We start from the raw sequence: 57,671 nt of genomic DNA, 5'->3' as shown, positions 1-57,671 counted from the left end.
CGCGTATCCCTATGACGGCGACTTATAACCGTCATGTTGGACAGTATGCGACGCCAACTAACTTTAACTTTTGGTACTTTTTCGGTTCGCTAGCGATGTTGGTATTGGTTAACCAATTACTGACGGGTATCTGGTTAACGATGAACTATGTACCTACCGCAGAGGGCGCTTTCGCCTCTGTTGAATACATCATGCGTGACGTTGAATACGGTTGGTTGCTGCGTTATATGCACTCTACCGGTGCCTCTGCGTTTTTCGTGGTGATCTACCTGCATATGTTCCGTGGTTTGATTTACGGTTCATACCAGAAGCCTAGAGAACTACTGTGGCTGTTCGGTATGTTGATTTTCCTCGTGTTGATGGCCGAAGCCTTTATGGGTTACTTGCTGCCATGGGGTCAAATGTCATACTGGGGCGCGCAGGTAATTATTTCTCTGTTCGGTGCTATCCCTGTTATTGGCGATGATTTAACCCTGTGGATCCGTGGTGACTTCGTGATCTCTGGCGCGACACTGAACCGATTCTTCGCGCTGCACGTGATTGCACTGCCGTTAGTATTAGTGGTACTGGTGTTCTTACACTTAATTGCGCTACACGAAGTGGGTTCAAACAACCCTGACGGTATCGAAATTAAGAAGAACAAAGACGAGAATGGCTGGCCAGTTGATGGTATTCCATTCCACCCATACTACACAGTAAAAGACATCATGGGCGTCGCTGGCTTCCTGATCGTATTCTGCTGGGTCATGTTCTTCGTACCAGAGGGCGGTGGTTACTTCTTAGAAGGCCCGAACTTCGAAGCGGCTAACCCGATGAAGACGCCTGTGCACATTGCACCTGTGTGGTACTTCACACCTTTCTACGCCATTTTGCGTGCGATTCCAGACAAGTTGACTGGGGTGGTGATGATGGGACTATCGATTGCAGTACTGTTCGTATTGCCTTGGTTAGATCGTTGTAAAGTGAAGTCAATTCGCTACCGTAGCACGCTACACAAGCTGAACATTGCTCAATTTGCGATTTCTTTCATCGTTCTAGGTTATTTAGGCGCTGTGCCTGCAACGCCTGAACTGACGATTGTTGCGCGTATCTTCACTGTGACGTACTTTGGCTACTTCTTGTTGCTGTTCATTTACAGCAAGAATGAGAAAACTAAGCCAGTTCCAGCGAGGTTGACACACTGATGAAAAAATTACTGATTGCATTAGTTACACTGTTGCCGACGCTGGCTATTGCTGCGACCGAGCACGTACATTTAGAAAAAGCCAATGTTGATCTGCATGATAAGGCTTCCTTAGAACGTGGTGTGGACCTGTTCCAACATTACTGTTCTGGTTGTCATAGTACTCAGTACCAACGTTATGAACGTGTAGCCACCGATATCGGTATCTCTACGGATGATATGCGTAATAAGTATATGTTTACCGACGCCAAAATTGGTGAGCTGATGCAAAACGCGATTCCACACAAAGATTCGGCTAAGTGGTTTGGTGCTACACCGCCAGACTTAACCTTAGTCGCTCGCGTGCGTGGTGAAGATTGGGTTTATTCATACCTCAAAGGCTTCTATAAAGATCCAAGCCGTCCATTTGGTGTGAATAACACTGTATTCCCATCTGTTGGTATGCCGCACGTTCTTGAAGAACTGCAGGGCACACCAGTCAAGCAAGAAGATGGAACAGTCGTTGTGACTGGCGGTAAATTAAACGCAGAAGAATACGATCAAGCAGTGCGTGATATCACGGGCTTCTTAGTCTATTCGGCTGAACCTGTTAAGCTAGAGCGTAAAGCTATGGGTTGGTGGGTACTCGGATTCCTGTTTATATTCTTTATTGTGGCCTACCTCTTGAAGAAAGAGTATTGGAAAGATGTACACTAGGCACCAATAACGGGTAAAATGTAATATCCGCATAGTGTAAACGGGGGGCTTTGCCCCTCGTTTACTTTTGTTTTATTTCGATTCTGGAGGGTATCAATGGCTGTTGCTGCCAACAAACGCTCTATCATGACACTGTTTTCAGGTGCTGATGATCTGTATAGCCATCAAGTACGTATCGTGTTAGCTGAGAAAGGGGTTACTGTTGATGTTTTACAGGTCGACCCTAATGAAATGCCTGAGGATTTGCTCGAAGTCAATCCCTATAATTCAGTGCCAACCTTGGTAGATCGTGAACTCGTTTTATACGAATCACGCATCATTATGGAATATTTGGATGAGCGTTTTCCTCATCCTCCACTGATGCCCGTCTATCCAGTGTCCCGCGGCCAAAGCCGTCTGATGATGCACCGCATCGATACTGATTGGTATTCGCTGGTTGATCGCATTCGCAAGGGTGATCGTGCTGAAGCGGCTCGTAAAGAGCTGACGGAAAGTTTGATTGCCATAGCACCGGTCTTCACTGAAGTACCTTACTTTATGAGTGAAGAATTTGGCTTAGCGGATTGCTATCTTGGCCCACTATTGTGGCGCTTGCCGGTATTGGGCATTGAATTAGATAGCCGCGTAGCGAAAGATATCAAAGCCTATATGACACGTATTTTTGAGCGTGAGTCGTTCAAAGCTTCGCTAACGGAAGCTGAACGCGAAATGCGCATGGGTATGTAATGAAGCCTTTGACTCCTAATCGTCCTTATTTACTAAGGGCTTACTACGATTGGTTGATGGATAACCAATTAACGCCTCACGTTGTCGTGGATGCCTTTGTAAAAGGGACTCAAGTGCCACAGCAGTACGTGAAGGATGGCCAGATAGTGCTGAATATTGCAGCTGGCGCAGTGGGCAATTTGCAAATTAGCAATGAGTTTGTGGAGTTTAATGCACGCTTTGGGGGCGTCCCCCAGCAGGTGTTGTTGCCAATGGCATCGATTGTTGCCATTTATGCCCGTGAAAATGGTGCTGGCACAGTCTTCGATATTGAAGACGCCTACCTGATGGAGGATGAGGTGGATTCTGTGTTATCCGTTGTCGATACAGCGGAAAAGCCTGTAGAGCCAACGGATCAGCCGCCTAAGCGTCGTAGTCACTTAACTGTCGTTAAGTAGCAGGATCTATGTAGCCTCGGCAATTTTTTGAAAACTAAATTGAAAACTAAGCCAGTCAAGTGACTGGCTTTTTTGTCGCTGTATTTTATCCCTTCGACTAAACCTTAAGGGGAAGGTGTGGTAGCATTTGCGCCCGCATTCATCCGTCGGATATGCGTTATACCTTTACCCATTTAGGCCAGTGGATCTCGTATGTTGCTAATGATCGATAATTACGACTCTTTTACCTTTAACTTAGTGCAGTATTTTCAGCAGCTAGGGCAAGAGGTAGTGGTTAAGCGAAACGACGAAATTAGCCTAGATGAAATAGCGGCGCTCGTACCAACCCATTTAGTGATTTCCCCCGGCCCTTGCACACCGAATGAAGCGGGGATTTCCCTCGCGGCAATCGAGCACTTTGCTGGGCGCATCCCTATTCTAGGCGTGTGCTTAGGCCATCAAGCCATGGCGCAGGTTTTTGGGGCGAATGTGGTGCGTGCCAAGCGGGTGATGCACGGCAAGGTCAGCGCCATTGCTCACACTGGGCAGCGGTTATTTGAGGGATTAAATCAGCCCTTAACTGTGACACGTTATCACTCCCTATTGGTTGATGCCGTTCCCGAGGGGTTTGTGCTAGATGCTTGGTTTGATGATCCCATTCACGGCCGCGAAATCATGGCAATGAGTCATCAAAGCTTGCCGCTTTATGGGGTGCAATTTCACCCTGAGTCGATTCTTACCGAACAAGGCCATGAACTCTTAGCTAATTTTTTATCCCAATCTGTCGCTTTAGCATAAAAGCTATCGCCGCTTCGACATCCAGTTTATCAATCTCTGTTACAAGATTTATCCCCCTTTTAAACAAACTTCGTCCTCAAGTGTGATATAAATGCCGCAAAACGATGCAAATCGGCAAAACCAGCAGATAAGCTAGACTGGGTCAATAAGCCGCTGCGATAACAATAATAGGAAGGACGAATGAACAGTGTAATGCGAAATTTGGGTTTAAGTGCGTTAGCTATGGCGGTTTTAACGAGTTGCGCGGCTACCTCAATAGAAACGGTGACTCCTGCCGCGACACCACTGGTCTATCAAGCCCCTTTAGCTCAACCTCCTCAAATTTCACAGCCGCTTACGCTGAATCAAATTATGGCTAACCCGGATTGGATGGGTATTTTCGCCAAAGGGGCTTACTGGAGCGATGATAGCCAGAGTGTATTTTTTGCCCGTCAAGCGAGTGCTTCACCCCTACTTAGCTATTATCAGCAAGGCATCAATGATAGCCGTGCGGTGGAGTTAGCTCTCGATAAATTACATGCGGCAGATCAACAATTTGGTGCATTCGATCCTACTAAATCTAATAAAGCCTACCTTTACCAAGGCAATATTTTTGTTAAGCAATTAAGCTCGGGTAAGATCACTCAACTCACCCGTCAGCACACTGCCATCGATGGCGTGCGTTATTTGAATAATGGTGATATCGCCTATTGGCAGGGCGATAATGTGTTTCAAATTCATCAGAGTTCAGGCTTAGTCGAGCAACTTGCTGAAATCAAAATGGCGAAAGCGCCGGAAGCGGTAAAAGAGCCGACGTCTTATATTGCTAAGCAACAGCACAGATTGATTAAGTATGTGGCGCTACAGCAGGAAAACGCTAAAGCTAAAGCGCAGTACCAAGATGAGTTACAAAAAAACGATCCAACGCTCGCCGCCAGCACTTGGTATATAGGCGATAGCGAAGTCGTGTCAGAGCTGAGCCTGTCACCCGATGGTCGTTATATTTTACTTGCCCTGACGGATAAGAATTATACCGGCAGCAGTGAACACGACATCATGCCGAACTACTTAGGTAGCCAAGGTTATATCGACCCTGTACCCGTGCGTGCACGTGTGGCTGAAGATACGCCGCCAGGGCAACGTTTTGTAGTGCTTGATTTAAATGAACATAAACAAATCGATATCACTATCGAGGGGCTCACTGGTTTTGATGAAGATGTGCTTGCGAAAGTCAAAGCGGAAAATGCTAAGGCGAAGGGTGAAACCTATCAAAGCACAAAAGTGCCACGGAAGATCCAATTAATGGAGGACTGGGGCTGGACCCAGAGCGCGATTCAGTGGCACGAGTCTGAAAATAAAGTCGCCGTGATGGTTGAAGCAACCGACAATAAAGACCGTTGGATCGCCACAGTTGATCTAGCCAAGGGTAGATTTACCACCGAACATCGTTTGCACGACGATGCTTGGGTAAATTACGACTACAACCAATTTGGTTGGTTGCCGGGCACAGATTCTCTGTACTATCTGTCGGAAGAAACGGGTTATTCACAGCTCTATGTGAAAGGGCTCGGGGAAAAACCGCGCGCCTTAACTCAAGGCAAGTTTGTGGTGAGTGATATCCAGCTGTCACCGGACGCGAATTACATTTACTACAAGGATAACCAAGCTCACCCTGGCATTTATAATGTACATCGCGTGAATTTAGCCACAGGTAAAAATGAGCAATTAACTCAGTGGGATGGCAACTTAGACTACAGCCTAAGTCCTGATGGCACTCAGCTATTACTCAATGCCTCACGCCGCACTCAACCGAATGAGCTTTATGTTCAGCCGATTGGCGGTGAGTTAAAGCAGCTAACTTCTTACACCAGCGATACCTTTAAAAACTACCCATGGCAAGCGCCAGAAGTGGTCGCTGTACCCTCAAGCCATGGTGCTGGCAAAGTGTACGCCCGCGTTTATTTGCCACAAGGCTATGATAAGTCCCGTGCCGAAAAATACCCTGCGGTAATTTTCAACCACGGTGCGGGTTATCTGCAAAACGCTGACTATGGCTTTAGCGGTTACTTCCGCGAATTTATGTTCCACAACCTACTGACTCAGCAAGGTTATGTGGTGATGGACATGGATTATCGGGGTTCTAAAGGTTACGGCCGAGATTGGCGCACTGCGATTTATCGCAATATGGGTCACCCAGAAGTGGAAGACTTAAAGGATGGCGTTAGCTGGATGGGAACCAATACGAACGTCGATACGGAGCGTGTCGGGACCTATGGTGGTTCCTACGGCGGATTCTTAACCTTTATGTCATTGTTCACTGCACCTGACTTGTTCCAAGCGGGAGCGGCACTGCGTCCTGTGGCGGACTGGGCACATTATAATACGCCTTATACTTCCAACATCTTAAATACGCCGGATATCGATCCTATCGCCTATGAGCGCAGCTCTCCGATTGAGCATGCCCAAGGACTCACAAAGCCACTGCTGATTATGAGTGGCGTGATGGACGATAACGTCTTCTTCCAAGACAGCGTGCGTATGGTGCAGCATTTGATCGAACTGGAAAAACCGACCTTTGAAACAGCGATTTATCCCGTCGAGCCCCATGGTTTCCGTCAACCGTCTAGCTGGTTAGACGAATATCGCCGGATTTATAAGTTGTTTGAACAAGAACTTAAATAGGGTGTTAACCCAAACAAAAGCCTCATAATGAGGCTTTTTTATTGTGCCATTGCTGGGAATGTGGCGATAAAACCATCCATCTGAATACCGCAGGGTTTGCCTGTTGCTAAGATTAAGCGTATGTGCTGAAATTGTAATGTTTTTGAGTATTTTAGCGTGCTGGCGCCAGATGATGTCGGCGATATAGGAAAGAGTGATAGTGGCAATTTCGGTAGCGGGTGGCGTTAGACCCGGCAAGATTATAGAGATAGAGCATAGACTCTATCAGCAATTGATCCTCGGCAAGCAAAAGGCGAGTCCGACCCTTTTGGATGAGCTGGATCTTGAGCTTGAGGCCGATGCCAATAAATTAGATGTCGAACGCGAAGCGATTCTGGCGCGCTTGCTTAAGCAAATTCAGGCGAGGGAAGTCTTTGAGGCTGTCTCAAAGCAATTAAACGAAACTGTGAATAATGCCATTGAGCATCAACTGGCTTCCCCCGAATTGGTGTTGGCTAAATCCGATATCAATGAATCCCAGATCCTACTGCTTGAACTGTTACTCGCCAAAAATCTTGATGCAACACGATTACGCCCACTGATCAGTAACTTAAGTTGGCTGTGTCGGGACTTAACCAATATGGTCAATAGCCCTAGTTTTCGCGCCCGCCGTCCACAGGGCTCGGAGGTGCGCGTCACCGATATCAAGCTAGTGATGAATTACATTGGCATAGAAAATCTACGTACTATTATTCCGTATTTTTGCCTGCGTAACTGGCTTCCAAGTGGCAATGCCAAACTGCTTTGGACCACTCGAAAACTGTGGCGTTATAGCATAGTCAGTGGTATCGCGGCCAATGCGTTGGCGCAGCTTCATAATACTGACTCGGCACTCGTTTATAGTAGTGCGTTACTCAATCAGTTAGGCACCTCTGTGGTGTTGAGTTTAAGTGCGCGCTTATTCGATCAAACCTGGGGAGCTTGGATCCGGGAAGCCAGTAGCAGCCGCGATAAAGAAGTGTATGATGCCGTGATCGCCACTGAGTTTCCGGCCAAGGCCGTGTTTGAACAAGTGTTAAGCCATGGCCATAAACTGAACTGGCAATTGCTAGAGTTACTTAAGTTTGAAAATACCCCTTTGACTCTATTACTCAAGGAGTTAGATCAAACATTAAGTTATCGAGATCTCTCATACCCAGCGGCAATTGTCGCACGGGCCAACTGTTATGCTAAGGTGTTGCTGCTCGAAGAGATGCGTCAAATCGATCCCCAAGAAAAGCGTTTAATGTTTGATTATTACGAGTTGACTGAGCAAGAAGTATTGCGCTTAAAAGCACAGAATTACCGGAAGTTAGATCTGCTGTAATCTACGACCTGCGACTTGAACATCGGGATGGCGGCGTTAAAGTAGAGGAAGGGATATGCCAAGTTGGCAAGCATCTGTATTGAATACGATTTTATCCTATGTCGCTCGACCTTCTATCAGTCGCGGTAAGGCTAAAGTCCCCTTAGCGCAAGTGCGTAAAAAGTTGCTTGAGCTTGATAAACGTTGGCTTCCTTGGCCGGATAAGCTCGTCAGCGCTAGCATCCCATTACAGCATTCCACGCTGCTGCATTATGTGCTCCTCGATGAACAGGCTCGCCTTGGAAAGCTGTTTTATATCCGAGGTGGTGGTTTTTGTTTTAAGACGCCACACGCCCACGCAAGATTGATCGCGGATATTAGTCAGCGGTGTAAATTGGATGCCTATATTCCCGATTATCGTCTCGCCCCCGAACATCCTTTCCCTGAACCCTTTGAAGATGTGCTCGAAGCCTACAGGCGATTAATCGAGCTTAAAGGTGCACATAATTTGATCCTGATGGGGGACTCGGCTGGTGGGAATTTGGCATTAAGCTTATTGCTTGAGCTTAAACGCCTCGATTTGCCATTGCCTCAAGCCTGTGTGCTGTTATCTCCCGCACTAGATTTGGCGATGACGGGTGACACTGAGTTTATGCTTGGGGCCGATGATCCCTTTTTTACCATAGAGTCACTTCTGCGTTTGCGCGGCGCCTACCTTGCGGGAGCTAACCCTATGTCGGCTAAGGTTTCACCCTTGCAAGGAAACTTAGCAGAGCTGCCGCCTATCTTAGTGATTGCGGGTACGCGGGAGTTACTCCTACAGGATTCCGAGCGTTTAGTGGCACAGGTCAAAGCGAGCAAAGGTGAGGTGCAAGCACGATTTTATCCTAATATGCCCCATGTGTTCCCCCTGTTTGATTTATTGCCCGAAGCCATTGAGGCAAGGGAGCAAATTAAGCATTTTGTACTTTCTCATTTGATTCGTTAAAATTGTGTAGTTATTCATATTCAGTGAATAGCTAGCAAAAAGAAGGGTAAATAACTTTTTTTCTGACTAAATATGCTGTAAGCCTCTAGCTTAAACGCTTGTATAGTTCTTAAACTGCAATCTTTATGCACTTTGCACTCATGCATGGCGATTGTTGTTTGTGAAAAACTGGTATTTTGATCACAATTTCGCTAATAATGGCTGTTAACAGACACAAGTATTCCCAGTATCACTAACTCAAAATAAAGATACACAGGGATCCAGACGGCGCCCGATGCCGTTAAACAAACCAAAGGATGAAGTAGAATGAGCGTTGATATGAAGTTAAATCGTGCCCAATTTGACGCAGTAATGGTGCCTAATTATGCGCCTGCTGCCGTGATCCCTGTCCGTGGCGAAGGAAGCCGAGTATGGGATCAGGAGGGGAACGAGTTTATCGATTTTGCCGGTGGTATTGCGGTAAATTGCTTAGGTCACTGTCATCCCGCCCTTGTGAATGCCCTTAAGACACAAGGCGAAAAACTATGGCATCTATCCAACGTAATGACCAACGAGCCAGCATTAGCGTTAGCGACTAAGCTAGTCAACAGCACCTTTGCCGACAAAGTGTATTTTGCCAACTCTGGCGCCGAAGCCAACGAAGCCGCACTGAAACTTGCCCGTCGCTACGCCCTAGAGAAACATGGCGTTGAGAAAGATGAAATTATCGCCTTCGATAAAGCCTTCCATGGCCGTACCTTCTTCACCGTCAGCGTCGGTGGCCAAGCCGCCTATTCCGATGGTTTTGGTCCTAAGCCACAGAGCATTACCCATCTGCCCTATAACGATGTCGCCGCCTTAGAAGCCGCGGTAACGGATAAAACCTGCGCCATTATGCTTGAGCCACTGCAGGGCGAGGGCGGTATTATCGATGCCGATCCTGCATTCCTGAAAGCCGTGCGTGAACTGGCTAACAAGCACAACGCGCTAGTGATTTTCGATGAAGTGCAAACCGGTGTGGGCCGTACTGGCGAACTCTATGCTTACATGGGTACTGAAATCGTACCCGATATTTTGACTACAGCTAAAGCGCTCGGCGGTGGTTTCCCCATTGCGGCTATGCTGACAACGGCTGAAATTGCCGAGCATTTAAAGGTCGGTACTCACGGTTCTACCTACGGTGGTAATCCATTAGCCTGTGCAATCGGCAATGCGGTTTTAGATGTAGTGAACACGCCAGAAGTGTTAAACGGTGTAAAACATCGCGAACAGTTAATGCGTGATGGTCTTAATAAGATCAATGAAAAATATCATGTTTTTTCAGAAATTCGTGGTAAAGGTTTGCTGTTAGGGGCGGTTCTTAATGAACAGTACCAAGGTCGCTCACGGGACTTTTTGGTGGCCTCTATTGCCGAAGGCTTAATGAGCCTGATGGCGGGCGCTAACGTGGTGCGTTTTGCTCCTTCTCTGGTGATCCCTGAGGCTGATATTGCCGAAGGTCTAGCTCGTTTTGAACGTGCTGTGGCGAGCATTGCTGCCGCCTAAATGACCAAAGGAGTGCTGAATTTATTCGCACTCCTTTTTTGTCAGGGAATACTTACGTGCATCACTACCTGCCTTGTTGCAGATAGGCGCCTTGGTGCACGGCAAGTCTAAGTGAGGAGACACTAAGATGTTAATCATACGTCCTATTCAGGCCGGGGATTTCGAGGCCTTATACCAGATTGCCGAAGAGTCCGGGCATGGTTTTACGTCATTACCCGTCAATGCGGATTTACTGAGGCATAAGATTGCCAGAGCCGAAACGTCGTTTGTCAAAGCTGTAGACACTCCCTTCGATGAAGGCTATTTGATGGTGCTTGAGGATACCGACAGCCGCGAAGTCGTCGGCACTTGCGCTATCGAAGCCGCAGTAGGGATGGAAGATGCGTTTTACCATTATCGCCTCGGTACCGAAGTCTATCATTCCGAACAAATTGACGTACGTAATGAGGTTGAAACCTTAACCCTCTGCCATGACTACACGGGCGCCGCCGAGCTTTGCACGCTGTTTTTGCGTGAAGCCTACCGTAAAGGTAACAATGGCCGCATGTTATCCCGCAGTCGCTTCTTGTTTTTAGCTCAACATGCAAAACGCTTCGGTGAAACTGTGATTGCCGAAATGCGTGGTGTCAGCGATGCAGATGGCCACTCGCCTTTTTACGGTTGGCTACAAAAGCACTTCTTAGGCATTGATTTTATTCAGGCCGATTATCTCTCTGGCCTAGGTAAAAAGGCGTTTATGGCGGAAATGATGCCACGTAACCCTGTGTATGTTTGCCTGTTGCCGGAGGAAGCGCAAAAAGTGATTGGTGAGGTGCATACCAATACCCGTCCCGCATTAAGTCTATTGCAGGCCGAAGGCTTTAGATGCCGTGGTTACGTGGATATTTTCGATGGTGGTCCAACGGTTGAGTGTCGTTTATCGGATATTCGTGGCGTGCGTGAAAGCCGATTATTGACTATCGATATCGGTGACATGGCCGAAGCCGACACTCAATTTATTATCTCCAATACTCAATTAGTCAATTACCGCGCGACGTCTGCCGCACTGGCAGTGGACGACAAATCCGAACACATCATTATCAGCCCTGAGCTGGCAGCGGGTTTGTTACTCGCAAAAGGCGATCAAATCCGTATTTTGGCAATGTAGGAATAACCAATGACACATTATATTCAAGGCCAGTGGCATGCTGGCAAGGGTCATGACGTGACCTCAATTAACCCTGCCAATGCACAAACTATTTGGACGGGTAAAACCGCCACAGCAGAACAAGTGAACGCCGCCGTAGATGCCGCGCGCGCCGCACAGTTTGATTGGTTTATGTTAGGTTTCGATGCGCGTTTAGCCATAGTCGAAGCGTATCGCAGCCAACTCGAAGCCAACAAAGCGGAACTGGCTGAAACGATTGCCCAAGAAACCGGTAAACCCCAGTGGGAAACGGCGACCGAAGTCGGCGCCATGATAGGCAAGATTGCTTTATCGGCGGCGGCTTACAACAAGCGTACTGGCACCGAGGCCAATGATACGCCAGCGGGACGCGCGGTGATCCGCCACAAACCCCACGGTGTTGTGGCCGTATTTGGCCCCTACAACTTCCCCGGTCATTTGCCGAACGGCCACATAGTCCCTGCGCTGTTGGCGGGAAATACTGTGATTTTTAAACCTTCTGAATTGACGCCTAAAGTTGCCGAGCTGATGGTTAGCCTATGGGATAAAGCGGGTCTGCCTGCTGGCGTGCTCAACTTAGTCCAAGGTGAGGTGGATACGGGTAAAGCACTGGCTTCTCACCCGCAGCTCGATGGTCTGTTCTTTACCGGCAGCTCACGCACGGGTCATTTTTTACATCAACAATATGCCGGTCATCCAGGCAAGATTTTAGCACTGGAGATGGGTGGCAATAACCCACTGATCATTAAAGGTGTGCAGGATATTAAAGCTGCCGTGCACGATATTTTGCAGTCGGCTTATATCTCATCTGGCCAACGTTGCACCTGTGCGCGCCGTCTATATGTAGAGCAAGGCGAGCGGGGCGATGCGTTGATTGCCATGTTAGTCGATGCGGTCAAACAGATTAAAGTCGGTCCTTGGAACGCGCAGCCACAACCTTTTATGGGCTCAATGATTTCTGAAACTGCCGCCAAAGGTATGGTAGCGGCGCAGGCGAATTTAGTGAGTTTAGGTGGCGTGCCTTTAGTCGAGTTAACCCATTTAGAAGCGGGTACGGGCTTAGTGTCTCCTGGGCTTATCGATGTGACTGCTATTGATGTCTTACCGGATGAAGAATACTTTGGCCCGCTGCTACAGCTAGTGCGTTATAGCGATTTTGATCAGGCGATCAAACTGGCTAACCAAACGCGTTATGGTTTGTCTGCGGGAATACTCGCCGATAGCCGTGAAGATTATGACTATTTCCTCGCGCGCATTCGGGCCGGAATTGTTAACTGGAACAAACAGATCACTGGCGCATCGGGCGCGGCACCTTTTGGTGGCGTCGGCGCTTCGGGTAACCACAGGGCGAGTGCCTTCTATGCCGCCGATTACTGTGCTTATCCTGTGGCTTCGGTCGAGGCCGATACGGTAAGTCTACCTGCGACCCTAAGCCCAGGTTTGAGTCTATAGGCGTCTTAGTTATCAATAAAATCAATTGATTGAAGTAAACAGGAGGAAGGGCGAATGCTCTTCCTTTTTTAATAACAAGCAGTAACCTTATGTAGACTTTTACTGTCAGACATAGTGGCAGTAGTCGTTAAGTCGTTACATCAGTGCTGCGGCAAACCCTATGAATCGCCGCGGGCACCGTAAGTGGAGTTTTTTATGCACACAGATATTAATGCGTTGTTTGCCGCTTTATGGCAAGACTATATTCAGATGACCCCTTCAGCGGCGAAAGTACACGCACTACTCGGTGATGGTAAGGCGATCATCAATGATCATATCGCCCTGCGTACTTTCAATATCGCTAAGGTGAATTTGGATGTGTTGGCGGCGCATTTCACCTCACTGGGCTACGTTGCTTGTGGTGACTATCAGTTTGAACAGAAGAAATTAATCGCTAAGCATTTTGAGCATCCTGACTCAACCCAGCCTAAAGTGTTTATCTCTGAGCTGCTGGTGGAAGAGTTTAGCCCTGCGCTACAAGCGACCATTCAAGGTTTAATCGCCCAGGTGGATGACGCTGCGACGACGGCGGATAATTTTATCTATTCGGGTCGCCATTGGTCATTGGATTATCAAACCTATCAAGATCTGTTGGCCGAGAGTGAATACGCCGCTTGGGTGGCCGCGTTTGGTTACCGCGCGAACCATTTCACTGTGTCGGTCAATCATCTCGACGGTTATCATTCGCTGCAAACGGTAAATAACACCTTGAAACAGGTGGGATTTGTGCTTAATTCTGCCGGCGGTGAAATTAAGGGCTCGGCCGATGTGTTACTCGAACAGTCATCGACTATGGCCGATAAAATTGCGGTTGAATTCACCGATATGACGGTGGAAATCCCAAGCTGTTTCTACGAATTTGCCCTGCGTTATCCAAAGGCGAATGGTGAGCTTTATACCGGTTTTGTGGCCGCCTCTGCCGATAAAATTTTTGAAAGCACAAACGTGAATAAAGTCTAAATTATTAAGGTGTTACCTAGAGATGTGTATAAAAACGCCATCCTTTGATGGCGTTTTTATATGGGGTAAACTGGGTTAGCTGAAGCGCAGTTCGATCCCAAGTCCGCCTAGGCGAGCGCTATGGTTAAAGTTAAGTTCAATACCATATTGCTCGGCAATCTCCTTCACTATCGATAAACCTAAACCGTGTCCCATCACAGATTCATCGAGCCTTATGCCCCGTTGGGTGAGTTTATCCAATTCATCACCCGCGACACCCGGCCCATCATCGTCGATATAAAGCAAGATCCGTTCCTGCTGACGGGATAGCTGTACGTTCACTCGGCTCTGGGCCCACTTAAAGGCGTTATCTAACAGATTGCCTAGGAGTTCCATGCCGTCTTCACGGTGGATGGGCAGACGCAATATAGTGGGATCGATCTCAAACTCACAACTAATCGACTTATGCCGATGAACCTTATGCAAGGTGTTGGCAAGGCTGTGTAAGTCCCTTGGGATCACCAATTGCGCAGCGGGAAGCATGTCGCCGGTGATCCTTGCCGCGGCGAGCTTACGTTCGACCATTTTATGGATAGCATCCAGCTGTTGCTGTAGGGCAATAGCGGTGTCGGGGTCCCTAAGACCGAGGGCCTCAACCTGCTGCTGCATCACGGCTAATGGGGTTTTCAGCCCATGACTTAAGTTGCCTAAATTATTACGGCTACGCTCAATTTGCTTGGCGGTGTATTCGAGCAGCTCATTGTAGGTTTTGGCTAATGGTTGCACCTCGGGCGGGAGATTATTCAACTCTAATGCGTTGATTTCTCCCTCCTGTAGGCGCGAAAGGGCATGCTGTATATGTTTGACGGGTTTAAAGGATTGTCGCAGGATCAAGAAGATGCCAGCGATCATCGCCACGAGCATCACCAGATTGACCCCAAGCTTAGTACCATAGACCTCGCTAAACACCCGTCTACCGATACTCAGGTCTTGGGCCACTGTGAGGGTCGCGGTCACATTGGCACTGCTGGAATTTAACCCTAGGGACAGCAATTGCATATCATTGTTTTTAGGCCCTTTTGCCTGCCATACTCGGGTTTGCTTGGGGGCTAGGGGCTCGATATCTAACTGCATATCCCACAGGGAGCGGGAGCGAATGATCTCTGTGGGTAAGTTAAGTTGGAAATAGCGGCCCGAATAGGCGGGTTTGTAAAAGCTGGAAAGTTGGCTCTGATCTATGTGGATCTCCCCATTGTTGATATGGGTCGCCAACATAATGTGTTCGAGATCTTCTTCTAATCGATTGATAATAGAGTCGTGGAAGGCTTGGCGCAGCATGGACTCAAACAATATGAGCCCAATAACAGTGCCTAACACTAATAAGCCCGTTAACCATAAACTGAGCTTAGTACGGATCGAGATCATTCAATAATGCCGTGGAAGATATAACCTTGACCACGGCGGGTCTCGATGGCGGTTTTGCCAAGCTTTTTACGCAGATGGGTCACATAGACTTCGACTACATTGCTTTCTTTCTCGTCGTCAAATTGATATAGCTTATCGGTAAGCTGTGCCTTAGATAACAATTTCTTAGGTGACATAAGGAAGATTTTGAGTAGCTTAAACTCCATCGCCGTCAGCTCAAAAATGTGCTCGGCAACTTTCACCGTTTGTTCGGCTTCATCTAAGGTGACGCCGCCATAGCTCAGTTGTTTGCTCGAGGTATTCAAGCGGCCGTGGGCGCGGTGGATCAACGCTTGAATGCGCGCCAATAGCTCCTGTGTATGGAAGGGCTTACCTAAGTAATCATCGGCGCCCGCATTAAAACCTTCGACTTTTTCATGCCATTGGCTGCGTGCAGTTAACATAATGACTGGGGTGCTTATCCCCTGATCACGCCAGCCTTCGAGCAGTTCGAGTCCATTACCATCGGGTAGGCCAATATCTAAGATCACGCAATCGTATTGGGTTTCTTTAATGAGGTAATCGGCTTCGAGCGCTTTATCGGTAATATCGGTCACATAGCCAGCGAGTTTGAGTTGTTTCTCCAGCTCAGTGACTAGCATAGGGTTATCTTCAACGAGTAGCAGTTTCATGTTTTCGACATTCGCTCGGTAATACTATGGAGTGCACGGGTTGGCCATTAGTGGCATCGATGCTCAGATTCACTATTTGGCCGCGCTGAACTTTGATTTGTAAATCATAGCGCCATTTATGATCTTCCTGATAGAGATGGGCGTCAATTAGTTCACCTTGGCAAAATTGGTCCACGACGCTAAGGGCGCCATTGAGCGACAGTATTTGGCCAGAGTTAACTAAGGCCTTAGCCTGATAATGTTCTAATTCAATGGGCTCGGCATAAATTATTGTCGGATGCAGCAGCGTGAACAGACTAAAAAAACAGATAAAAAACAGCCGTTTCATTTGTGCTCCCAATAAAAAATGGCCTAGAGTTTATGCTAGGCCACTTTAATGAAGCAGGCTTAAATCAAGCTGAAGACTAACTTAACGGGTGCCGTAAACCACTATGGTTTTACCGTGTGCTTGGATCAGATTCTGCTCTTCGAGCATCTTTAAGATACGACCTACGGTCTCACGGGAGCAACCGACGATCTGACCAATCTCCTGACGGGTGATCTTAATCTGCATGCCATCGGGGTGCGTCATAGCATCGGGCTGTTTTGCTAAGTGCAATAGGGTTTGGGCAATGCGACCAGCCACATCAAGAAACGCTAAATTGCCGACTTTCTGACTGGTGCTTTGGAGGCGATAGGCCATTTGCGCAGACAGTTTCATCAGAATTTCTGGATTAACTTGGATAAGTTGCTTGAATTTCTTGTAAGAAATTTCAGCAATTTCACAGGCTTGCTTTGCACGAACCCAAGCAGTACGCTCGGCTTGTTCTTCAAATAACCCTAGTTCACCGATAAAGTCGCCTTGATTAAGATACGAAAGGATCATCTCCTTACCTTCTTCATCTTTAATCAATACCGCGACAGAACCTTTTACGATGTAATAAAGGGTGTCTGAGTCTTCACCTGCATGGATAAGGGTACTCTTTGCAGGGTACTTATGAATGTGACAGTGTGATAAAAACCATTCCAAAGTTGGGTCCGGTTTTGGCTTACCAATCAGAGCCATGTTGGTGTTCCTCGATTGATTAAAACGAAAGTAAGGATATTCTAAATAAGCATTTTACGTCAATTAAACAGATAAAAACTTGATGAAAGTCTTAGTTTAGAATGAACGAATAAATGCAATTAACTCTCTAAAATTAGAGTTCATTTTGCTACTTTAGTGATTTAAGTCAACTAAATCGGCGTGAAACTCATTGGATTCACCTAACTCTGTAGAGTGAATCACATCTTAGGAATCCTTTTATAACCGAAATAAAGAAAATGATGACCAATGCGGGGGTTCATTTGGGCTATTTTAGTCTTGTCTGCTTCATTTAGTCGTAGGATAAACACGATTATGGCTCGACTTATGGGCTAAATTCAGGCTAACTTTGTTGTGCGGTTGCTTTTGAAAGAGGTTAGGACGTGAAATACAGACAATGGGTTTTAGGTGCAGGTTTAACTGTAGTCGTTGGACTTAGCACGGCGGCACACGCCTTTTCTATCCCACAACCCGCAAATGAAATTGCGGCGAGTAAATTTGTGCATATTCAAGTACAAGCAGCGCAGGGCGATGCCGATGCCCAATTTTTATTGGGGCTGATGTATCTCTCCGGGCGCTTCGTCGCACAGGAAGTGCCGTCTGGGGTGCATTGGATGTCGCTCGCCGCCGAGCAACAACATGAAAAAGCACAACAAACTCTGGCAGACCTTTCCTTTGAAGGACAGTTAGTTAAGCGTGATTTAGCGGTCGCTGAACATTGGTATAAGACAATGGGCGAACGTGGTAGTCGCTGGGCCCAGTTTCGTTTAGGCTTTATTTATGCTTCTGGGGGGGATGGCGTAGTTCGTAATTGTGGTAAGGCGGTCGAGCAATTTACCCAAGTGGGTGATGATGTCGCCCTAGGTAATGTGGCGTGGATCTTAGCAACTTGCCCAGAAGCCGAATATCGAGATGGCAATAAAGCGGTCGAGTTATCCCTACAGTTGCTCAAAGTGAATGAGAACGATCCGACAAACCTCGATAATCTCGCCGCCGCCTATGCAGAAATAGGGGATTTTGGTGCGGCAATTTCGACACAACAAAAAGCCATCGAAGCATTAAAAATGAGCGCAGAGATCACTAAAACTAACGAGTTTATGCAGCGCTTACAGACCTATGAACAAAAGCGCGCCTACCGTGAAGCCGTTCGTTTGCTAGAATAACCCCTCTTCCGTTGTCGATGAAAGATTGTATAGCCCGGATCCGTTCGGGCTATTTTTTTAGATAAATTCAAGCCTATTTCCCAAGTGGCCAAGTGTGTAGTAGGCGATATTCGACTCCCGATTGAGTGCTCGCCGAATGATATAAATGTAGGGCATCGGGCACTAATACTAGTTCGTGAAAGGGCATATTCGGCAATGAGCTTAAGCAGGTCTCCTGGGCTAGGCTGAGATTTTTGGCCTTTCTAAATAAACTGATATGGGGATGAAAGGCGTGCTCACTCACATGCAGCCCTAAATCGCGCACTATGGCTTGGGTTTGCTCGGCCAATAGGGCTAGCTCTGCGCCAACCTCAGTCCCCTTCAAACAGCAGACCTGTGCCTTTGGCCAGAGGGCGATTTGGTGAAGTCGAACACTCAATCGCGGCTTATCTAATACATCAAGAATATTTATCAACTGTTGGCGTTGGGATTCTGTGACTCTACCGAGAAATGCGAGGGTTAAATGGAAATTGGCAGTCGTGACACCCTTGGCCGTTGGATTAAGGCTGCTGGCTAAGATGTGCTGTAATTGTCCCAGTTGCTGCCGCTGTATTTCCGTCGGCGCAAACCCAAGAAATAATCGCTGTAACAAGTGTTTCTCCTGAGAATCGCAATCTATATCTAAAGAATAAGCTATGCTTTTGTTCGATCGTGCTTTTATTATGCAATGGTATTGGCATACAAGCATTGTTTGTGTGAGCTTCTATACTCAATGCATGGCGATAATACTTTAAATAGCGTTTTAGGTAAGGAAATACCTTTACATGTCAGATGGTTTAACAAATTCACTCCAACAGGCACTGGTGACCATTTTTAGCGAAACACCGCTAGAAACCCTAGAGCAAAATGTTGACCGAGCCCTAGAAACAATCACCCTACAACTCCACTGTGATGGGGTGTTCGTGTTGACTGGTAGCCAATCCCTCGATCATTTACGTACCCGCAATCTTTATTTAAAACCGCAATTTACCCAAGGGCAACAGACCCGAGTCTGGCCCCTGGCGAGAATGCCATTTTTCCGCTCCTTGGTACGCAGTCCCCGTCTGTTAAACCTGCCAGATGTCAATACCTTACCTGCGGATGCGCAGGAGGAGCGAGCCCTGCTAAGGGACTGGCATGTTAAGAGTCTATTGGTATTGCCCCCCGTGGTATTCGGTCAAACTCGGATTGCATTGGGGGCGGTAAATTGCTCCGAATGCTGCGAGTGGAGCGATGAATTTATCCATGAGTTTAACCATGCCGCAGTGATGATAGGCTCGGCCATGGAGCTGACCCGCATTGCCCACGATATGCTGGCGAGTGAGCATAAATACCGTGAAGTGTTTAATCAATTGCCCTTAGCCTGTGCCTTACTCGATAAACATAATCAACTGACGATGTTGAATAAGGTGGCGCAGCAGACGTTACCCGTGCAACACGGTTATGATCTATTTTGCATGGTGCGTGAAGAAGAGCATGCCATGTTAATCGATACCTTACATATGGTGCGCGAGGGAGTACTAGGTCAGGCTTGGTGCGAGTTGCCGCTGAAATCAGTGCATCAACTGGATTGGTTGAGGTTAAGTTTTAGTCAGATCCATGGTGATAGGGACACGCTAGTGATGATTGCCGAAGATGTGAGTGAGAAATATCGTCTAGCCGATGAACTCTCCTTTCATGCCAATTATGATGCGCTGACGGGCTTACCCAACCGCTTGCACTTTGAGGCATTGCTCGACAATCTGTTACAAGCCCGGGACGATATGCCCACCTGCGTGGCCTTTGTCGATGTCGATCAATTTCAAGTCATCAATAATGTCAGCGGCCATCAGGCAGGTGATAAGCTATTGTGTCAACTAGCATTACGCCTTAAACAGCTGGTGCGCAAGGGGGATATTGTCGCGCGCTTAGGTGGCGATGAATTCGGCATTTTAATGCATTATAGCAATGTAGATTCGGCGCAGCATATTGCCACTCGGATCTGTACCCAACTGGCTAATCATGAGTTTGTTTGGGAAAACCGTTGCCATAATGTCAGCGTCAGCATGGGGATCGCTAAGTTCGATAAATCGGCGACGGATATCTATACCGTGATGAGCCAAGCGGACGCCGCCTGTCGTCTTGCGAAGGATCAAGGCCGCAATGGTTGGCACTTATACAGCGCCAAAGATCCCAAAATGACCCGTCTGTACACTGAGATGATGGCCTCAGTGGATATCGTCAGCGCCTTAGCCCTCAATCAGTTCGAACTCTATTTTCAAACAATAGTGCCATTAAATCGTCAGGAATCGGGGCTGCATCTGGAAATCCTGCTGCGGATGGTGCAGGCGAACGGCACTATCGTCTCACCGGCAATTTTTTTACCCGCCGCCGAGCGTTATAACTTAGCCTCTAAGGTCGATCTTTGGGTTATTGATAATTTACTCAAATGGGGAAGTTGTCATTTAGATCTTTGGCAACAGTTGGATTTAGTGTCAGTCAATCTGTCCGCGACTTCCTTAGGGGACAGCGAGTTTATGGGTTGGCTCGAAATGCGACTGATGACCGAACCTGAGCTGGTGGACAAACTGTGCATCGAGATCACCGAGACGGCCGCCGTGAGTCAGTTAGATCAAGCGACTAAACTGATTGAGGTCCTGCGTCCTCTCAAATGTAAGTTAGCCCTCGATGACTTTGGTGCGGGTTTTTCAAGTTTTGCTTACCTTAAGCGTCTGAACGTGGATTTTGTCAAAGTGGATGGCCAGTTCGTGATTAACATTTGTGACGATCCCGCCGATCAGGCCATAGTCAAAGCGATCTGCCAACTAGGGCAAGATATGGGTTTCGATGTGGTTGCCGAGTTTGTGGAATCCCAGCAAATAGGCCTTAAATTACAAGCCTTAGGTGTGGACTATGCCCAGGGGTATGCCATCAATAAACCCATGCGGTTATCTGAATTGCACTCGGGGCTGAGCCAACCTTGGTTACTGCCCCAGGATACCTTAGCGGCCTATATCAACCTTTAATCAGGATTCGGTCGGTGCAAAATGGTACTTAAGGCCGATTCTTAGTACACTGGCGGCCTATTTTGGCCTTAGACGTCTGAGCTTTGAACTCTCTACCTATTCATTCTCTGTTAGCGCCGCTGCGCGCCACTTTTTCGACCCACGCCCAAGTGATCCTCGAGGCGCCAACGGGGGCGGGTAAATCTACCGCTCTGCCGCTGGCTATGCTCGATTGGCCTGAAATTCACGGGCGAATTTTAATGTTAGAACCGCGCCGAGTCGCTGCCCGCAGTGTGGCGCATTATATTGCCAGTTGTCGACAACAGAGCGTCGGGCAAGAGGTTGGCTATAGAGTCCGCGGTGAGTCAAAGGTCAGTAGTAACACAAGGTTAGAGATAGTCACCGAAGGTGTATTGACTAGGATGATCCAGCAAGATCCCGAGTTAACTGGGGTTGAAATGATCATTTTTGATGAGATCCACGAGCGGCATCTCACGACCGACTTAGGCTTGGCCCTCGCCCTCGAAGTGCAAAGCTCCCTGAGGGACGATTTAAAGATATTAGCCATGTCGGCAACCCTATCTGGGCTGGCACTCGGTGAGCTTATGCCCGCCGCGGCGATTCTGCAGAGTGAAGGGCGCAGCTTTCCCGTTGACCTTGAATATCGCCCCGTACCCAGCCAACAGCTGTGGTTAGATCATCTTTGCCGCTGCGTGCTCGAGTTAGTCGGCTCGACAAGTGCTAGTGATCATCACGATGTATTAGTGTTTTTACCCGGTAAGGCGGAAATCCTGAAGTCGGCGCAGTATCTGCGTGAACGGCTCGATAGCGCGACTTTTTTAATTTGCCCCCTCTATGGTGAACTCTCGGGGGCCGAGCAGGATAACGCTATTCGAGCATCGCAGGCGGGGAAGCGTAAAATTGTCCTATCGACAAACGTAGCTGAGTCGAGTTTAACCATCGAGGGTATAGGTTTTGTTGTCGACAGTGGTTATAAACGCCAAGCAAGCTTTAACCCTAAAACCGGTGTGACCCGCTTAAGTCTTAAACGGATAAGTCAAGCCTCGGCGACGCAGCGCGCAGGCAGGGCCGGGCGTTTAGCTGCGGGTGTGTGTATTAGATTATGGAGCCAAGAAGAACAAGGGCGGATGTTAAAGGCCGATGAGCCCGAAATTTGCCAGGCGGATCTGGTCTCTATGGCCCACGATTGTGCCTATTGGGGGGCAAAATCCTTTAGTGACATGATGTTATTAACGCCGCCGCCCAGTGTGAATGAAGCCCTAGCCTGGCAATTACTGCAGCGTTTAGGCATGGTCGATGCCCAACATAAACTGACCGCCCACGGTAAGGCCGCCTATGAGCTAGGTTGCCATCCCCGCCTCGCCCATATGTTGTTGGTCGCTACATCCCTCAATGAAACCGAGCTAGGCAGTTTAGCCTGTTTGCTTGCGGGGGTTTTAGAGGCGCGAGGATTACCTCGAAAGGGCGCAGATATGCTGAATTACCTGCACTTTGCCTGCCAGGGGCAAGCGGGGCAACAGGCAAAACAATGGCAGAAGAAGTTAGGATTGACCGCAGACTTATCTAAGGTTGCAACCCAAGCTCACCACAGCGATGTGGGATTATTGTTGGCCTTAGCCTATCCAGATCGCATCGCTAAAGCTCGCGGGGTTGAGGGTTATCAACTAGCCAATGGCACTGGCGTCGTGCTGGCGGCCGAAGATGCGCTGTCGCAAACACCTTGGCTGGTGGTGGCGGATTTTCAAGAAACCGAAGGCAGAAACGCAGGGCGGATCTATTTGGCGGCCAAGCTAGAGCCCAGTTTATTTGATGGGACATTGAAATCCTTGCTCGAGCCGAGCGAACAATGCGGTTGGGACGAAACTAAGGGGCGGGTAGTTGCCGAGCGGCAGTTTAAGATCGGCCAAATTGTCATAAAATCTGAGGTCATAGCCAAACCTGAACGCCCGCAAATTATTGCCGCATTACTGAATTACATTCGTCAGCAAGGTTTACAAATCCTCAATTGGAACGCTAACTTAGAGCAATTCCAGTCTAGGATCCAACTGGCGAGGACGTTAGAGGCTAACGCAGATTGGCCCGATATAAGCGATGCAGCGCTCTTGGAAAGCCTTGAAACATGGCTGGCGCCATACCTCGAAAATGTGAATAATCTGCCGCAATTACAGAAACTCGATTGCTTTAGCTTTGTCGCAAATAGGCTGAGTTGGCAGCAACAACAGGCGCTCGACGCCCTATTGCCGACCTCATGGCCGTTAGCGACGGGGACTTTTGCGCCGATAGTGTATGAGGCATCGGGTCGAGCCTTACTTAGGGTAAGATTGCAGGAAACCTTTGGCATGGCCCAAAGCCCAATGCTTGCACAGGGGAAACTGAAGGTGACCATGGAGTTATTGTCACCCGCCCAGCGCCCCTTAGCCCTAACGGCGGATTTAGCCAGTTTTTGGCAGGGTCCCTACGTTGAAGTGAAGAAGGAAATGCGCGGCCGATATCCAAAACATTTATGGCCGGATGACCCCGCGAATACCTTACCTACAAAATTTACCAAGAAAAAAACCTTGGGTTTATCCCAGTCATAGCGTTTAGACTGCTTTGATTAACAACACTGGCGTGTTGTGTCTGTGACTGAAGCCTTTAATGCCATAATGATGAAGTAGATATGACAACTAAGACGACAAAAAAAACACCTGCCCAGCGCCAAACTAAGCGTAACCGCGGATTGTTTGGACGGATCTGGTCGCTCACTTGGAAGCTCGCCTTGGTCGGGCTGGCTGTGGTGACCTTCTACAGTATTTACCTCGACCAAGTGATTGCCCGAAAATTTGAGGGGCAAAAATGGCATCTCCCCGCCCAAGTCTTTAGTCGCTCTATGGCCCTGTATCCCGGTGCCGCCGTGAGTCATCCTCAGTTGATGGCGGAACTTAAGCTATTGGGTTATCGCAAGGTCGCTAATCCCCGCCAGGTCGGTGAATTTTCGGCATCGAGTACCCGTATCGAACTATGGCGCCGACCATTTTTGCACCCAGAGGGCGATCAAGCCGAGCAAAGGGTGATGATTAGCTTCGATAGTGACGGCGTTAGCTCGGTGGCGCGCATGGAAGATAAACGCCAGTTGGCGGTATTCCACCTCGAGCCCGTGCTGCTCGATAGAATTATCGCCGGTGATGGTGAGGACCGACTATTTGTCCCCACAGATGAAATGCCAAAACTCATAGTGCAGGCACTATTGCTGGTGGAAGATCGGAGTTTTTACGAACACCACGGGGTGAATCCCTTTGCCATCGTTCGCGCCGCCTTTGTTAACTTAAGTGCAGGGCGCACAGTGCAGGGGGGGTCGACTCTCACCCAGCAGCTGGCGAAAAACTTCTTCCTCTCGAGTGAGCGCTCCCTACTGCGCAAGGTGCGGGAAGCCTTAATGGCGGTGATTATCGATTTCCGTTATAGCAAAGATGAAATCCTCGAAGCCTATTTGAATGAAGTTTATATGGGGCAGGATAAATCCCGCGCCGTCCACGGTATGGGGCTGGCGTCGCAGTTTTATTTTGGACGCCCAATCGGTGAATTAACCATGCCACAGCAAGCATTTTTAGTGGCGGCCATTAAGGGGCCTTCCTATTACAACCCGTGGAAATACCCAGAACGTAGCCAAGAGCGGCGGGATCTTGTGCTGCGTCTATTGATGGAGGCGGGCGAGTTGAATACGGCTCAATATAAAGTTGCAGTCGAGTCGCCGCTGGGGTTACGTAATCAGAATAAACCCGTGCATCAAAAGTTACCCGCCTTCTATGCGTTGGTAAAACAAGAACTGGTTGAGCGTTACGGCGATGCGCTACTGAAACAGTCAGGGGTAAAAATCTATACGACCCTCGATCCTATGGCCCAGGAAGCAGCAGAAAAAGCCGTGACTCAAACCTTTAAAAGCTTAGATAAAGGCAACAAATCCCTGCAGATAGGTATGGTTGTCACCGATAAATACACGGGGGGCATTGCGGCCATGGTGGGGGATAAAACCCCTGGATTCGATGGTTTTAACCGTGCGGTAGAAATTCGTCGCCCCATTGGCTCATTAATTAAGCCCTTTGTCTATGCGACGGCGCTGACACCCAACAGTCAGTTCACCCTAGCGACGCCGCTTAAGGATCAACCTATCACCTTGAAGAATGAGCAAGGTAAGACGTGGTCGCCGCAGAATTTTGATAAGTCCTTTAGTGGCCAAGTGCCGTTGTTAACGGCGTTAAAGAAATCGATGAATGTGCCAACGGTTAATCTCGGGATTGCGGTCGGTGTCGGGGCGGTGGCGACGACGCTGGCGAAATCGGGCTGGGAAGAACCCCTAAACGAGTACCCATCTATGTTATTAGGGGCGGTAAATGGCTCGCCATTAATGGTGGCACAGGTCTATCAAACCCTTGCCGATAATGGAACTTACCGCAAACTCACGACAGTCACCGCCGTGCTCGATAGTCATAATCAGCCCTTACCTGTGACCCGGTTAGCGAAGGAACAGGCGATAGCTCCAGAGACGGATTTTCTGGTGCAATATGCGATGCAACAGGTGGTGCGCTCAGGGACGGCGACCCGGTTAGGCAATGCCTTCCCGGGAGTGGCCCTTGCGGGTAAAACCGGCACCAGTAATGACAGCCGTGATTCTTGGTTTGCCGGATTTGATGAACGTAACGTGGCCGCCATTTGGGTTGGACGGGACGATAACGGAAAAACCAGCCTCTATGGCAGCAGCGGCGCTATGGCCGTTTATCAGTCTTTCTTAAATGAGCGTCCGCCCATTGGCTTACGCTCTATTCCTGTGGCTGGAGTCGTACAAGGTTATTTTGACCGCGATACTGGGATAGCGAAACAAGCGGGTTGTAGCAATGTTGAGGCATTACCAGCGTTAAGAGGCTCCTACAATCCGGCGGCAAACTGCGGCGAGCCATTGCAATGGTGGCAGAAAATTTTAGGCCAATAAGTTGCAATAAGCAATTGAAAATCAGTGAATAAATGAGTCGACCTATGGCGTAGGTCCTAAAGCCTTTGCCATGGGTCGCAACCTCGAGGATGTGAACATGATATATAAAACCGCCGCCGCAGTGCATATTTTAGTCAAGCACAAAGAACAGGCGGAAGACATTATCAAGCAATTGAATAATGGGGCTAATTTTGCGGCACTGGCGAAGCGTTTCTCCTCTTGCCCTTCGGCGAAAAAAGGCGGCGATCTAGGCGAGTTTAAAAAAGGCCAAATGGTGCCTCAATTCGATAAGGTCGCATTTTCGGGGGAATTATTAGTCCCGCATTTAGTGAAAACTAAGTTTGGCTGGCATGTGGTTAAGGTACTCTATCGAACATGATATCGGTGCGATCCTAGCTCAAGCGGTTTATGTTTTATCAGCTGTAATGCTTTTAAGAAAATGCATGCCATTGGCTATCCAATCTAAGAGCTGCGCCTCTGCCATCGGGGGGGAGATAAGATCCTAAAACGATCAGTACATTGAGTACAACGATGACAAAAATGAGCCTGGGCAGCATAGGCGAAACACTCTCTCGATCCTGTTTTTTCATTTTTAGCTGCGGCTCACAGTGTTGATGGTTATTGGTTGGAAAGGTAATTGATGTCTTGGGTTAAGCCTCGCTCCTTAAAGCTAGTCCAGTGCCCCCATGCTAGCAAATTAAATGTTATTAAAATGTACATATTTGTAACGGCGTGGTTTTACTCTGTGTTTGGTATAGGGTTTTGAGCAGCCAATTACTTGATAGTCATGTTGATAGGTCCGCATTGTGTTGATTTTCACGGTAAGGAAATTATGCCTAATTGGAGGTTATATGCGGTTTTGCCGAGTGGTTGATTCTATTGTTTGTTTAACGTGAGATACAAAAAATGGGAAAGATGCTATCTAGGAGATAAGTGCTAAATAGTAGTTCCGAATTGTAGATCACTTTATAGAACGAGCAGGGTATCGGTAAGCTGGCCCTCTGCGCTAGGAATGGTGCGGTGGAGCCTTCAGGGACGTTTCTTGTGAGATCAGGAGCCGGTGTGTCCGTGTGCGATACCCTGCGATGTAGTATAATTAGGATAAATTATTTAGGACGTTAGCTGGCAATACAAATTTTCAGTCTTGCAAGACAAATGGAGATTCCAATGAAAATCAGATATATGGAAAGTGTTAGGATAGCGACTCTTATTTTTATGATGGGTGCCTTTGCAGCACAGGCACAGTCTGCACCGAAAATGAAGATGGTCACAGATATCCCTCCCGGCATAGAGATCCCGGATAAGGTGGATACGCGACTAGGCACCCTGAAGTTTTTTGATGGTTTTCCGGATAAAGAAACCGTTGCTAAGGTTTACGACAACCTCGACTTTCAACGTGCAGTGCAAGCATATTTACTGGCATTAGCCCCTGTAAATATGGCTGGGCTACGCGAAGGATTACTGAGCGTTGGCCCTGCCAATATCACGATCCCGACATTTGAAACCAACATGAATTCCCGTTCGATTTTTCTCACGGCCAACGCCACCACTCCCTACACATGGATTTGGATCAATCTGCATGACGGTCCGCTGGTGGTCGAAGTACCGCCCATGACACTGGGTATGATTGATGACTTCTGGTTCAAGTATGTAACTGACATCGGCATCGTCGGCCCGGACAAGGGCAAGGGAGGCAAATACCTGCTGCTGCCGCCGGGATACAATGGAGAAGTGCCTGCTGAGTACATGGCTGTGCGTGTTCCTACATTCGAGTCGATTCTCGTCTGGCGCAACATGCCAGTGAAAGGGGATATCAAGCCCGCCATTCAGAGCCTGCACAACAACACTCGCATTTACTCCTTGTCGCAAGCCGCTAAACCGCCAGCCAACATCTTTGTTAACGTGTCCAACCGAGATTTTTCCACAGTGGCACCAGCCGACTACCAATTTTGGGAGCTTCTCGACTACGTCGTTCAGAATGAACCCGTCGAGTCGCTTGATCCGGTCACCTTAGGTTTTTTTGCTTCTATAGGTATAGAGAAGGGCAAACCATTCGCGCCAGATGATCGCATGAAGAAGATACTGGCCGAGGCGGCTGCGGTGGGTGACGCCACTGCGCGGACGTTGACCTATCAGAGTCGCATACCTGAAGCCTTTTACTACCCGAACAGCACTTGGCGGCAATGGCTCGGCGGATACAAGTTCGAGTCGCAACCCGGTGTAGCCCATCTCGATGCCGCCGCTTTCTTTTACTTCTATGCAACTGGTGTGACGCCAGCAATGGAAGCCAAGATGATTGGACAAGGCTCCCAATATGCCGTCGGAATCGTGGATTCTCAAGGTAATCCACTGGACGGTGGCAAGACCTATCGACTGCATGTGTTGCCTAATGCTCCGGCAAAGGACTTTTGGTCTGCAATCGTGTACGACAACCAGACCCGTTCAATGCTTCAGACCAGTCAAGACTTTCCACAGGTGAGCAGTTTGGACAAGAGCTTGGTGGTCAACAAGGATGGTTCAGTGGACGTGTATTTCGGACCGAAGGCTCCGACCGGGATGGAACACAACTGGATTCAGACCATTCCCGGCAAAGGCTGGAATATGCTGTTCCGGCTATACGGCCCACTCGAACCTTGGTTCGACAAAAGTTGGAAGCTGAGCGAAATCGAACTGATGAAGTAGCTTAGTCGTCAGCGAACCATCAGGTTCAGTGGCGGGCAGTCTGCCGCTGCTGAACCTGAACGCCATACACTAGCCCACCGGCAAGCAAGCAGAGGCGTACCATCAATAATCATCGTTGTTGAATTTTCCTGTTATAGCATCACGCCATAGTGAAACTGTCTCTATAAATCACACATAAAGTCTACCATTGAAAAACTACATTTTTCATGAGACTTGATGCAGATCACAAAATCATCATTAACTAACGTGATACATGACATATATTCTTATTTTATAGCCACTGTGAGCTAAATATTACAGTGTAATTTATTTGGTGTGTTGGAAATATATCTGTATATAAATTCACAATATTTATATTGGGTTGTTCTAATGGCTACATACTGAGTTTTTTGCATTCGTATCAATGCATAAAAGGGATTTAATTTTATGAAAGCGAGCAAGGTTGCGTCAATTGTTTCTTTGATGATATTTATGACAGCATTTAACGTTAATGCTGGGGGCCTTTACTTGTATGAGATCGCGACTGAGGATCTTGGGCTGGCGGGTGCAGGAATGGCCGCTAGAGCACAAGATGCTAGTACTGTCGTTAGCAACCCTGCAGGCATGATGTACCTGGATGGCAATCAACTGACTGTCGGGGGGCAATTGCTCTATGGAAACCTAGACTATGATGTAGAAGATGAGCGACTTGAAGATGGCGGTAACGCAGTTGGTGCCTTGCCTGCTGCTAGTCTCTTTTATAGCCATAGCGTCAATGAACGCTTACGGTTAGGTGTCGGTTTGTATGGCAACTTCGGGCTAAGCCTTGGATTTAATGATGACTGGGCTGGACGCAATCTCGTCAAGGATTCAACCATGATGGGGCTGACCTTACAACCCGCCATGGCCTATAGCCTAAATAATCAATGGGTTTTAGGAATTGGTGTAGGTATTAATTATGGTATTTTTTCACTGACCCGTGATAGAGCAAATGGTGTAGGTGAAGTTGAGCAGAACGATCATGACTGGGCTGCCAACCTACGCTTAGGCCTTCTCTATACACCATCCGAACAAACCCGTATTGGACTGACCTACACCTCAGCCGTTAAGTATGACTTCAATATCAATGCTACAGGCAATCTCCCGATTAGCGGAGAGGAGTGGCAGATACCAATCAATACCTCTGTCAATGCACCTCAACAGATAATGTTAAGTGGTTTCCAACAACTGAATACGCGGTGGGCTTTACTGGGGGATCTCGGTTGGCAAGACTGGAGCAATTTTAGCAAAATGGACACTACTGTAGGTAACAAGCAAGTTGCATCTATACTTCACCTACAAGATACCTGGCATGCCGCTGTTGGTATTCAGTACCAAATATCACAGGTGACACGGATAAATACGGGGGTTGCTTACGATACAAGTATGTATCAAGACCAAATGAATACTTCTTTCCTGATGCCTGCCGGTGACACTTGGCGACTTGGTATCGGTGTGCAACAGGAGCTGGGTATTACTTCGTCAGTTGGTGCTGCCTTTGAGTATCTCATGAGCGAAGATGCTAACGTGAGCTCCCCTGCTGTATTAGCTGGTCGTTATCATGATCCCAACATGTTCTTTTTTGCGATCAACTATAATCAGCGCTTTTGATTACCTTAAACATGAGTCGATTAGATTCAGCACAAGCAGTCCACTGTGCCAAGTGTCCCTTACTCAAGGTGTGTGCTAATTGGGAGTTGGAAGGTATTTATGAGTCAATCTAAACAAGATATACAAAAGCTAGGGTTGCATCTTATGGCAAAGCCAGTGGGGCCAATTTGCAATCTGGAGTGTCATTACTGCTTTTATCTGGAGAAACGTGAGCTCTATCCAGAAAGACAACATTTTTCCATGAGTGATGAGGTGTTGCGTGCCTATATAGAACAAAATATTCGTCACGAACCAAGCCTAGAAGTGCTGTTTACCTGGCAGGGTGGGGAGCCTATGCTGCGAGGGCTGAATTTTTACCGGCGAGCTTATGCTTGGCAACAAGAACTGGCTGGCGCCAAGACCATTCGTAATTCCATACAAACCAATGGCGTACTATTGGATGAAGAGTGGTGTGAGTTTTTGGCCGAAGCTGGGTTTATGGTAGGTATCAGCCTCGATGGCCCTCAGGCCATACATGATCGAGATCGTGTGGATAAGAAGGAGCGACCGACATTCGATGCCGTTATGAAGGGACTTGAACTACTGAAACGCTTCAAGATTGAGTTCAATGTGCTGGTTACCGTCACTAGCAGTGTGGCCGAGCAGCCATTAGCAGTGTATCAGTTTTTAAAGCAACAGGGTGTGACACATATCCAGTTCAATCCAGTAGTAGAGCGAATACCTTCGAACGATGATCTAGCTTTGGGATTAACCTTTGCGACACCGCCGAAACTAGATGAGAACAACCTGTTGCGCCCTACACTCATGATGACACCGCACAGCGTATCTCCCCATGCTTACGGTCAGTTTTTGATCGCTATTTTTGATGAGTGGATCCGTCAGGATGTCGGTACAATTTATGTGATGAATTTCGAATGGGCGTTGGCTTCTTGGTTGCAATTGCCCTCCACCATTTGCTTGTTCGCCAAAAATTGCGGAAATGCACTAATAGTGGAACATAATGGTGATGTCTATTCTTGTGACCACTTCATGTATCCAGACTACCTGTTGGGCAATTTACAACAGAGTACACCACAACAGATGGCTGATTCTCAGCAACAGCGGGCTTTTGGCCAAGCCAAGTCAACTACCTTACCTGATGAGTGTCGTCAGTGCGATTACTTATTTGCCTGTCACGGTGAATGTCCAAAAAATCGGTTTGTAATTGCCCGTGATGGTAAACCAGGACTCAACTATCTCTGCCCAAGCTACAAAAGTTATTTCCAACATTTAACTCCCTATTTGAATGCAATGGCCAAGTTGGTCAGCCACAACTTGCCCGCATCCATGGTCATGGATGCACTGAATGGACCCCTAGTGATCCCGTTATCAGATAGAGAAGTGAGCTAAATAAACTAGTTGGTGTGATTGAGGAGCATCCATATTACGTAGTTGTCGATGTATCTCCTCCATTATGTATAAATAGAAGGAGTTTAAAAATGAAAAAAAATGCCATGTACGGCGCCATAGGACTAGCACTAAGCGGCACCTGTGCAACTGGTGCACAGGCTCAGGCCGAACCGGATCGAACTGTACTACCCATCCATGAACCTGAAGCGGAACGAAGCAAAGTCCTAGACGTCCGTGATGCAACACCACCAGAACGGTTTCAGGTAAAGGCTCCGGTTGGCGCACCCAACGTCTTGATTATTCTCATTGATGATATGGGCTTTGGTCAATCAGGTGCGTTTGGCGGCCCTATTCACATGCCCACCGTTGAACAGTTGGCAAAGAGTGGCTTGCGTTACAACCAGTTTCATACCACAGCTCTCAGTTCCCCAACCCGTGCAGCCTTATTGACAGGACGAAATCACCATACCACCAATACTGGTTCCATCATGGAAACTTCAACCGCATTTCCTGGAAATACAGGCCAACGTCCGCAGAGTGTGACGCCATTAGCAGAGATGCTGCGGCAAAATGGCTATGCCACAGCACACTTTGGTAAAGATCATGAAACTGCGGCTTGGGAAGTCAGTCCATCAGGTCCAACGGATCGTTGGCCGACCAGAAATGGCTTTGATAAGTTCTACGGTTTTATCGCGGGTGAAACTAATCATTGGGCTCCATCCATTTACGAGGATATGACGAAGATCGAACCGCCTCATGACCCAAAATATAACTTCATGACTGATATGACTAATCAATCGATAAAGTGGATGCGCTCAGTTAAGGCATTGACTCCTGACAAACCCTTTTTTATCTATTTTGCTCCAGGTGCAACTCATGCGCCGCACCATGTTCCTAAAGAATGGATTGCCAAATATCATGGAAAATTTGATCAGGGATGGGACAAGTTACGAGAAGAAACTCTGGCTCGCCAAATAAAACTGGGGGTTGTACCAGTTGGTACAGCATTACCGCCTAAACCAGCCGCAATCAAAGACTGGAATGCGCTCAGTGCAACAGACAAAAAGCTGTTTGCTAGACAGATGGAGGTTTTTGCAGGTTTTGCTGAATATGCTGATACAGAAGCTGGTCGTCTGGTCAAATCAATTGAAGATATGGGGCAACTTGATAACACGCTGATCTTCTACATGGTAGGTGATAATGGTGCTAGTGCCGAAGGTGGCGCCAATGGCATGTTTAATGAGATGACCTATTTTAATGGGGTGCAGGAAAAGACAGAAGATATTATAAAACACTTCGATGAGTTAGGTGGGCCATCGACCTATAACCATTATGCCGCCGGTTGGGCTATTGCGGGTAATACCCCATTTGCTTGGGCCAAGCAGGTTGCTTCTAACTATGGCGGAACACGCAATGGTCTGGTTGTGCATTGGCCAAAGGCTGTGCGTCCGAAGGGAGAGACCCGTTCCCAGTGGCATCATGTCATTGACGTAGCACCGACAATATTGGCAGCAGCCAAATTACCAGAGCCCAAAGAGGTGAACGGGATAAAACAAACACCGATGGAAGGTGTTAGTATGCTAGCAACGTTTAACGATGCTAACGCTGCTGATACTCATACAACTCAATATTTCGAGATATTTGGGAACCGTGCCATTTATCATGACGGTTGGTATGCAGGAACTATTCACCGAGCGCCTTGGGAAAGTAAGGTTCGGGCCGCACTGGACAGTGATAAGTGGGAACTCTACGATACTCGTTCAGATTTCAGTTTGGCTAACGATCTCGCTACAAGTAATCCAAAAAAACTTAAGGAAATGCAAGCGTTATTTATGGTTGAGGCAGAAAAATATCATGCTTTACCAATTGATGATCGTGGTGTTGAGCGAGTTAATGCTGCCCTTGTAGGCCGCCCAGACCTAATGGCTGGACGTACCTCCTTAAGTGTTTATTCAGGCATGGTCGGCATGTCCGAGAATGTATTCATCAATGTCAAAAACCGCTCCCACGAGATTACGGCTGACTTGGAGATCCCATCAACGGGGGCTAATGGCGTGATACTCGCACAAGCTGGTCGTTTTGGCGGCTGGAGTCTTTATCTAAAGGATGGCATACCCACTTATAGTTATAACTTCCTTGGTCTGCAACGCTTTACTATCGGTGCTGATAAACCACTCCCGAAAGGCAAAGTTAATTTGCGTTATGAGTTCACTTATGATGGAGGCGGACTCGGTAAGGGGGGGATTGCTAAAATTTTTGCCAATGATAAACAAGTTGCTGAAGGACGTATTGAGCGGACTCAGCCGATGATATTCTCTGCCGATGAAGGCGCCGACGTTGGCTTAGATGGAGAAACTCCTGTTGTTGAAAATTATGGTGTTCCAGCTCCATATAAATTTACTGGTATTATTAATAAGATAAACATCATATTAAAAGATATGCCTGTTGCGGATAAAACTATGGCGGCAGAGGGGCAAGCTACAGTCTCTCTACAGAAAGCGTTGGCAAACTGAGTTTGCATATTATATACAGAGGCCATGGAATAATCATGGCCTTTTATTTGTGTGCCGTGACAGTCAATATCTGTTGACTATGTTGGTCGCAGATAACTTGGAGTGGAGGTGTAAGTCCTTTACACACCCGGCAAGGGGATTCACCAAGACACCAGAGTGGTATTGATTAGATCGGGGCGGTTCCGAACCCGAACACATCCGGGTAAGGTTGCTTCTGGGCAACCGCCTTCACAATTTTGCTAATAACATCCAAAGTTGACAATCTGTGTTTTTTTGAACGCTTTCAACACCGACAGTGATCATAACTTTCTTTATATTAACAATAGGTTGGTGAATGGATACGGCTAATTAGGTTTCGTTTGTTTCACGATGAAGTCTGGTTGGTACTGTTTATTGATGCCTAGAGTGTGTTTACTCTGGGCTATCAAAATGGGGTTGATGCTCTCTAGCTAGGGCATAAGTGGTTTACACACTTTTGTACATTTTCTCATGTCTATATGATTTATCATCCTTGAAATAACATTAACTAAAACTAATAAATTATTAAGATGCTATCTATAATTAAGGTGTTATCACCACTTCATCCGCATAAAAGCTCATAGGGTAGCATTAATGAGAAATAATCAACCGGTGAGTCTAGTAGAAAAAACCTTTGATAGCAGAATCCATCTGATTTCAGTCACGGATCTCAATGGCAATATTACGGATTGTAATGATGCCTTTGTTGATATTAGTGGGTTTGAAAAACATGAGCTAATAGGTCAGCCCCACAATATAGTGCGCCATCCGGATATGCCGCCAGAAGCATTCAGGATCATGTGGAGCCATCTGAAAAATGGCAAACCCTGGATGGGATTAGTGAAGAATCGCCGCAAAAATGGGGATTTTTATTGGGTTGACGCTTATGTCACGCCAGTGACCGAGCGTGGTAAAATCGTGGGCTTTGAGTCTGTCCGTAGTTGCCCAAAGCGAGAAGATGTCAAGCGTGCCGAAAAACTGTATTCACGGTTCAAACAAGGTAAAGCCGAGGCGAAACAGATTCCATCATGGGTTGGATATCTGTTGCTTGTCGTTATGCTAGCGATGTCGCTGCTACTGCATATGCTTGGCAATACTCAGATTGGTTTCGCTATCGCAATTGTCTGTCCACTGATCTTTGCATTGTGGGTATATAAAGAAAAAATATCGACCCAGAACTCTTTACAAGGTTTACTGAGTAAAAGTTTTAGTCATCCACTAGCGGCAAAGAGTTATACTGATGACCCATTAGATTTAGGCCTGCTCAAAGTCGGTATTATAAGCCAACAGGCTCATATGAATACTGTTATTACTCGGATAGAAAATGCCGCAGAAAATGTTGCTAGAGAATCTAGGGCTGGGGATAAGCTCACTCAAAAAACCTCTGCCGATATTGAACGTCAACAATCTGAGACTCTTCAAGTCGCCACCGCAATGAACGAAATGACGATGACTATTGCTGAGGTGGCTAAACACGTGTCTGAAACGGCAACCCATGCCGATACCGCCAATGCGCTGGCGATACAGGGTAATCAAGTTGCAGATCTCACTCGCTCATCAATTGAAAAATTAAAAGATATTGTTTCGGCTATTAGCAGCTCGGTATCTGAGGTCGCCGATGAGACAAAGCGAATAGCTAGTGCAGCGCAAATGATCGAACAAATCGCCGAGCAAACGAATTTACTCGCGCTTAATGCTGCGATAGAGGCGGCTCGTGCGGGGGAACAGGGGCGTGGTTTTGCTGTGGTTGCCGATGAAGTCAGAAACCTCGCTAAGCGTACCCAAGAATCAACCCATGAAATCTATGGGATTGTTAGCGGTCTGACAAAGAGTGCACAAGATGCGGTTTTAACTGCTGATTTAGGCACTCATGCGGCAGCTGAAGGTTTGGATAAAGTGTTGGAAAATGCGCAGATGTTAAGCGGAATTTCAGTGGCCGTACGCCAAATTGCGGATATGTCCACTCAAATGGCATCGGCGGTCGAGGAGCAAGCACATGTTGCCGAAGACATCAACCGTCAGGTCGTTAGCATCTCGGATTTAGCTAGTGAGAGTGCCATGAGTGCCAAAGACACTGCCCAGGCAATAAACACATTACTGAATGTCTCGGACGATTTGCATGAGCTGGTGGTGCGTTTTCGTAGATAACGGCCCTTTTCAAATGATGGTTCAAATGAGATAGATGGTGAATCGATGAGCGAAGTTCGATGACTTTGGCACAGGCTATTCCTCGCTGCATTATCTCACTAAGCTGCCGATCAACACGCTCAAGATTGACCGTTCATTTGTCGACCGTATGCTTCAGAGCCCTGAAGATGCCAGCGTCGTTAAGACGATTCTTTCCTTAGCGACCAGTCTGGGACTCGATGTGGTCGCCGAAGGTGTTGAAACCGAAGCCCAATTTATGTTTTTGAAGCAACAGCATTGCTCGCACTTCCAAGGCTATCTGTTTTCTAAACCCGTCAGTCCCGAGCATTTACCCGAAGATGAAACTGTCGCCGTCTAGTCTACAGGTAATACCAATATTGCTAATTAACAACTCCTCGTTATGCCCAAGGGCATCACTCACAGCCCCCTGTGTTGCAATTATTTTCAAATGTATCCATAAGTTAGATTAATTGTTAGTAATTCGTACAATTTTGGACAGTTTGTGTTCGTTTTCTGACGTAGGCTAATGCGGTTGGGCAACTATAACCTCTAAATTTACGCCCGTCAGGAGAACATAATGAAATTAAAATCCTTAACCGTGGCCACCTTAGCCGCACTTTATGGTGCGGGTATGGCTGTCTCAATTGAGGCGCGGCCCGTTACCCCATCTTTGACGGCAAGTGCCGTTGGCTCGCAGGGCACATTAAAGCAGATCCCTGCAGATCAGCTTAACCGTGTCAAAGGCACGAGTAGCAGTAAACCACAACAACAGGGCAGACATAGCGTTATTCCTGGGGGCGTAAACCAACAAATAAATGCCGCATCCAGTCGCAATAAGTTTATAGCCGAACCCGAGCGTACCGGTGAAGATGTTTATATTGTGCGTCTTAAAGATTTGCCTATTGCGACTTATGATGGTCGTGTTAAGGGTTATCAAGCCACTGCAAAAAGCGCGATTAAGGAAGAGTTGGTTCAACAAGCGAGTGGTGCTGCTAGCACTAAATCGAGCCGCCAATCTCAGCAAATCAATGTGGCTCAAGCCGATGTTGAAGGGCTTAAGCAATCACGGGTGGCGAGTTATAAAAACTACTTGATGTCCAAGCAAGATTCCGTGGTGCAGCAAGCTAAAGCTATTGGCGTTCGTTCCAATGTCCGCGCTAACTTTACTACTGCGCTCAATGGCTTCTCAATGACGATGACTCAGGCACAGGCTAAGCAATTAGCCAGTTTGCCTCAGGTTGAATTTATCCATCGTTCGACCATGCAACAGATCCAGACCGATCGCGGTCCCGCTTTCATTGGTGCCGACCAAGTATGGGCTGGCAACACCTCAGTGAACTTACCCTACAAGGGTGAGAAAATGGTTGTCGGTATTATCGATACTGGCATTAACACTGACCATGTGGCTTTTGCTGACATAGGTGGCGATGGCTACGATCACATTAATCCTCTGGGTAGCGGTAAGTATCTAGGGGATTGTGCTACGGGTAAATTAACCTGTAATGACAAGTTAATCGGTGTGTATAGCTGGCCCGTGATTACCGATGAGTACCAAGGATTAGCGCCTGCGACCGGTGAAGATTATCAAGGCCACGGCAGTCATACCGCCGGTACTGCTGCGGGTAACTATATTGAAAATGTACCATTACTGGCGGGCTCTTTGGGTGACGGTGATGGTGAGCCAATGGGCTTTAATTTTGAATCAGCATCAGGAGTTGCCCCCCATGCCAATATTATTGCCTATCAAGCCTGTGGTTTAGAAGGCTGCCCCGAAGAGGCCATGTTAAAAGCCTACGAACAAGCGATTGAAGATGGCGTTGATGTGATCAACTTCTCTATCGGTGGTGGTGAACGCTTCCCGTGGGATGACTCGGTAGAACTGGCAATACTTGCAGCCCGTGAAGCGGGTATTTCGGTTGCTGTGGCTGCCGGTAACTCAGGTGGTGATGCCAGCAACACTTTCTTTGGTAGTTTAGGGCATAGTTCGCCTTGGACTATGGTGGTGGCTGCGAGTACTCACGATCGCGTGATGGATATTACCAACAACTTAATTGAATTCACTGGTGGTAATTATCCGCCGTATGTGAATATTAATCCGAGTTCAAGCTGGGGTGATGATATTGCCGGATATTCTACGAGTAGTATTGTTAACGCTACCCCTGTGGTCGCCGCCGATTTTGGTGATGAAAAATGTTTGAATGAATTTGCTCCCGGTACTTTTACCAATGACCAAATCGTAATTTGTAAACGTGGAATTAATGCCCGTGTCTCTAAGGCATATAATGTGCTGGCGGGGGGAGCGGGTGGTTTTATTCTGTATAACGAGCCTTGGTATTCAGGTATCACTGCTGAAGAACAGCGGGTTTATGATGATGTGTATCCTTTACCTGGAATTCATGTCACCAACAATGCGGGTAAGAATATTCTCAAGTGGCTGAAAGACGGGGCTTCGGAGCACACTATCAATATCACCGGAGGCTCTGTTGCTCGGGTGATCGATCCCTCTGCGGGCGATATATTGGCTGACTTCTCATCCCTTGGGCCGTCTATAACCTATAGCCACCATTTAGCCCCGAATATTGCCGCGCCAGGGGTAAATATATTAGCACCCTATGCCGATGAACATCCGCTAAACCCTGGTTCTGCAGTATCGCAGGACTGGAATATTATTAGTGGCACATCGATGGCGAGCCCGCATATTGCGGGTACTATGGCGTTAGTGCGTCAAGCTCATCCAAATTGGACTGCGGCCGAGGTGCAGTCGGCGCTTGAAATGACCGCCTCACAAACCGTTAGACGTGATGTTGATCCTGATTATTTACCCGAAGGCCATCCTGCGACTCAGCACCGTGCTGGTGCAGGACGTGTCGATGCTAAGGCCGCAGTTGATGCGGGCCTTATCATGGATGAAACCGCAGCCAATTTCAGTTTAGCCAATCCGCATAAAGGTGGCGATGTACGTCAACTGAACCTGCCGCAATTGGTCAATAGTAACTGTCGTGGTGGCGTATGTTCTTGGGTGCGTACGGTAACTGCCACCCGTGACGGAAGTTGGACATTAAGCTCTGATACTTGGACCTATGACCGCTGGACTTCAACTTTTGAGGGTGAAATTGACATGCACAATGTCAAGATGGAATTTTTTCCAGCACATTTCAGCCTAAAAGCGGGCGAGAGCCAGAGCATAGTGATCAAGGCTGATATCAAAGATGTCCAGTATCAGTACGATTCTAAGTTGCAGGGGTCAGGTGGTAAGGATCTTGAAGGTGTCGAACTTTGGACTAATGTCAATCTGACGGCAAGCGACGCGTCGATCCCCAAATCACATTGGCCAGTGTCGGTTAACTTTGATCGTCAAGATTTACCAGAAGCGGTGAATGTGACTGTACATCGTGACAATGGTGGCTATCAAATCGCCGATTTGCCCTTGGCGGCGAGTAATGATGTGGTTTATCGTGCCCATGGTCCGGTAAAGGCTGATATTAAAGAGGTAACTTTACCGCAGGATGTCAATCATCAACCCATTTATGCAGATGGCCAAAATGAACGTGGGCATGCTCAAACATCACTCATTGATATACCAGAAGGCACTGCTCGATTTGTGGTTGAAGTGTTAGCTCATACTGACGGGCCAGGACTCTTTGACGCTATCGGGAACGCTGATGGACGATTGGCTATCCATATTGGTCGCGATTTTAATGGTAATGGTGAGGCCGATTTTGATGATGAATGGATTTGTTCATCGACCACTCAAATTGAACTGAACTATTGTAGTTTGACTAATCCAGATGCGGGCCAATACTGGGTGATGCTGGCGAACACATCCTTCAATATGTTCGATTGGAACGAAGAGGAAGGACCTGATCCATATGGTAACCGAGGCATCACTGCGGAAGATCTCGTCGATACTTACAAAGTGGCAATAGCTGTGGTGCCGGGAGGCGAAAATGGCTTGACGGTAACAGGCCCTGCGATCACCGATGGCAATCCTGTCTCGTTAGATTTGAGCTGGAGTTTAGCTGAGCTGGCCGAAGGTGACGTGGCCTATGCCGGTGTTGATATTGGCAGCAGTGCAGCACCTGGCAGTACAGGTTTCATCCCAGTTCGTCTCGAACGTGGGGTGGATGATGTGAGTGTCAATAACAACCAAATCGTGCGCGGCGGTGATACTGTCGATGTTAGCGTGCATGTGGTTGAGAACAATTCAGGTACAGATAGGGATATTGATTTAAGCACAGTGATCCCAGCCGGACTCACTTTAGTACCGGGTTCGGTCAAGGTGAGTAGTACTGCACAGCAGGCCAACTTAACGGTAGATGGCAACACTATTCGTGTGGCGGGCGTGCAGCAGGACTCCACTAACTGGATGCGTACCTATAATGTGACCGACAGTGAAACCAATGATCAGTGCCGCGTACCAAACTATGGTCGCAACCAAGGTGGTTTCGTTGGCTTGGCTGAAAACTACGGTTTTGTTCCTGCCATCGGCGGTACTATGGCCGATGCCAGCGGCTCTTGGGATTATGATGATGCTTCGGGTCAGTGGGTGTATACCAATCCGTTTGAAATTAATCTGGCGGATTTATGGGGTGATGAAGGGCATATGAACTTGTTTAATAACGAGTCATATACCAGTTATAATCGCTTTATTATTTCACCACAGGGTTTTGTGACCTTTGGCCCAGATTGGGGTGCATCGAGCCACTATCTTAGCCAACCTTTCCCTTATTATATGAACCCCTATGGCCCCTTTGTCGCACCATTCTGGCGTGGTAATACGAGTGGTGCTGCGGGCTTCACTGTACCCGTAGATGCTTTAGGCGCGCCGCTGGAGCAAAATTGGGTTGAACCGTGGAAAGGCTCAGGTATTACTTATGCTTACACTGGAGACGAAGTTATCATCGAATGGATCAACGCTCGTACTCAGGGTCTTGAAGCCAGTTGGTTTGGCACTCAAGCGACCGGTGTTGAATACGATGACCGTTACACCTTCGACCTGATCATGAACAAGACTTATCGTTATGGTGAAGGTGAGTTTGAAATTGTGATGGCCTATGGGGATATGGACTTTGCAGACCAAGATGACTATGGCTCTATCGGTATTCACGGTAACTACGGTCCATTGGATATCTTTGGTTGGCCCTATGGTCAAGAAACGGGCATCAGCGCCGCATATAATGGTCTAAAAGATGTCGTTAAGCGTAATAAAGTGATTTGTTACGATTACACTGGCCCAGAAGCGACTCAGTTTGATGTGAGCTTCCAAGTGCGCGTTGCCGAAACTGCTGCCGGTCAAACACTAAACATGGACTTCACCAGTGACGTGAGTGGCATGGGGTCGACCGTGATTGCTAATCCAATTCAAGTTGCAAGCAATATCACTTTGGCTGGTTTTAATGATGTCGTGGTGGACGAAAACGAGTCGTTTGATATCACAGTGGCTTTCGCCGATGCTGAGGCTAATCCAAACATGATTTCAGTCAGTGGTGAGCATATTACTGCCGTTGTTGAAGATCATAGTGCGGGTTCTAGCGTAACTATCACACCGGATGCTAACTGGCATGGTGAAACGGAAGTGATGGTAACGGTTGCTGATAGCGTGAATAGCGGCGATAAAGCCGTACGCTCTTTCATGTTGACCGTAAATTCTGACGGTGAAGAGTTAGGCTGTACCGATTCTACAGCGACTAACTATGATGCAAATGCCAACAAAGATGATGGCAGCTGTACCTTCCCAGCGCCTCCTGCTGCAGAACCTGCCAAGGAAAGCTCCGGTGGTGCTCTGGGCTGGTTGGCACTGCTGCTAGCGCCTGTGGCTATGGTACGTCGCCGTAAACTGTAATAGACCAAACAAACTTAGTTAAAGTGGGGGCGAGCGAATAATTAAGTGCTTCTTTCATTAAGCTAAGCGTAATAGTAAAAAAAGTGCCGCCCATGTGAGCGGCACTTTTTTGCTTTGTGAGGCATGAGCCAAATTAAATCGAGAAACACGTTTGTCATTGTGCTGTGCGTTAGAGTAACGCTTCAGCTAAAGCATTAGCGTTACTCACGCCATGTTTTTTTATGCTGTTAATGTACTAGCCAGTTCGGCAAGTGTGCTTCTTATGCTTATACTCAAATAGTTAAGCTTCAGAACGGTTGAATCAAGTGTACAAAAGTGTATCTGAATGCGCAAAATGCACGTTAATAACTTGTTAAGGTGGCGGCAAGTTGCTAAAAAGTGTCGAGCTTATTATAGGAATCATTAATGTTTGATTGCAGAGTGACTTTGAGGCGGTTTTCACTGCCTATGATGTTGAGTTTATCTCTTCTTTGTACCGCCCCTACCGCTGCAGAAAATACTACCGATGTGCTTTCTGGGCGCCTTTCTCTTGCTGTCGGGCTCGGCCGTTATTCCTCTCCGCAAGTTAATGGCGATAATTTGCCCATTTATTTATTACCTCGTTGGTCGTACTACCATGATCGTTTTTATGTTGAAGACTTAGATCTCGGCTTTAACCTTATTGAGACGCGAACATTTTCTTGGGATATCACGACCAAACAAAGTTTTGATGCCTTGATGTTTCATCAGGGGAAGCTTAAAGATTCACTGCTAGCGGGCTTATCTGCGGGTAATGTAGTTCTTGCTTTACCTTGGGATGCCTCTCCGGAGGATGTGTTGCATCCCGTTGAGCGTCACCTGAGTTATCTCGGTGGTAGCACCTTGTTTTTCCGAACTGGAAACTGGCAATTTAAAACCGCTTATCATACTGATATCAGCAATGTGCACGATGGCAGCGAATGGAACAATGAACTGCGTTATTTGACTCAAGTGTCCAAGGTGGAGATAGCAACGACTGTCGGCGCACGCTGGCTGGATAGCCGTTACAGTAACTACTATTTTGGCTTGAATGAAGCGGATACCGACGGAGTGTTAACGAATTCTCCCGGTGCTCAGTGGTTACCGTCACTAAAGTTAGAACTGAGTTGGTCTATTGCGGTCGATCTTCGCGTCATTGGCAGTTGGCGGCGCGAATGGTTAGCCAATGAGTTTAATAAAAGCTATCTATTCGATACTAACACTCAGGATATTTGGTTTATCGGAGTGATGAAAACATGGTGAAATGGGCGTTTATCTTAAATTTATTGTGGCTCAGCAGTGCTGTTAATGCTGAACCTGTGATGTTTGAGATTTTACCCAGAGTCTGTATCGCCCCGGCCGATGAAGTGTGTGAGATGACGCTCACCATACGTTGGCATTTTGATAGCCCCGCCTGTCTTGTTAACGCAAACACCCCGGATGCGCATTTGTTCTGTGCCCAGGATATGGAACTATTCAGTCTAAAGGTGCAGATGGAGGAAAGTATGGAATTTTTACTGCTTGATGCCAGCAATGCCCACATTCTGGGGCGGCAAAAAATAGAGTTAATGCGCAAAGAGTCGCCGGCCCTGCAACAACGTCGTCTCAGTTGGAGCTTATTCTAATGTCAGCCCATATTTTATTGCTCGAAGATGATATAGAACTTACTCGCCTTATCAAATTATGTTTAGAAAACGAAGGCTATTTAGTGACTTGTTGCACTAATGCTAATAGGGCTGAATTCGTGCTAAAGCAAAAACAGGTGGATCTGATGATCTGCGATGTGATGTTGCCGGGGCGAAGTGGTTTTGATTTTGTTGCCGCCATACGTGAGCAAACCCAGTGCCCGATTTTATTTATGACGGCCAAAACGGCAATTCAGCATCAACTCCATGGCTTGTCATTAGGTGCGCAGGACTACTTATTAAAGCCAGTCGATCCTAGACTGTTACTGGCGAAAATCAACGTCTTTTTAGCCAGAACAGCACCACAAGCGACTGTGCCAACTAAGTTAGAGCACTTTAATTTATCGTTAAATTGCCAAACCAGACAGGCGGAAATTGCGGGGCAAAAGTTAGATCTCACTACGGCTGAATTTCAATTACTCGAGGCATTGCTCGAGCAATTTGGCTCTGTGGTGAGCCGTGAATGGTTATTTCAGCGCCATTTAGGCCGTAGCTATGATGGTATAGCACGTACTATGGATGGTCGCGCCTCACGGCTGCGGAAAAAATTACAGGCGCTCGACAGCAATTGGAATGTGTTGACCTCATGGGGCGATGGCTATTATCTATCCTACGGCGAGTTGGATAGATAATGATGAGCCCGCTGCTACGTTTTAACGGCGGTTTAATGATCACTGTGTTGCTACTGGCGCTGAGCCTGGGGCAAGTGTACCGCTGGTACGGTAAGCCCGATGCCCCTGTGATCGATGCCGAGTTTGTGTTGCAAGCGGTCGAGCAACTGCAATCGAGCCGTCAACCCTTAGAGTGCCAAATCACAGCTCAGAATGATTGTAGTGATGCGCTTTTTGTTGAATATCCCGCAGGCTATTGGGGGGGCTATATAGGGAGTGACCACCAAGACGGCACTGACCATAATAGCGTTAGCAATAACAGTATCGGGAACTTCAGCGCAGAGGTTTTTGCCATGCACGACAGTCAGCAAAGATTGATGCTTTGTCGTAGCGCCTATGGTGGGAAGATCCTCTGCATCAATAAATTGCAGCCGCCGGACAGATTCGCCCAGGGCTTAGATCTCGCCTATGTATTCTACTTATTGTTATTTTTACTGATATTTTTACTGAGCCGTAATCTGTTCCGTGATATTGAAATTTTACGTCGCTCGGCGATATCTGAAATTAAATTTGGTAAGTTTCCCGCATTTTCTCTGAGTCCTAAATCTTATTTAGCACCGCTGGCACAATCGCTGCGAAATATGACGACCAACATCGAACAATTAAATCAATTTCAGGCCGAGGTGGCAGAAACTGTCTGCCACGATATTAAAACCCCACTGGCACGCATTAAATTTTTAAGCCATCTGATGACTGCCGACAATATAGTGACTACCCGAGAACAGCTCAACAATAATATTAGCGATATCGAAGACAATATTTATGACTATTTATCCTTGGCAGAGAATGAGTATTGTGAAGTTGGCAATGAGAAATCCACCTTAGAATTAGGCCAGTTTATTCGTGACCAAATTGCCCTAGTGCCAAGTGATAATGATATTGCGATTAGGCTCGATATTACCGAGATGATTGAGTTTAGCTGTTACCCTAATTTAATGAAGCGTTTGGTGAATAATCTCCTGGCCAATGCACTAGGTTACGCCGTATCGACGGTTAGCATCAGTTGTTATCGCGATAATAAAGGCGTGAGTATCGATGTTGAGGACGATGGCCCAGGCTGGGGCGCTGAGGAGATACAAGCGCAATTAGTGCTCAAACATCATAAATTGGGCCTATCGATAGTGAGACGGGTGGTGGCGAAACATCAAGGTCAAATACATTTAGGTCAGTCTGTGCTGGGAGGTGCAAAGGTGACCATTTGTTTGCCCGATAAAATCTAAGGGAGAAGCTTAACCTCAGTAGTACTGCCTATTAGAGGCCTTTGGGGCAATCAAGTTTTCATCATGTAACTTTTTAATAAAGATAACAAAAGGATGAGTTAAATGAATTGTGGCATTTTTTTTGGTGGACCCCGTTTATGGCATTATATTTCGCTAATGCTACTGAGTAACTTGGCTTTTGCTGCGGATAAACTGCCGAGTGTCAGCATGTCTGCCAGTGACACTATCGCGCCTTATTTTCTCGATGAACACCATGGTATCCAATATGAGTTGGTGCAAAGTATTCTTCATCATGCGGGTCTTCGGCTTGACCAAGTAGTACTTGCACCCAATTTTCGATCGCAGCGGCTATTATCACAGGGTGAAGTCGATTGTTTTATCAATGCCCAGAGTGGCTTAAATGGAATGTATTACAGCCAGCCATACCACAGATTTCACGATGTAGTTGCCGTTCGTACCGATTCTGCTATCAACATTGGTGTTGTGGCCGATCTTAATGGGCTCAGCGTGGCTGGATTTCAACATGCAAAACAAGTTCTTGGCGCCGAATTTTTACATTTTGCTCAAGACAATCCCCGCTATGTCGAAGTGCCTAACCAGCTTAGCCAAGTCAATATGCTATTGCACGGCAGGGTCGACGCTATTGTGATTGAAGAAGGGGTCCTCTCTTGGTATTGGAATGAAATCGCCAAAAAATCCTTGCGCGAGCCGCCTCAATTGACCATTTTTCCCATTTTTTCACCAATCGAACTGCGAATTGCCTGTTGGGATCCTAAGCTAATAGAGAGTCTAAATCAGGGAATTAGCTCGATGCGGGCATCGGCTGAGGATAACGCCATCATAGAGGCATTCCGTCGACAGCATCAGATGTACTAGGTCGTGACTGAACGCGCATTATGGCTAAAACGGACACTAAGGAAATGGGCTTATGCCTGACTTTTTCGCAACGGATGTAAGTGCTTGGCTCCGATGAGGTAGCCACCTGTTGCAACACGGATTAGTAAATTTTGATAGCGGTTTTAAGTTTTTGATATGGCAATAAAAATACTTAATTAACTCTGATGTACTCATAACTAAAATCTAATTGGAGTGAACATGTTTAATTTTAATAAGTTAACAATAAAGGCCGTGGTCGCAGTCGGTATGGCAAGCGCGCTCTTTTTGTCGATGTTGTTTTCAACACTGATTTATATCAGCCAGTTTTCCAACATGTTTTATCACTCGACCGAAACCAGCTTATTACCCGCGCAATTAGGTAAGGCGACCGCGGAAATTAATACGGAACTGACTCAGTATTTGACTATGTCGGAGGACTTGGCCCACAACACTTTTATGCGTCAATGGCAAAGTCAGGGTGAAAGTGAGGCGACCCGTGGCGATATTATCAATTATTTGAAAAGTTTTATGGGCCAAGAGGGGGTTATAGCCGCATTTTGGATTTCGGTCCCAACGGGTCGCTACTACACCAGTGAGGGTATACTCAAAACCCTTTCGCGCCAGAATGAGCGTGACCGTTGGTTCTACGATTATTTGAGTCGTAACCCCGACCGTGAACCTTCACTGGACACCGATGAAAGCCTAGGTAAATTAACTGTCTTTATTAATGTCTCGGTGCGGGATCCCAGCGGCAATATTATGGCTGTTGCAGGCGTTGGGGTCGATGCGACTAAGATTTCTGACATAGTGAATCAGGCGAATATGGGGCAATCGGGTTATATGTTTATGCTCGATGCCCAAGGTAAGTTTGCCGCCCATAAGAATAAGTCCTTACTCGACCAAAGCATAGCAACGATGGCAGATTACCGGCCCATACAGGCAATGCTGGACACACGCCAGGGCAGACAGCAAATTGCATCGACTGAGTTTCAGGGCGAAGCGATTTATCTGGGCATAGCGACACTAACGGCAATGAATTGGACCTTAGTCGGGGTGATGCCCAAAGCGGAGATCAGTAGCCAAATTAATGATGTCATTAGCCTATCCGTGGGGATTAGCATAGTGATTGCCTTGTTATTTATCGGTTTATCTTTCTTGCTAGCGGGTAATGTCAGTAAAAATATTTTGGCAGTAAGCGACAGTTTACTCGCTATGTCCAAGGATGGCGGGAATTTAAATCGCCGCCTAGATGATAGTTATGACAATGAAGTGGGCCAATTAGCCAAAGGATTTAATGCCATTATGGGGAAAATTGGCACCTTAGTGCAGGAGATTAAACACGGTGAGCAGGCCATTAATCAGAGTGTGGGTTTACTGAGCAGTTTCTCCCAGCAAACGGTCGAGCACGCTAGTTCCCAACGTGCCCAAACCGAGCAGGTCGCCACAGCGATCAATGAAATGGGGCAAACGATCGCCGAGGTGTCATCGGTTGCCCATCGTATTGCCACAGATACCGAATCCGCCTTGAAAGATGTGTACTCCACCAGTGATGTGATGATCAATCTGGCGGGCACCATGGAGTCATTATCTACCTCGATGAATGATACCCAAACGAAAGTGCAGGACTTAGCGGTGCAGGCAGAAACCATTAATTCAGTGGTCGAAGTGATTAGCAGCATTTCTGAGCAAACCAATCTTTTAGCATTAAATGCCGCAATCGAAGCCGCCCGAGCTGGCGAAATGGGCCGCGGTTTTGCCGTTGTGGCGGACGAAGTGAGAACCTTGGCGAGCCGCACTCAATCCTCGACATTAGAGATCCGCGGGCAAATTGAGCAGTTGCAGCACGCGGTTGGCTTTACACGGCAAAATATCGCCGAAGCGGCCAAGCAAAGCACTTCATTGGCCCATAATGCGATAGCCGCAACAGAGTCATTAAAATTAGTGAAAGACAAGTTTGACGATATTAATCGGGGCAATCATCAGGTGGCCGCCGCAACGGAGGAGCAAGCCAGTGTGGTTGACCATATTAACGAATCTGCCCATGTGATTGCCGACACCGCCGAAAATATTAATGACAGTGCGCTCAAATGTTTCGAGGAGATAAATCATCTCCATGGACAGGCAGAACGGATTTCGAAATTAGTGAAGCAATTTGAATAAGCCACAGTTTAGCATCGGTTTTGGTGCTAAATTTGGTGAACGTTTGCTCAAGGTCTATTCCATCACCTCCCAAGTGCAAAGGATGGCATTAACGGCTCTGCTCGACGACTCCATCGATATGCATAGCCTGTTGGATGTGATGGCGCATTTCTCCCATAACACTAGCGCCCGCAATCAGCTAACTGGACGTATTAAGGGTATTGATTCAAATGGATTAAATGACAATATTGGCGTGGTTTTAGCAGCGGGCAAAATTGTCTAACTGGGCGTTTGCTGAGTATCACCGAGCTGGGTGATAGGGCTGAACTCAGCATTGATATTGATGGTAAAGACATCATTTATTCCGTGATGCCACTCACCCAAACTCAGGCGCTAGTGGTTGGCGAGCCCTGTTTTGCCTGCTTTGATGCAACGCAAGTGATTGTCGCTAGTATGAATTAAGAAATTAATTTAGTTCATAATTTTAAAATTAATATTGTGGTTTTTACCCCTCTAAAAATGGGAATCATGGGGTTACTGAACTAGAATTGCTTATGTATCACGGCAGGATCAGCATGGTGATGACTGATGCTCTCGATGATATAGGTCATTTCGTGTGTTTATCGTGGGTGATATGGACACTCTTGACCGCGGATCCTTCCCTAAGCGCTAAAAAATAACACAGGTTCTAGGATATGAACTTGAAAAATCCGGTGAATAAACCTCCCCAATCCACTTCTCAGTCTGATGCCCAATCTAAGCGCGTGTCGGCATCCCGGAGGACAAATGTGCCGCGCACTGTCACCGCTCCCTGGCAACAGATGCCTGCTAACCTATTTTTACAATTGAATACGGGTGAACAGGGGCTTTCGACGGTGCAGGCGACTGAGTATTTAAGCCTCGAGGGGGCGAATAGCTTGCAGGAAGCGGCTGGCACTAATGTCGTTAAGCTTGCTGCCGCACAGTTCAAAAGTGTCATTATTTGGGTGCTACTGGTCGCCGCGCTAATTTCAGCAGTCTTGGGAGACACGATCGATTTTGTGGTCATAGTTGCCATTGTGATGCTTAATGGGATTATCGGTTTTTATCAGGAATACAAAGCCGAAAAAGCCATAGCGGCACTTAAAAACATGACCGCACCGCAGGCGAAAGTAAAGCGCGATAATCGAGTGATTATTGTGCCAGCAGCCAATATAGTGGTCGGTGATATCCTTGTGCTGGAGGCCGGCGATCTGGTGGCCGCCGATGCGCGCCTATTGCAGTCAGCTTCCCTTAAAATGACCGAAGCCGCCTTAACAGGTGAATCCGAACCGGTCGATAAACAAGCCAATAAACTGTTATCCGCCAATACTCCGCTCTGTGACCGCGATAATATGGTGTTTGCGGGGACCTGCGTCGCCGCAGGTACTGCCACTGCGCTCGTGGTTGCCACGGCCATGAACACTGAGCTTGGGAAGATTGCGCGTCTGATCACCGATGCCAGTCGTAGTGAAAGCACGCCTTTACAACAAAAATTGGATGCCTTCGGGCGTATATTGGTGTGGTTTTCGCTGGCGATAGTAATGCTGCTGTTTCTGCTGGGCTGGTGGCGTGGTAGTGCACCACTGGAGCTAGTGATGTCTGCCGTCAGCCTTGCCGTTGCCGCCGTTCCCGAAGGGTTGCCCGCCATAGTGACGATTGCGCTGGCGATGGGAGTGATGCGCATGTCCCGGCGCAATGCCCTGATCCGTAAATTGCCAGCGGTAGAAACCTTAGGTTCCACCTCGGTTATCTGTACCGATAAAACGGGTACGTTAACTGTGGGTGAAATGACGGTGCGTACTTTATATGTCGGCGAGCAATGTTTTACTGTGACGGGTGAAGGCTATGCCCCTCAAGGGGATATTTTACTTAACAATCAGACTGTAAATAGACAAAATTTCAGTGGGTTACACGAGCTTGCCACACTTTTAATCGGTTGTAATAACGCGCATTTGGTGGAGGATAATGGCCAATGGCGAGTCGCTGGCGACCCCACCGAGGGGGCGCTACTGGCGGCAGCTCACAAAGTCTTTTGCGGGCAAGCGGGTGGTGAATTAGCACATTTTGCGCAGCGATTCCCCCTAGAGTATGAAATTCCCTTTGATTCGGATCGTAAGCGAAGCTGCGTTATTCGCAGGCTCGAAGATGGCACGCTGCGGGCGATGATCAATGGCGCGCCGGATATGTTACTGCAGATCTGCAATCGGGTGTATACCGCCAGTGGCGAGCAGCCACTCACAGAGGCCGACCGAGCGCGGATCCATCAACAAAATACCCTCTTGGGACAGCAGGCACTAAGGGTGCTGGGCTCTGCCTATCTCGACCTTGGGCACACCTTACCCACAGATCTCAGCCCTGCGGCGATAGAACAGAATTTGGTCTTTGTCGGTTTGAGTGGCATGGTCGATCCCCCGAGAGCAGAGGCTAAAGCCGCCGTAGCTAAGTGTGTTGCTGCGGGGATCCGTGCCGTGATGGTCACTGGCGATCACCCGCAAACCGCGCTGGCTATTGCCCGGGATCTTGGTATTGCCAAAGAGGCAGACACTGTGGTGACAGGGGCCGAATTGGATCGCATCAGTGAAGCGGAATTAGTACAACGTGCGCCAACTATCGCCGTTTATGCACGGGTGACTGCCGCGCACAAGCTACGCATAGTCCATGCGTGGAAAGCCAATGGTGCCGTAGTGGCAATGACGGGAGACGGTGTCAACGACGCCCCCGCCATTGAAGGCGCCGATATCGGTATTGCTATGGGGCGCTCCGGTACCGAAGTGACCAAGCAAGCGGCCGATATGATCATCACCGACGATAATTTTGCCACCATAGTTGCGGCAGTTGAGGAAGGGCGCGGAATTTTCGCCAATATCCGTAAAACCCTGCAGTATTTGTTGGCAGGAAATACCAGTGAACTCCTATTGATGACACTGTGTGTCTTTATCGGCTTACCCGTGCCGCTCCTACCGATACATTTACTTTGGATTAACCTCGTCACCGACGGATTCCCCGCGCTCTGCCTAGCCACAGATGCCATTGACCCCGATGTCATGCAACAACGTCCGCGCACCCGTGATGAACCCATTGCCGCGAATCATTTTTTGAGCACTATGTTTCTGACTGGGTTACTTACAGCGGGAGTCGTTTTCGCCATTTATTTCTATAGCTTGCAAACCGGGAGTGTAGAGCTTGCGCGTACCAACGCCTTTACCACCTTAGTGTTTGCCGAACTACTGCGCGCCTTTGGTGCTCGCAGCGAAACTAAGTCGCTATGGCGGATCCCCCTACGGACAAATCTCTCTTTGGTCGTTGCGGTATGTTTAATTATTGGCTTGCAGGTATGGGCCCATCAGAATGCCACTCTGGGGTTATTCTTAAAAATCACATTTTTATCGCTAGAGGAATGCCTGCTATTGCTTATGTTCAGCGCCATCCCCTTGATGGTATTGGAGTTGGTAAAGTTGTGGCAAAACCGCGCACAAAAAACTGCCGCCATCGTAGGCTAACAGTGGGGCATACAAAATGTAATAGTGGAGTTTTGTTTGAAATAGTTCTGCTCCATTTTTATTAAGCACTGTCATTCCAGTGACTCGCCATTAACTCATCCCTGAGGGCTCGACGGCGGCATCTGTTGTATATGTAAGCGCGAATGCCGCGATCACATGGATGTAAAGCGAGGACTTCGGAAGCGATAGCAAATTTGGCGATGAGCACAAGGGGCTTTCAACTCCGTTAGGGGCGTCTTGGAGCATCCAAGGGCGAAAGCCTGCGGCCGCTTTGAGCGCGAGATAGGGATATCGAGCTGGTAGTTTAACATGGACGTTTTTGATAGGACGAGCAGTCCTTCTTGGTCGGGTGTGGGGTGAAGCCCCACGACTTTGATTTTTGTTGAAAAAGCATTATATGAAGTTTGTATATTTAGATACGTTTGAATGGGTTAACTATCACACGTGACACTGTCTATAAAACATAGACCAGTACACCCGACTGTGGCAAAGGAATAACGTACTGTTGTAAAAGTATTACTAAGCTACAGAAAAACAAAAACCGCTATTAATAGCGGTTTTTTGCATCACTTTGGATTCATTCTGAGCCTGTGCTTTAGGTCCTGTGCTTTACACCCTGCAGTTTACGTCCAGAGGTTAAACGGACTAGCTGCGTAATATTTGCAGTGGCAGGCTAAGCATATCATCGCCCGTGCCGGCTAAGTGCCAGATGATACCGACTAACGCGCCGACCGTAAGCAAGTACCAGATGGTAGAAAAAATTTGTCCATATCTGTCTAATGGCAATAGGTGGCTTTGATGGCGAGTTCGCCACTCGAAGATGATTTCTAAACTGCCGATCAATAGCAAAAATCCCAATAGCGCTAGGCCCAAGGTGTAGCTGATATACACACCGAAGGCGGCACCCACAGCGCAGGTGACCAAGCCCATAATACTGTTCATCGAAAAGCTGATGCTCTTTAAAATATGGCCGCCATCGAGTGGCAAAATAGGCAATAAATTAAATAGGTTAAGCAGGGCATTAAAGGCGGCAAGGCCAGCAAAAAATACGTTGCCCGTCGCGTGGTAGGCAATCAACGAACCTATGGACATGAATAAACCAAAGGTGGGCCCCATAATGGAAATCACCACATCTTGCCAACGGGTGTTGATCTTTTCATCGGAGAGGGCGAACCCCCCCATAAAGGGAATAAGGTAAATCCCTTTAGTCTTCATGCCAAAATATTTCATCGCGCGGATATGGCCATATTCGTGGAAGACCAAACAGGCGATAAGCGCGAGGGCAAATTGAAAGGAGAATAGCCAAGAATAGGCGGCAACGCTGGCACCCACTAACACAACTTTGATGACCTTGGCGCTTTTTAGCAGTTTAAAGCCGAGGGAGGCGAGCCCGACTAGGCTGAGTTTTTGTTGTTTAACCGCGGGAACTTCAGGCGTTTGCCGCTCAATATCTTTCTCGCTGCGCCGACCTTGGGCTATGACTTCATCATCCTGTAGTAGGCGATAATCGAGGCGAAAGGGTTGCCATACTAAATCGGTTTCGAGGCGAATAATGATTTTTGTGTCTAGGCTGGTCGGTTCGCCCTGGACAATCGCCTGCGGCTGACGATGCTGGGTGAGTTCAAATTCATGGACTCTCAGGCCACCATTATCGATAGAAGCCGCCTTTTGCGAGACTAAGTTATTGTCCCAGAAGAGTTGTTGCCAGCCAGCGAGTGAGCCTTCCAAACGCAGTTGTTTGCCTAAGCAGTCAATCTTAAGTAGTTCCAATTTCGGTTCCATGTGTTTGTGATCTGTGTGACTTTTTAGCGAGAGCTAAGTGTCACTGTATGGGTATTTCTGGATGTAAATAACCGCTAGCTACTGCGGAGCTGAAATTTCGTTCGTGATAAATTATGCCTGCGAATTTACGGCGAGGATATTAGCTTTTAGGATCATCTCGCTATTTTCTGCTTTTAGCACATAAGGTTATTTGTCGCAGCTATTCGTCTAAGGTACGCACAATTTCCATTCCTTGGCTAATGGTAGTGAACGCAAGTTTAGCGACACAGCACTGACCTAGGGCGGTGGCATGGTTCTGTACCCACTTAATAAAGTCGGTGAGTGGCAGGTTTTGCTCCTGTTGTAACAGTTGGGGCAATTCACCAACGGGATCTTCATGCACTGTGCGCGGGTTTGCACGGATCCGATAGCGATGCCCAGCGCTGTCGAGCAATTGATCTTCCTCGGTAAAGTGATGTTGGTACAGGCAGGCGAGTTCTAACCAATCCCGTTGGTGGGCGAGGTAAAGCAACTCGTCATTTTGGGAGAGTTTGACGACGGCGGGCCATTCAATGTCCGACATTTTCACGCTGGTCATTATTGCTCCATGGGTTATTGAGGGGGTGAACTTTTCGGTGCGCAGAATGTTACTACGGAGGAAAGTTAAGGATGTCTGTAAATACCACTCTGCTGACCCTAGTTTTGCAGTATGCCACGCTGATAGCGGACTAGTATACCCAAACAGCCTGAAGATGCTGAAGCTCGTATCTTCAGGTAGCTTGGGTATATAGGCGCAGGGGAAACTCCTGCGCCTTATGCTTGAGTCTAGATGGCGGCTTCGAAGTGGAGATCACTTGATGCCCTTAAGGGTGCATCATTAGATTAATCCGTTAATTGGCGGGGGCTGGTGTCTTAGCTTTGGCGTTATAGTCGAAGTTAATCTCTTGATTAATATTGGCGATACTGCAAGTACCGTGTTCACGGGTCGTTCTATGATTCGCTGGGCCTATATGGAATTCCACATTGAGAAATACGTGTTTGAGCACATCGATACGGTACTTTTCATAGTAGCCTTCCACTTCCTGTTTTAGACTGTCGAATTCCAATTCCTCCCGGGTGCGCTCATCCAGAATACGATTTTTCTCATCGAGCATCATTTTGATCTGCTCGATCATCACAGGATCGTTTTGCCATTCTGACTTAGGCGGTAACTTTTTAAGGCGCGATTCTATATCTAAACTGGCGACAACCATGGCCTTAACACCCTCATCGAGTTGTTTAAGATCCTGTTTAAGCTCGTTTTGCGTCATTGCGCAAAAGACTTCGGTCTTAGTTCCGGCAGTGGCACCTATCACAACGGCGGTGATCCCTTTTTCCGCATGGGCGACGCCACCGACTAAATCGCCCCTGCGTCCGCTCGGATCGCTGACGGTTAAGCTCGCGCTGGTTTTAGTGTTGCTGTGCAACAGTTGTTTAGTGACTAAGACATTGCCCTTAGCAACTAGGTGGGAATACTGCACAAATTGGGCACTGATATGGCCCTGAGCCTGAATATTGGTAGAAAACTCATTAGCTTTGATTTGCCTGCCAATGATCCCTTTACTCACAGTGACATCACCTTCCGCCTCTAGGGTGGCGGAGTCCACAAAGCCCATCACGGTAATATCGCCGGAACTTTTCACTAGCATACCTTCGTGGACATCACCCGTGATTAAAATACTGCCCTTAAAGGTGACATGGCCTGTACTGATATCCACATCTTTAAGTTGCAGTACATCATCCACATTCATCCCAGTGCGGGTTTCAACCGGCTGACCCGCGACCGTCGCAATGAGTTTATTAGGATCCCTTGGATGAAAGTCAGTACCCGTACCTGCCTGAAAGGCGATATCTTTACCCGGTTTTTGGTTAAGGACTTCACCCTGAATATTGTAGCCGGGAGTGCCCTCGGTCGCTGGGTGTTTGATCATTAAGAGATCGTTGGGTTTTACCATGATCATCGAGCCGAGGTTACGCATATCGACACTGCCGTCTTCACGCTCCTGTGGCTGGAGTAAACGTTCCCTCGCCAGGGAGACTTTACGTTCAAGTACCGCATTCTGACCATTGACAGGGAGCTTGCCCTGGGCAATTTCACTCTGGCAACTTTCGCCTGGTTTGAGTTTACTGAGTTGCTGTTGTAGTGCTTGGATTTTGAGCTTACTTAAGCCCATACACACATTGTGTTTTTTTAGTTGAGTCAGGATCTCGGGTAGGTCGACGGATTTTCCTCCCCAGGGGGCGGTTAAAATCATAGTCGCTTGCATTTTATCTGGGCTGATTTCAATCTTGACAGTGCCATCACGCCGCTCGGCCAGTACTGCAAATAGCTCAAACTTCCCATCGTCCTGGTGACAGAGGGAGTTGATTTGGGCGATAGTTTTAGTGATCGCAGGCTCTAGTGGAAACAGGGATGAAAATTCAGACAAAGATAATAGACGCATGATGTCATCATGGGTGACTGGGCCATGGACATTGGGGATAAGGCGGAGTTCAGCCTTGGTTTTATCACTGTTTAGCTCAAGGAGTTCAGGGTCCAACATAAAGAGCTTCCTACCCATTAATTTTATTATTATGTGCCATACTGGCTTGAGTATAACAGTAGAGACTTTGCGCAAAGAAGCCTTTTTTGGCTGTAAAAACAGCAAATATTGTTATTTTATTGTAAATAGTCTACCTGCTGGTTTTTAACTCGCTTTTATTAGAGATATTGGTGGTAACTTAGTGTTACCTTTGATTTTTCACTTGCCCGCCAGCATGAGCATAAAGTGGGTTGATGTTTATATTTAACAAAAAATTAAACTTTACAACGCTAGCCCGTATGTTAGGGACGAGAACGGTAGGGCAAAACCCCCTGATAATTTAGCGCTTACTGCATTTGATACTGTTCACAAAACCATAAAAAGCTTGTCTAGACAGCGGCAAGTGTATGGTTGCAAATAACGACTTTATTGAGAGCTATTAAGGGGATAGGGTTTCTACGCTTATGAACGAGAGCCATGGTCGTTCTCATGTATCCCTGCACTGCACGACATTCAGGCGTCCTGCCTATCAGACGGCGAACTGGCAGTTAAACAGGGACGCTGTTCCAGTCCTTCAATGGATGCTCGACCGCCCCGTTTGATGTTAATGGATTCACGAATGCCGCGATGGCATGGATGCCAAAAAGCGGCCATGGGGCGGACGGTCGTCTCGCCAATCACCCTGGCTCACCTGTTTAACATCGGTGTAGCCTGCAAGTTTTAAATAAAAACTCAGCACGTTTTGGGACGTGCGACGTGAAGTCGTATGAAGCGCTGTTCACCGCTTAACGAGTGAA

Annotated in this window: 38 protein-coding genes and 2 pseudogenes (1 of these 40 running past the window's edge); 32 read left to right on the top strand and 8 right to left on the bottom strand. The window is 47.6% G+C overall.

Annotated features, from left to right (window positions below; translation table 11 throughout):
• From COW15_RS02970 to COW15_RS02915, 12 genes are all read left to right on the top strand, one after another.
• Positions 1 to 1,184 carry the 3' portion of a cytochrome bc complex cytochrome b subunit gene (locus COW15_RS02970; RefSeq protein WP_293629816.1) on the top strand. It extends 31 nt beyond the left edge of the window, so the window shows 1,184 of its 1,215 coding nt (coding positions 32–1,215); the start codon falls outside the window, past its left edge; its stop codon occupies positions 1,182 to 1,184.
• Positions 1,184 to 1,879: a cytochrome c1 gene (locus COW15_RS02965; RefSeq protein WP_293629815.1), complete on the top strand. Its 696-nt coding sequence runs from the start codon at positions 1,184 to 1,186 to the stop codon at positions 1,877 to 1,879. Before COW15_RS02970 ends, COW15_RS02965 begins: the two co-directional genes overlap by 1 nt.
• A gap of 96 nt (positions 1,880 to 1,975) precedes the next feature.
• Positions 1,976 to 2,605, top strand: a complete 630-nt coding sequence (sspA, locus tag COW15_RS02960; protein WP_253988920.1) for a stringent starvation protein SspA — start codon at positions 1,976 to 1,978, stop codon at positions 2,603 to 2,605.
• The gene (locus COW15_RS02955) at positions 2,605 to 3,042 is read left to right on the top strand and encodes a ClpXP protease specificity-enhancing factor (protein WP_293629811.1); all 438 of its coding nucleotides are present in this window, start codon (positions 2,605 to 2,607) and stop codon (positions 3,040 to 3,042) included. The genes sspA and COW15_RS02955 overlap by 1 nt, the downstream gene beginning before the upstream one ends.
• Positions 3,043 to 3,234: 192 nt before the next feature.
• On the top strand, positions 3,235 to 3,819 hold the full coding sequence (locus COW15_RS02950) for an aminodeoxychorismate/anthranilate synthase component II (protein WP_293629810.1): 585 nt from the start codon (positions 3,235 to 3,237) through the stop codon (positions 3,817 to 3,819).
• 180 nt (positions 3,820 to 3,999) lie between these two features.
• Positions 4,000 to 6,480 (top strand): prolyl oligopeptidase family serine peptidase, encoded by a 2,481-nt coding sequence (locus COW15_RS02945; RefSeq protein WP_293629808.1) that lies wholly within the window; start codon positions 4,000 to 4,002, stop codon positions 6,478 to 6,480.
• 199 nt (positions 6,481 to 6,679) lie between these two features.
• Positions 6,680 to 7,825 (top strand): HDOD domain-containing protein, encoded by a 1,146-nt coding sequence (locus COW15_RS02940; protein WP_293629806.1) that lies wholly within the window; start codon positions 6,680 to 6,682, stop codon positions 7,823 to 7,825.
• A 55-nt stretch (positions 7,826 to 7,880) separates the two neighbouring features.
• Entirely contained in the window at positions 7,881 to 8,792 is a 912-nt protein-coding gene (locus COW15_RS02935; RefSeq protein ID WP_293629805.1) for an alpha/beta hydrolase, read from the top strand.
• 306 nt (positions 8,793 to 9,098) lie between these two features.
• Positions 9,099 to 10,316 (top strand): aspartate aminotransferase family protein, encoded by a 1,218-nt coding sequence (locus tag COW15_RS02930; protein WP_293629803.1) that lies wholly within the window; start codon positions 9,099 to 9,101, stop codon positions 10,314 to 10,316.
• Between the two features lie 127 nt (positions 10,317 to 10,443).
• Positions 10,444 to 11,463, top strand: coding sequence for an arginine N-succinyltransferase (gene astA / locus COW15_RS02925; RefSeq protein WP_293629801.1), 1,020 nt, complete (start codon positions 10,444 to 10,446; stop codon positions 11,461 to 11,463).
• A 9-nt stretch (positions 11,464 to 11,472) separates the two neighbouring features.
• Positions 11,473 to 12,933 (top strand): succinylglutamate-semialdehyde dehydrogenase, encoded by a 1,461-nt coding sequence (astD, locus tag COW15_RS02920; RefSeq protein WP_293629799.1) that lies wholly within the window; start codon positions 11,473 to 11,475, stop codon positions 12,931 to 12,933.
• A gap of 195 nt (positions 12,934 to 13,128) precedes the next feature.
• Entirely contained in the window at positions 13,129 to 13,932 is an 804-nt protein-coding gene (locus COW15_RS02915) for a DUF1338 domain-containing protein (protein WP_293629797.1), read from the top strand.
• 75 nt (positions 13,933 to 14,007) lie between these two features.
• Here the strand turns inward: COW15_RS02915 and COW15_RS02910 are convergent, their stop codons facing one another.
• The 4 genes from COW15_RS02910 to crp form a co-directional block, all read right to left on the bottom strand.
• Positions 14,008 to 15,336: an ATP-binding protein gene (locus COW15_RS02910; protein ID WP_293629795.1), complete on the bottom strand. Its 1,329-nt coding sequence runs from the start codon at positions 15,334 to 15,336 to the stop codon at positions 14,008 to 14,010.
• Positions 15,333 to 16,007 (bottom strand): response regulator transcription factor, encoded by a 675-nt coding sequence (locus tag COW15_RS02905; RefSeq protein WP_293629793.1) that lies wholly within the window; start codon positions 16,005 to 16,007, stop codon positions 15,333 to 15,335. Before COW15_RS02905 ends, COW15_RS02910 begins: the two co-directional genes overlap by 4 nt.
• Positions 15,988 to 16,335: a hypothetical protein gene (locus COW15_RS02900; RefSeq protein ID WP_293629791.1), complete on the bottom strand. Its 348-nt coding sequence runs from the start codon at positions 16,333 to 16,335 to the stop codon at positions 15,988 to 15,990. The genes COW15_RS02905 and COW15_RS02900 overlap by 20 nt, the downstream gene beginning before the upstream one ends.
• Positions 16,336 to 16,416: 81 nt before the next feature.
• Positions 16,417 to 17,052 (bottom strand): cAMP-activated global transcriptional regulator CRP, encoded by a 636-nt coding sequence (gene crp, locus COW15_RS02895; protein WP_011070954.1) that lies wholly within the window; start codon positions 17,050 to 17,052, stop codon positions 16,417 to 16,419.
• A gap of 401 nt (positions 17,053 to 17,453) precedes the next feature.
• Between crp and COW15_RS02890 the strand changes: the two genes are divergently transcribed.
• On the top strand, positions 17,454 to 18,233 hold the full coding sequence (locus COW15_RS02890) for a tetratricopeptide repeat protein (protein ID WP_293629737.1): 780 nt from the start codon (positions 17,454 to 17,456) through the stop codon (positions 18,231 to 18,233).
• A 73-nt stretch (positions 18,234 to 18,306) separates the two neighbouring features.
• Here the strand turns inward: COW15_RS02890 and thpR are convergent, their stop codons facing one another.
• Positions 18,307 to 18,864, bottom strand: coding sequence for an RNA 2',3'-cyclic phosphodiesterase (gene thpR, locus COW15_RS02885; protein WP_293629735.1), 558 nt, complete (start codon positions 18,862 to 18,864; stop codon positions 18,307 to 18,309).
• 172 nt (positions 18,865 to 19,036) lie between these two features.
• Here thpR and COW15_RS02880 point away from each other — a divergent pair, with 172 nt between their 5' ends.
• From COW15_RS02880 to COW15_RS02785, 19 genes and pseudogenes are all read left to right on the top strand, one after another.
• A complete protein-coding gene (locus COW15_RS02880) occupies positions 19,037 to 21,256 on the top strand; it encodes an EAL domain-containing protein (RefSeq protein WP_293629733.1) in 2,220 nt (739 codons plus the stop codon).
• An 83-nt stretch (positions 21,257 to 21,339) separates the two neighbouring features.
• Positions 21,340 to 23,835, top strand: coding sequence for an ATP-dependent helicase HrpB (hrpB, locus tag COW15_RS02875; protein WP_293629731.1), 2,496 nt, complete (start codon positions 21,340 to 21,342; stop codon positions 23,833 to 23,835).
• Between the two features lie 80 nt (positions 23,836 to 23,915).
• The gene (gene mrcB / locus COW15_RS02870) at positions 23,916 to 26,222 is read left to right on the top strand and encodes a penicillin-binding protein 1B (RefSeq protein ID WP_293629729.1); all 2,307 of its coding nucleotides are present in this window, start codon (positions 23,916 to 23,918) and stop codon (positions 26,220 to 26,222) included.
• 100 nt (positions 26,223 to 26,322) lie between these two features.
• Positions 26,323 to 26,601, top strand: coding sequence for a peptidylprolyl isomerase (locus COW15_RS02865; protein ID WP_198783487.1), 279 nt, complete (start codon positions 26,323 to 26,325; stop codon positions 26,599 to 26,601).
• Positions 26,602 to 27,389: 788 nt separating this feature from the next.
• Positions 27,390 to 28,904 carry a DUF1254 domain-containing protein gene (locus COW15_RS02860; protein ID WP_293629727.1) on the top strand — a complete coding sequence of 505 codons (1,515 nt, stop codon included), beginning with the start codon at positions 27,390 to 27,392 and terminating at the stop codon, positions 28,902 to 28,904.
• Positions 28,905 to 29,330: 426 nt separating this feature from the next.
• The gene (locus COW15_RS02855; RefSeq protein ID WP_293629725.1) at positions 29,331 to 30,533 is read left to right on the top strand and encodes an outer membrane protein transport protein; all 1,203 of its coding nucleotides are present in this window, start codon (positions 29,331 to 29,333) and stop codon (positions 30,531 to 30,533) included.
• A gap of 99 nt (positions 30,534 to 30,632) precedes the next feature.
• Complete coding sequence (locus COW15_RS02850; RefSeq protein ID WP_293629723.1) at positions 30,633 to 31,922, top strand: anaerobic sulfatase maturase; 1,290 nt, start codon at positions 30,633 to 30,635, stop codon at positions 31,920 to 31,922.
• Between the two features lie 89 nt (positions 31,923 to 32,011).
• Positions 32,012 to 34,435 (top strand): arylsulfatase, encoded by a 2,424-nt coding sequence (locus COW15_RS02845; protein WP_293629721.1) that lies wholly within the window; start codon positions 32,012 to 32,014, stop codon positions 34,433 to 34,435.
• A 612-nt stretch (positions 34,436 to 35,047) separates the two neighbouring features.
• Positions 35,048 to 36,601: a PAS domain-containing methyl-accepting chemotaxis protein gene (locus tag COW15_RS02840; RefSeq protein ID WP_293629719.1), complete on the top strand. Its 1,554-nt coding sequence runs from the start codon at positions 35,048 to 35,050 to the stop codon at positions 36,599 to 36,601.
• 70 nt (positions 36,602 to 36,671) lie between these two features.
• A pseudogene (locus COW15_RS02835) lies at positions 36,672 to 36,959 on the top strand (EAL domain-containing protein); the annotation flags it as partial.
• A gap of 219 nt (positions 36,960 to 37,178) precedes the next feature.
• Positions 37,179 to 42,443 (top strand): S8 family serine peptidase, encoded by a 5,265-nt coding sequence (locus COW15_RS02830; RefSeq protein ID WP_293629717.1) that lies wholly within the window; start codon positions 37,179 to 37,181, stop codon positions 42,441 to 42,443.
• Positions 42,444 to 42,848: 405 nt separating this feature from the next.
• A complete protein-coding gene (locus COW15_RS02825) occupies positions 42,849 to 43,703 on the top strand; it encodes a MipA/OmpV family protein (protein ID WP_293629715.1) in 855 nt (284 codons plus the stop codon).
• On the top strand, positions 43,697 to 44,065 hold the full coding sequence (locus tag COW15_RS02820; RefSeq protein WP_293629713.1) for a DUF3019 domain-containing protein: 369 nt from the start codon (positions 43,697 to 43,699) through the stop codon (positions 44,063 to 44,065). Before COW15_RS02825 ends, COW15_RS02820 begins: the two co-directional genes overlap by 7 nt.
• The gene (locus tag COW15_RS02815) at positions 44,065 to 44,757 is read left to right on the top strand and encodes a response regulator transcription factor (protein WP_293629712.1); all 693 of its coding nucleotides are present in this window, start codon (positions 44,065 to 44,067) and stop codon (positions 44,755 to 44,757) included. Before COW15_RS02820 ends, COW15_RS02815 begins: the two co-directional genes overlap by 1 nt.
• A complete protein-coding gene (locus tag COW15_RS02810; RefSeq protein WP_293629710.1) occupies positions 44,757 to 46,016 on the top strand; it encodes a HAMP domain-containing sensor histidine kinase in 1,260 nt (419 codons plus the stop codon). The genes COW15_RS02815 and COW15_RS02810 overlap by 1 nt, the downstream gene beginning before the upstream one ends.
• A gap of 102 nt (positions 46,017 to 46,118) precedes the next feature.
• Positions 46,119 to 46,892 carry a transporter substrate-binding domain-containing protein gene (locus COW15_RS02805; RefSeq protein WP_293629709.1) on the top strand — a complete coding sequence of 258 codons (774 nt, stop codon included), beginning with the start codon at positions 46,119 to 46,121 and terminating at the stop codon, positions 46,890 to 46,892.
• Between the two features lie 219 nt (positions 46,893 to 47,111).
• Positions 47,112 to 49,052 (top strand): methyl-accepting chemotaxis protein, encoded by a 1,941-nt coding sequence (locus tag COW15_RS02800; RefSeq protein ID WP_293629707.1) that lies wholly within the window; start codon positions 47,112 to 47,114, stop codon positions 49,050 to 49,052.
• A 16-nt stretch (positions 49,053 to 49,068) separates the two neighbouring features.
• Positions 49,069 to 49,493 (top strand): annotated as a pseudogene (locus tag COW15_RS20740) (TOBE domain-containing protein); the annotation flags it as partial.
• 233 nt (positions 49,494 to 49,726) lie between these two features.
• A complete protein-coding gene (locus tag COW15_RS02785; protein ID WP_293629702.1) occupies positions 49,727 to 52,552 on the top strand; it encodes a cation-translocating P-type ATPase in 2,826 nt (941 codons plus the stop codon).
• A gap of 645 nt (positions 52,553 to 53,197) precedes the next feature.
• Here COW15_RS02785 and COW15_RS02780 read toward each other — a convergent pair.
• From COW15_RS02780 to COW15_RS02770, 3 genes are all read right to left on the bottom strand, one after another.
• A complete protein-coding gene (locus COW15_RS02780; protein ID WP_293629701.1) occupies positions 53,198 to 54,334 on the bottom strand; it encodes a site-2 protease family protein in 1,137 nt (378 codons plus the stop codon).
• A gap of 199 nt (positions 54,335 to 54,533) precedes the next feature.
• Positions 54,534 to 54,911 (bottom strand): DUF4144 family protein, encoded by a 378-nt coding sequence (locus COW15_RS02775; RefSeq protein ID WP_293629699.1) that lies wholly within the window; start codon positions 54,909 to 54,911, stop codon positions 54,534 to 54,536.
• A 292-nt stretch (positions 54,912 to 55,203) separates the two neighbouring features.
• Positions 55,204 to 56,895, bottom strand: a complete 1,692-nt coding sequence (locus COW15_RS02770; RefSeq protein ID WP_293629697.1) for a FapA family protein — start codon at positions 56,893 to 56,895, stop codon at positions 55,204 to 55,206.
• Between the last annotated feature and the right edge of the window lie 776 nt (positions 56,896 to 57,671).

The organism is Shewanella sp. CG12_big_fil_rev_8_21_14_0_65_47_15 (assembly GCF_002783505.1).
Classification (GTDB): Bacteria; Pseudomonadota; Gammaproteobacteria; order Enterobacterales; family Shewanellaceae; genus Shewanella.
Note: the sequence above shows the minus strand (reverse complement) of the source record. Positions and strands in the feature narration are given on the sequence as shown.

Excerpts from the sequence above, each read along its gene's own strand:
- crp (WP_011070954.1), bottom strand. The coding sequence starts at position 17,052 with ATGGCTCTGATTGGTAAGCCAAAACCGGACCCAACTTTGGAATGGTTT.
- COW15_RS02775 (WP_293629699.1), bottom strand. The coding sequence starts at position 54,911 with ATGACCAGCGTGAAAATGTCGGACATTGAATGGCCCGCCGTCGTCAAA.
- COW15_RS02850 (WP_293629723.1), top strand. The coding sequence starts at position 30,633 with ATGAGTCAATCTAAACAAGATATACAAAAGCTAGGGTTGCATCTTATG.
- COW15_RS02840 (WP_293629719.1), top strand. The coding sequence starts at position 35,048 with ATGAGAAATAATCAACCGGTGAGTCTAGTAGAAAAAACCTTTGATAGC.
- COW15_RS02860 (WP_293629727.1), top strand. The coding sequence starts at position 27,390 with ATGAAAATCAGATATATGGAAAGTGTTAGGATAGCGACTCTTATTTTT.
- COW15_RS02845 (WP_293629721.1), top strand. The coding sequence starts at position 32,012 with ATGAAAAAAAATGCCATGTACGGCGCCATAGGACTAGCACTAAGCGGC.
- COW15_RS02965 (WP_293629815.1), top strand. The coding sequence starts at position 1,184 with ATGAAAAAATTACTGATTGCATTAGTTACACTGTTGCCGACGCTGGCT.
- COW15_RS02905 (WP_293629793.1), bottom strand. The coding sequence starts at position 16,007 with ATGAAACTGCTACTCGTTGAAGATAACCCTATGCTAGTCACTGAGCTG.
- sspA (WP_253988920.1), top strand. The coding sequence starts at position 1,976 with ATGGCTGTTGCTGCCAACAAACGCTCTATCATGACACTGTTTTCAGGT.
- COW15_RS02910 (WP_293629795.1), bottom strand. The coding sequence starts at position 15,336 with ATGATCTCGATCCGTACTAAGCTCAGTTTATGGTTAACGGGCTTATTA.
- COW15_RS02955 (WP_293629811.1), top strand. The coding sequence starts at position 2,605 with ATGAAGCCTTTGACTCCTAATCGTCCTTATTTACTAAGGGCTTACTAC.
- COW15_RS02780 (WP_293629701.1), bottom strand. The coding sequence starts at position 54,334 with ATGGAACCGAAATTGGAACTACTTAAGATTGACTGCTTAGGCAAACAA.
- COW15_RS02785 (WP_293629702.1), top strand. The coding sequence starts at position 49,727 with ATGAACTTGAAAAATCCGGTGAATAAACCTCCCCAATCCACTTCTCAG.
- COW15_RS02915 (WP_293629797.1), top strand. The coding sequence starts at position 13,129 with ATGCACACAGATATTAATGCGTTGTTTGCCGCTTTATGGCAAGACTAT.
- astA (WP_293629801.1), top strand. The coding sequence starts at position 10,444 with ATGTTAATCATACGTCCTATTCAGGCCGGGGATTTCGAGGCCTTATAC.
- COW15_RS02945 (WP_293629808.1), top strand. The coding sequence starts at position 4,000 with ATGAACAGTGTAATGCGAAATTTGGGTTTAAGTGCGTTAGCTATGGCG.
- mrcB (WP_293629729.1), top strand. The coding sequence starts at position 23,916 with ATGACAACTAAGACGACAAAAAAAACACCTGCCCAGCGCCAAACTAAG.
- COW15_RS02770 (WP_293629697.1), bottom strand. The coding sequence starts at position 56,895 with ATGTTGGACCCTGAACTCCTTGAGCTAAACAGTGATAAAACCAAGGCT.
- COW15_RS02805 (WP_293629709.1), top strand. The coding sequence starts at position 46,119 with ATGAATTGTGGCATTTTTTTTGGTGGACCCCGTTTATGGCATTATATT.
- COW15_RS02810 (WP_293629710.1), top strand. The coding sequence starts at position 44,757 with ATGATGAGCCCGCTGCTACGTTTTAACGGCGGTTTAATGATCACTGTG.
- COW15_RS02815 (WP_293629712.1), top strand. The coding sequence starts at position 44,065 with ATGTCAGCCCATATTTTATTGCTCGAAGATGATATAGAACTTACTCGC.
- COW15_RS02880 (WP_293629733.1), top strand. The coding sequence starts at position 19,037 with ATGTCAGATGGTTTAACAAATTCACTCCAACAGGCACTGGTGACCATT.
- COW15_RS02930 (WP_293629803.1), top strand. The coding sequence starts at position 9,099 with ATGAGCGTTGATATGAAGTTAAATCGTGCCCAATTTGACGCAGTAATG.
- COW15_RS02800 (WP_293629707.1), top strand. The coding sequence starts at position 47,112 with ATGTTTAATTTTAATAAGTTAACAATAAAGGCCGTGGTCGCAGTCGGT.
- COW15_RS02855 (WP_293629725.1), top strand. The coding sequence starts at position 29,331 with ATGAAAGCGAGCAAGGTTGCGTCAATTGTTTCTTTGATGATATTTATG.
- COW15_RS02820 (WP_293629713.1), top strand. The coding sequence starts at position 43,697 with ATGGTGAAATGGGCGTTTATCTTAAATTTATTGTGGCTCAGCAGTGCT.
- COW15_RS02950 (WP_293629810.1), top strand. The coding sequence starts at position 3,235 with ATGTTGCTAATGATCGATAATTACGACTCTTTTACCTTTAACTTAGTG.
- COW15_RS02935 (WP_293629805.1), top strand. The coding sequence starts at position 7,881 with ATGCCAAGTTGGCAAGCATCTGTATTGAATACGATTTTATCCTATGTC.
- COW15_RS02825 (WP_293629715.1), top strand. The coding sequence starts at position 42,849 with ATGTTTGATTGCAGAGTGACTTTGAGGCGGTTTTCACTGCCTATGATG.
- COW15_RS02900 (WP_293629791.1), bottom strand. The coding sequence starts at position 16,335 with ATGAAACGGCTGTTTTTTATCTGTTTTTTTAGTCTGTTCACGCTGCTG.
- COW15_RS02830 (WP_293629717.1), top strand. The coding sequence starts at position 37,179 with ATGAAATTAAAATCCTTAACCGTGGCCACCTTAGCCGCACTTTATGGT.
- astD (WP_293629799.1), top strand. The coding sequence starts at position 11,473 with ATGACACATTATATTCAAGGCCAGTGGCATGCTGGCAAGGGTCATGAC.